Genomic DNA, 57,671 nt, shown 5'->3' with positions numbered 1-57,671 from the left:
CATCTGGCTATCGATATTCACCGACAGCCCCACCAGCGGCAGCTCGGGGCTGGCAAAGGTTTCGCATTCGAACGGCAGCGGTACGGTCATCAGCAGGTAGTTGCGCGGATCATACTGAAACACCCGGTTGCCACAGTAGCCTACCTTGTGTCCCTGGAAAATGATCACCACCCCCGGCTCGTACATCACCGGCTGACGCGGACAGTGGCGATCCACATAGAGGATTTTCACCAGGGGGACTGGCGAGGGGGTATAACCGTTACTCTCGGCAAAACAGGCCGCCTGGCGCGCCATGCGGCTGCGCAGTTCATCGATTTCACTCATGGAAACACCCTCTTACACTAAGAACAATTCGGCATAAATAATAGTTTAAAACTCTTCTTTTCTACAACACTTTGTAGAAATAGGCAAGACTCGGGCAGGAATGTGCATTGTGCTGATGGGCCAAGTTACTGACAATACACCTCAGATATTTTGCGCCATCCGGCGCTTGCCCTATGCAGAAGAGAAATTACCCATGCAAAACTTTATTCTTCATACCCCAACCAAAATCCTGTTCGGCCAAGACCAAATCGCCGGTCTGGCGCAGCAGATCCCTGCCGACGCACGCATTCTGATCACCTACGGTGGCGGCAGCGTGAAGAAAAATGGCGTGCTGGATCAGGTTTATTCCGCACTGGCCGGTCGCAACGTGCAGGAGTTCTCCGGCATCGAGCCTAACCCAACCTACGAAACGCTGATGAAAGCGGTCGAGGTCGTGCGTGCAGAGAACATCGATTTCTTGCTGGCCGTCGGTGGCGGTTCAGTGGTTGATGGCACCAAATTCATCGCCGCAGCGGCCCACTATCAGGCGGATAGCGATCCATGGCATATCCTGAAAACCGTCGGCAGCGAAATCAAAGGCGCCGTGCCGATGGGTTGTGTACTGACCCTGCCGGCCACCGGCTCTGAATCCAACAGCGGCGCGGTGATCACCCGTAAAAGCAGCGGCGACAAACAGCATTTCTTCTCGCCATACGTTCAGCCACTGTTCGCCGTGCTGGATCCGGTAGTGACTTACTCACTGCCGGCACGTCAGATCGCCAACGGCGTGGTCGATGCCTTTGTTCACACCATTGAGCAGTACCTGACCTATCCGGTCGATGCCAAGGTGCAGGACCGCTTTGCCGAAGGCCTGCTGCTGACGTTGCTGGAAGATGGCCCGCGTGCGCTGGCCGAACCGGAAAACTATGCGGTACGCGCCAACGTGATGTGGAGCGCCACCATGGCGTTGAACGGCCTGATCGGTGCCGGTGTGCCGCAGGACTGGGCAACCCATATGCTGGGCCATGAGTTGACCGCCATGCACGGTCTGGATCATGCCCAAACGTTGGCGATCGTCCTGCCGGCACTGCTGAACGAGAAAAAAGCACAGAAACGCGAAAAACTGCTGCAGTACGCCGAGCGCGTCTGGGGTCTGCGTGATGGCAGCGAAGACAGCCGCATTGACGGTGCTATTGCCGCCACCCGCGCCTTCTTCGAGCAAATGGGCGTTCCAACCCGTATGGCCGATTACCAGCTCGACGGCAGCTCGATCCCGGCACTGCTTGATAAGCTGCATCAGCACGGTATGACCGCACTGGGCGAGCATCAGGACATCACCCTGGAAGTCAGCCAACGCATTTATGAAGCGGCACGTTAATCGCAAATCTGCCATTTCCTGCTAGGCTGTAGTTTCTGTTTGTCTTTTCTATTCCTGCGCCCAACCGATCACCGGGCGCAGTCTCAAGCACTAGTCCGACACTGCTGAAATTTGCTTAGCAAACTCAGCACCACCTTGGTTTGCCAACTAGAATTTAGTGATAGCCGTTCCTGGTGCATGCAGCACCGGGCAACCCGTTGACAAGGAGATACGCATGACAACGCAACAACCCATCATCAAACTCCACGATGGTAATCTGATGCCGCAGTTGGGTCTCGGCGTTTGGCAGGCGAGTATTCCAGATACCACTCAGGCGGTGATTAAAGCGCTGGAAGTGGGTTATCGTTCGATCGATACCGCCGCGATCTACAAGAACGAGGAAGGCGTCGGTGCCGCGCTGCAATCTGCCTCGGTGCCGCGCGATGAGCTGTTTATCACCACCAAGCTGTGGAACGACGATCAGAGCGATCCACAGGCGGCCCTGGAAACCAGTCTGGAAAAACTCAAGCTGGACTACGTCGATCTGTATCTTATCCACTGGCCGAAACCGCAGCAGGATCAATACGTGGACGCCTGGCGCGGGCTGATTAAGCTGCGCGAACAGGGTCTGGTCAAGAGTATCGGGGTCTGTAATTTCCACACCCCACATCTGCAGCGCCTGCTGGATGAAACCAATGTCGCACCGGTGATTAACCAGATTGAGCTGCATCCGTTACTGCAACAGCGCCAGTTGCGCGCCTGGAACGCGACGCACCACATCGCCACCGAATCCTGGAGCCCACTGGCACAGGGCGGTGAAGGGGTATTCGATCAGCCGCTGATCAAACACCTGGCGGAAAAATACGAGAAAACCCCGGCGCAAATCGTGGTGCGTTGGCATCTGGACAGCGGCCTGATCGTGATCCCGAAATCGATCACGCCTTCGCGCATTCGTGAAAACTTTGAGGTGTTTGATTTCAAACTGGATAAGGACGAACTGAACGATATCGCCAAACTGGATATCGGCAACCGTCTGGGGCCGGATCCCGACTCACTGTAGTGTTAACTGACTGCTCACAGAGCCAATTATTAGGGAGAGCGTGCCGAAGGGGTCGTAGCGGCTTGTCCGCCGACCAATTTGCCGGGAGCAAATTGGAACGACTTTCAGTCGGCCCATAGGGTGGGACACATGGACGTGTCCCATAATGGCCCCTCGGTGCGCTAGGCCCGAGTATCTCAGACTGACAAACAGCTTTGTCTCCCCAAACAGCCCTCTCCTCTGGAGAGGGCTGTTTTATTCCCCGCTACAACTGCTCGCCGTTGGTGGCGATCACCCGCTGATACCAGCCAAAACTTTGCTTCTTCTTGCGTGCCAAATTGTTGTCGTGATCGACGTACACAAAGCCGTACTGCTTTTGGTAGCCGTTGAGCCACGAGAGCAGATCAATAAACGACCAGGGGTAGTAACCGCGCACATCAGCGCCCTGCTCGATCGCCGCGCCGATCGCCTGAATATGATCGCGCAGATAGTCAATGCGGGGTTGATCGCGCACTTCCCCCCCGACGATCGGATCCTTGGCACCCAGGCCGTTCTCGGTAATGTAGATCGGAATGTTGCCGTAGCGTTTGACGATGCGGCCAATGGCGTCGGTCAACCCCTGCGGATAAACCTCCCAGTCCCAGTCGGTGTAGACCCCCTTCGGGTTGCGCACCAGTTTAAACAGCCCCTTGAAACCCAATTCACGCCCGCTGCCCTTCTGGCCGCTGGTGTTGATGGCATAGCCCTCAACGTCGTCGTTGTGGGCCACCATTTCACGCTTGTAGTAATTCAGGCCGACAAAATCGACGATATTGTCCTTCAGTAACGCCTCATCTCCCGGCGCGAAATGCGGCACGCCAAAGGCCTGCTGCGCCATCGCCAGTAGCTCCGCCGGGTATTCGCCCTTCAGCACCGGATCGTACAGCCAGTGGGTGAAGATCCCCTCGGCGATCTCACAGGCACGGCGATCTTCTGGCGAATCGCTGATCGGATCGTTCGGTTGCAGCACATTGACGAAGCCGATCTGACCGTTGATCTTCATTTCACGGAAGCTTTTCACCGCGCGGGCATTGGCCAGGAACACGTGATGACAAGCCTGAATGCCCTTTTTCGGATCGGTCAGCTTGGGCGGGTGCGCCCCGGTGAAATAGCCCATGCCGATAAACACAATGGTTTCGTTGAAGGTGGACCACAGCTCGACGCGATCGCCAAAACGCTGATAACACAGGCGGGCATATTCATCGAACGCATCAACGATCTCACGTGATTCCCAACCGCCAAACGCGTCCTGCAACGCCTGCGGCAGATCCCAGTGGTACAGGGTGATCATCGGCTTGATATTGTGCTTCAACAGTTCGTCGATCAGATCGCTATAGAATTGGATCCCGGCTTCATTCACCTCGCCCCGCCCCTGTGGCAACAGCCGTGGCCAGGAGATTGAAAACCGGTAGGTCTGCATCCCCAACTCGGCCATCAGCGCCACGTCCTCGCGGAAGCGATGGTAGTGATCGACCGCCACGTCGCCGTTGGTACCCTGATAAGTGGTGCCCGGCAGATGGGAGAACAGATCCCAGTTGGACAGGCCCTTGCCATCGGCATCAAAGCCGCCCTCAACCTGATAAGAGGCGGTCGCCGCGCCCCACAGGAAATCCTTCGGAAAAACGCTCATTGATTTTGCACCCCGTTCTGCTCCAGTAATCGGTAAATTCTCACCAGCTCCTCCACCAGATCGCGCGCCAGCATGGCGTTCATGATGTGGTCCTGCGCATGCACCATAATCAGGTTGACCGGCAGCTTGCCTTCCCCCTCGTCAAAACCGATCAGCTCGGTCTGGGTGGCGTGAGCGCGCTTCGCCGCCAGTTGCGATTCTGCCAGCAGAATATCTACCTGATCCCACTGATACTTTCGCGCCGCGTACAGCGCCTGCATGGCACAACTGCGCGCCTCACCGGCGTTGATGATCAATTCCATTACCGCCGTTTCCATGTCGATCATTCGGTGACTCCTTGTGTCTGTTCAATCTGATCCGCTTCGCTCACTTCCTGATCCAGCAACTGCTGCTCATAGACCTTAAAGAACGGGTAATAGATCAACGCCGATACCGCCGCCAACAGCAGCACCAGTAGCGCGGCTCGGAAATCCCAACCGGTAGCCCAGGCGGCGCCAATTGGTGCTGGTGCGGTCCAGGGCACCACCGAGATCACCCGACCGATCAGATCCAGCTTCACTGCCGAATAGGCAATGATCGAATTGACGATCGGCGCAGTAATAAACGGGATAAAGAAGGTGGGGTTCATGACGATCGGCGTGCCGAAGATCACCGGTTCATTGATGTTGAAACAGCTCGGCACCAGGCTTAGCTTACCGATCGACCGCAAGTGCGCCGAACGACTACGCAGATAAAGCAGCACCAGCCCAAAGGTGGCGCCAGATCCGCCGATGACGATAAAGAAGGTCCAGAAAGCCTCCATAAAGATGTGCGGCATCGGGTGGCCAGCAGCCAACGCATCCTGATTGATGCCCAGATTGGTCAGCCAGAAAGCCTGTAGCATGCCAGAGACGATCACCGCGCCGTGAATACCGGCGAACCACAACAGGTGGCCGATCAACACCGCCAGCAAGATCGCTGGCAGCGAGTCGGCGGCGGAAATCAGCGGCTGGAACAATGCCATGATCGCCTGCGGCAACAGTAAATTAAACTGGTGCTGCACCAGCAGGCTGAGTGGGTACAGAGTGATCACTACCGCCAGGATCGGGATCAACAGATCGAACGACTGTTTGATCTTGGCCGGTACCTGTTCTGGTAACGAAATACCAATATTGTGCAGTTTGAGAAAACGGATCAGTTCGGTGGTGTAGACCGCCACCAGAATGGCGGTAAAGATCCCCACGCCCCCCAGCGCGGCGGTCGGCAGCATCTTTTCGGTCTGTGGCGCGGCGACCAGTAAAAACGACATCAGCGCCAGCATCGCCGCCATAAAGGGATCGAGCTTATAGCTCTGCGCCAGGTTATAAGCGATGGCGGCAGTAATATAAATCGACATGATCCCCATGGTCATATTAAACGGGGTAAGAATCGCCACCTGATGTTTCTCTGCCGCCCCCAGCCACCATTGGGCTATTCCCCAACTGCTGTCGGCGGAAAAAGGCGGGTAGGCAAAGACCAATAAAAAGGAGCCGACAATCATAAATGGCATCGCGGAAATAAAGCCATCGCGGATCGCCATAATATGTCTCTGGGTCGAGAGCCTACCGGCAATCGGGCTGATACGGTTTTCAATAAAATTGAATGCGGCCTGGCTGATACTCATGGTTCAACCCTCGGGACGTTCTGAGTCAATGGTCACAGGGCGAGAAAGCCGGCGGCAACAGGCTGCAGCAGGCGGCCCCGCTGGGATTAGTGTTGTGCGATCATCGTTAAGGCTTCGGCGAGAATTTTATCGCCGCGCATCATGCCGTAATCCATGCTGTTAATCACCGCGATCGGTTTATTTTCCCTGTCGGCAATCTTTTTAAAATCGGCCAGCTTATATTTAATCTGCGGTCCAAGCAGACAACATTGATAATTCGCCAGCGTGGTTTCAAACTCCTCAATACCCACGGCGATAATATCCACCTCAATACCCTGCTGTTCGGCAGCCTTCTTCATTTTATTGACGACCATGCTGGTCGACATTCCAGCGGCGCAGCATAAGAATATTTTTTTCATCCGTTCTCCTGTAGCCAATAAACGCAAATGGGTCAGTTGAGGAATGAGTATGGTTTCAAAAATGAAAAAACAGCAACCGGTTTCAGTAACCGGTTGCAGGGTTTAAACGGGTTCTGTGAAGGAGATCCGAATTTTAATTTTCGGACTTAAAGCGCTGAATAACTGAGCAGCATGGCCTGGCTGAAGCTCTCACCTTTAGCCAGGCGGCGCAGCCCACCCAGCTCCGCCATGTTATGCGCATTGGCGGCATGCGACATCGGTTCCAGGCAGAAGAATTCGAACTGATAACCCGGTATCAATCACGCCGTAGGGGTAGACCGCGCCGGAAGATCCCTGATAGACGCGGTTTTCCAGGAACATCGGGTGCGAGTCCTGCTCACCGGTACCGGAGGTGGGTAATTCAACCTGTTCTTGCCAAACCTTGACTGTCCCGTGCATGCTTTCCTCTCTAAAAATACTGAACATTGCGTTTCAGGCAGTCCAGATGACAGAATTGCTGACTTTATGCGCTACCATCACGCAATACAGTAAACGGAGTTTAATGAATGGCATTGCAAGGTTTGAACAACCAGCGGGTGCGCAATTTTAATAAACGGGTGCTGTGCGCGCTGCTGTATCGGGAAAAGGTTGCCAGCAAGTCGACGTTGGCGCGGCTTTCGCAGTTGTCTATTCCTGCGGTCGGCAAAATCCTCGACGAGCTGCAGGAAGAGCAGCGGGTAGAACATGACCCACATAACCTGCACAGCCGCGGATTGGGAGGCGGCAGCTATCGCATCGCCGCCGCCGGGCAACGTATTCTGTGTCTGAACGTCTCCCCCTATCTGATTGAAAGCATCGTGGTCGACGGCCTGATGACACCTTGCAGCACCTTCACCCCACTGCCGATTGTCGCTACCACGCCGCAGGCGATGCTGCAGGAAATAGTGCAGATCTACCATCTGCACAGCCGCCAGCAGGGCATGCCGCTAAAAATCGCTTTGTCGATCCACGGCCAGGTCAACCCGCTGACCGGGGTATCGCAGCGCATGCAGCAGGCCCCGTGGGAAGGTCCGGTAGAGATAAAATACCTGCTGGAAGAACGTCTGAAGACCGAGGTTTTGCTGGATAACGACTGCGTGATGCTGGGGTTGGCGGAAAAGTGGCAAAATAACGCCAATCTTCAGGACTTCTGCGTGATTAACGTCGATTACGGCATAGGATCCTCGTTCGTGATTAATCAGCAGATTTACCGGGGCAGCCTGTTTGGCAGCGGTCAGATTGGCCATACCATTATTGATCCTGATGGCAGCCTCTGCGCCTGTGGCCGCTACGGCTGCCTGGAAACTATCGCTTCGCTGTCGGCACTGAAGAAAAAGGCCCGCATTCAGCTCAAAGTCACACCCTGGGCACAGCAGGTGATGGGGATAGGTTATCTGTATGTCGAACAGGCACTGACGGAAATGCTATGATGCCCGACTTTATCCCAGCAAAAACAAGACGGAGCACCATGAACCCCACTCTACGAGGCTGGTCACGCGCAGGCATTGTCTGCCTGATGCTGATCCTGGCCGGTTGTTCCAGCAAAAAACCACGCACCAGCTACGATGCTCATGCTTTTGATGATGCGATTGAAGATGCTGCGGATAAATACGATGTCGACCAAAAACTGATCGCCGCGATGATCAAGGTGGAGTCCGGCTTTAACCCGGCAGCCATCAGCCGGTCAAATGCTATCGGTTTAATGCAGTTGAAAGCCGATACCGCCGGTTGCGATGCCTATCGCTATAAAGGAAAACGCGGTTGCCCGGATGAAGACGATCTGCTGGATCCCGATACCAATATCGATCTCGGTGCCGCCTATATTGCCACCTTGCAAAAACAGCAGCTTAAAGGGATCGAGGATCCTGTCACCATGCGTTACGCCACCATCATCGCCTACGTAAATGGCACCGGTGCACTGTTGCGGACCTTCTCCAGTAACCGCCAACAAGCCATCTCAATGATTAACAATCTGTCGCCGGAAGCCTTTAACTGGCATGTCCGTAAATACCATCCTTCCTCGCAGGCGCCACGCCATTTGATGAAAGTGGAAGCCGCCTACGAACAATTGTGATTCAAAAGCAAAAAAGGAGAACCCGGGGGTTCTCCTTTTCGTTTAAGCGCCTGATCTGGCCGTTAGGGTTTGCTGTTACGGATCGGCTTGCGTGGCGGCTTATTGGACGGCGTACGCTGACGGGTGATGTCAGTGTGCTTGGTCAACGCCGGACGAGTATGGCGCTGCAAGCGCTTGGCTTCACGCTGTTCGTCAATGCTTGGCGCCGGCACCAGGCACTCGCGACGGCTACCGATCAGGTGCTTCATGCCCATCTCTTCCAGCGCAGTACGGATCATCGCCCAGTTGGCCGGATCGTGATAACGCAGCAGTGCCTTGTGCAAGCGACGCTGACGATCACCCTTCGGTATCACCACATCTTCACTCTTGTAACCAACCCGGCTCAACGGGTTTTTACCGCTGTAATACATGGTGGTGGAGTTGGCCATCGGTGATGGGTAGAAGTTCTGCACTTGGTCGAGGCGGAAACGGTTTTTCTTCAACCACAGCGCCAGGTTCACCATATCCTCATCGCGGGTACCCGGATGCGAAGAGATGAAATACGGGATCAGGTACTGCTCTTTGCCCGCCAGCTTGGAGTAATGATCAAACAGTTGTTTAAACCGATCGTAGCTGCCCATGCCCGGCTTCATCATTTTCGACAGCGGGCCTTCCTCGGTGTGTTCCGGAGCAATCTTCAAATAACCGCCCACGTGATGGGTAGCCAATTCTTTGATATAGCGCGGATCTTCTACCGCCAGATCGTAACGTACCCCTGAGGCGATCAGGATCTTCTTGATGCCCTCAAGCGAACGCGCACGGCGATACAGCTTGATGGTCGGCTCGTGGTTGGTGTCCATGTAGGTACAGATTTCCGGATACACGCACGAGGCGCGGCGGCAGGTCTGCTCTGCGCGCGGGTTGGTGCAGCGCAGCATGTACATGTTGGCCGTCGGGCCGCCCAGATCGGAGATCACGCCGGTAAAGCCCGGCACCTTGTCACGGATCTCTTCGATTTCACGAATAATAGAGTCTTCCGAACGGCTCTGGATGATGCGCCCTTCATGCTCGGTGATCGAACAGAATGAACAGCCGCCGTAACAGCCACGCATGATGTTGACCGAGAAACGGATCATGTCATAGGCAGGAATGGTTTCCTTGCCATAGGACGGATGCGGAATACGCTGGTACGGCAGGGCGAACACGCTGTCCATTTCCGGCGTGGTCAGCGGGATAGCCGGTGGGTTGATCCACACGTAGCGGTCGCCATGTGGCTGCATCAGCGCACGGGCACAGCCCGGGTTGGTTTCATGATGTAAAATACGCGAGGTATGCGCGTACAGCACCTTGTCGGCCTTCACCTTTTCGAAGGACGGCAGCAGCACGTAGGTTTTTTCCCACGGCTTCGGCTTGGCAGCACGCACGGTGACTGGCTTGGCTTCCGGCTCCGGCTTGCCGCCGTCGGCGCACGGCAGGTCATCACCGTAAGGGTTGGGAATAGGCTCAATGCGGCCCGGTTTGTCCATACGGGTAGAATCCACGCCGGTCCAGCCTGGCAATGCGCCCTTGCGCATCACTGCGGTATTACGGATATCGTGGATCTCACTGATTTTTTCGCCGGCAGCCAGACGGTGTGCCACTTCCACCAACGGACGTTCACCGTTGCCGTAGATCAGCATGTCGGCTTTGGAATCCACCAGCACCGAGCGGCGCACGGTATCCGACCAGTAATCGTAGTGAGCGATGCGACGCAGGCTGGCTTCAATGCCGCCCAGTACAATCGGCACATCTTTATAAGCTTCTTTACAGCGTTGGCTGTAAACCAGCGTGGCGCGATCCGGACGCTTGCCACCCACGTTGCCGGCGGTATAGGCATCATCGTGGCGCAGTTTGCGGTCAGCGGTATAGCGGTTGATCATCGAGTCCATGTTGCCGGCGGTGATGCCGAAAAACAGGTTCGGTTTGCCCAAACGCATGAAATCTTCTTTATTGCTCCAGTCCGGCTGCGCAATGATGCCCACGCGAAAGCCCTGCGCTTCCAGCATGCGGCCGATAATCGCCATGCCAAAACTTGGGTGATCGACATAGGCGTCACCACTGATAATGATCACATCGCAGCTGTCCCAGCCCAGTTGATCCATCTCTTCGCGCGACATCGGTAAAAACGGCGCGGTGCCATAACATTCGGCCCAATAAGGCTTATAGGAAAACAATTCACGGTCGGGTTGGATCAGGCTGGTCGTGCTCATTCTGGTGCTCTTTCACAGGTTAATTAATCGCCGGGCGGCGATTATACGCACTAGTGGCAAAAAGAGCATGGTTATTTCACACATCAGCCACATCTCGGGGCTGGAGGCTGGAGGCTGGAGGCTGGAGGCTGATGAGATTTGAAACCACTGATTTATGGGGGTTGCAGGCTAAAACGTAATATCCGCCAACAGAACTAAAATGGGCACAAACGATATGCGCCCATATTTTTTAATGCGCCCGCTGTATTGGGCCAGGGCTTTCCTCCGGCCGATGCTGATAGTTAAAGGTCAGCGCAAAAATCACGCCCAGTACCAGCGTATATAAAGCGAAGATCAACCAGATACTCTGCCAGTCTTTAACGCCGTTATGGGTGAAGAAATCCACCACTTCACCGCTGGCAATCGCCCCCAGATAAGCGCCAATGCCATTCACCATGGTCATAAACAGCCCCTGCGCACTGGCACGAATACGGTGATCCGCCTCTTGCTCCACGAAGATAGCCCCGGAGATATTAAAGAAATCAAAGGCGCAGCCGTAGACGATCATCGAAAGCAGCAGCAGGACAAAGCCGAAACCGATCGGGGTGCCATAGGCCAGGAACAGGAAACGCAGCGTCCAGGCCGCCATGCTGATTAGCATCACCTGTTTGATGCCATATCGGCGCAGGAAGAACGGGATGGTGAGGATGAAAAACACCTCGGATATTTGTGACAGTGACAACAGCACCGCCGGGTATCTGACGCTTATGCTGTCCTGATACAGCGGATTATTGGCGAAATCGTGCAGGAACGGGTTGCCGAAGGTGTTAGTGACCTGCAGTGCCGCCCCCAACAGCATGGCAAACAGGAAAAACAATGCCATGCGCCGTTGGCGGAATAACACCAGTGCATCCAGCCCCAACACGCTGAACCAGCTTTTCGAATTTTCCACCTTACTGGTCGGGCAATTCGGCAGCGTCAGCGAATAACCGGCCAACAGCAGAGACACCCCGGAGGCCAGATACAGTTGCATATTGCTAAGTTCAATTCGGCTAAAACCGATCAGCCACATCGCCACAATAAAACCGACGGTGCCATACACCCGCACCGGCGGGAAATCCTTGACCGTATCGTAACCGTGCTTTTCCAGGCAAAAATAGGAAATGGCGTTGGAAAGCGCAATGGTCGGCATATACACCATGGCGTTGAACAGCATCACCCAAAACATCAACATCGGTTGTTCAACCTGGGCGGCACAGTACAGTGCACCCGCGCCGAGCAGATGACACAGCGCATACAGGTAATTGGCCTTGATCCAGCGATCGGCAAGAATGCCCGCCAACCCCGGCATAATCAGCGCGGCGATGCCTTTGGCGCTGTATACCATACCCACCTGCAGCCCGCTGAAATGCAGGGTGTTAATCATGTAAGATCCCAGCGTGACCAGCCAGGCTCCCCAGATAAAGAACTGCAGAAAGACCATCACCTTCAGTCGCGTTTTTATTGCCATCACCATCACCTTATTATTCTGATTAAAACGATGATTCGCACGGCAGGGATCCCGCCCCCTGCCGCGAGGGGTTTTACAGCATTACAGCGTTTTGAAGAACTCACGGATCAGGCGCATAAAGTCCTCGGCCGCCAGCGCTGCACAGCTCAGCGTTTGCTCATGGGACAGCGGCGTATCCGACAGCCCTTCGGCGTAGTTAGTCATCGCGGACACCACCAGCACTTTCAACCCACAGTGACGCGCCGAGAGCACTTCCGGCACGATCGACATGCCGACCACGTCGCAACCCAGCGTTTGCATCATGCGAATTTCAGCCGGAGTTTCGAAGTTAGGCCCGGTGTAAGCGGCAAATACCCCTTCTGCCAGCGGAATGCCCACGCTTTCCGCTACCTGAGCCAACTGACCGCGCAGCTCGCGATCATAGGCGTTGGCCAGGCTGAAGAAACGCGGGCCAAAACGCTCGTCGTTATCGCCAACCAGCGGCGACTCAGGCATAAAATTGATGTGATCGGTGAGGGCTACCAAGCTGCCCGGTGCCACCGATTGGCGCAAAGAACCGGCAGCATTGGTGGCCAGCAGGAATTCACAGCCCAGCAGCTTGAAGGTGCGTACGGCGGTGGTCATCACCTGCATGCCACGACCTTCGTAATAGTGGCCGCGCCCCTTCATGCACAATACCGGCACGCCCTCCAGCCAGCCGGCAACCAGTTGCCCGGCATGGCCCACCACGCTGCTGACGGGGAACCCTGGCAGCTCTGCGTAGTCGATGGTCAGAGTGTCTGTCATCACCTCCGCCAGTGCGCCCAGCCCGGACCCCAGAATCAAAGCAGCGCGCGGCTGGAAGCCCGGCAGTCGGGTGCGGATCACTTCAGCACAGGAAAAAGCATCTTCTTGATTAAACATTGTATTCTCTTCTATGAGGGGGAGGTGATCCCCATAGTAGAGAGCGAGGAGCAGCGGCGACCAATACATTATTGGCCGCCGATTTATTCCATTTACCTATAAATTGGTAGCCACAGGAGGTCATCATCAGCATCAAACAGCCCAAACCCCTGCCCGATCCCAGCCGGATTAATTTCCGTCTGCTGCATTATTTCCGCGTGGTGGCGGAGGAGATGAACTTCACCCAGGCGGCACTGCGGCTGAATATTTCGCAACCGCCGCTCAGCAAACACATCAAAGAGCTAGAGAGCCAGCTGGGCGTGGAACTGTTCAAACGCACCACCCGCTCGATGGCGCTAACGCTGGCAGGCCGCACGCTGTTGCAAAACGTAGAAATGCTGCTGGATCAGGCCGGGCATGCGCTGAACCAGGTGCAACAACTGGGCCGTGGCGAGGCCGGGCATATGGTGGTTGGCATGGTCGGCACTTCGGTTTGGGGTGGGCTGATACCGGCGCTGAAGCGCTTTGCCGGGCAAGCGGCCAACGTCACCTGGGCGTTAAACGAGCTGACACCCAGCCAGCAGATCACTGCGCTGCAAAAACGTCATATCGATATTGGTGTTTGGCGCGAGGCCAGGCAGCAGGTACTGCCGGGGTTGGCGAGCCAGTTGCTGGCCCGGGAGAATATTGCGGTGGTGCTGCCGCTGGACCACCCGCAGGCGCAGGCTGAAAGCCTGCCGCTCGCCGCGCTGCGACATGAAAAATTCATTGTGCTGCCGCCGCACGAGGCCAGCCTGGGCCTGTATCTGCATAACCTGTGTTTACAGCAGGGTTTCAAACCGGATATCGCCTATCAGGTCAACGAACCGCAAACCCTGATGGCGCTGGTGGCAGAAGGCTATGGCATCACGCTGCTGCCGGACAGTTACGGCCGTATTCCCTGGCCCGGCGTGCGTTTTTGCCCGCTGCAGCAGGCACCGTCAGCGGATCTGTACGCCATTTATCATGCCGACAGCGCAACGCCGGTGGTGCTGGCGTTTCTGGAGATGCTGCGTGCGGCTCCCCAGGATAAGCCTCTGCAACCAACTTAAAGCGCAGGCTGCACCATAAACTGGCCTGCGCTGCCGCGATCCGCCATCTCCAGCGTTTGGCTGTAGAACAGGAACGGGAAATGCTCCGAAGTGGACTGATTGAAGTAGACCAGCAGCTCGACGTCGCCGTCGACCCATACCGTGTCCTTCCAGCCGCGATCTTCCGCCATCGGCTGCGCGCCGTTGACCCGTTTCACCAGGAAGCGTACGCCCTGAATATGGAACGCCTGCGGCGTATCCGCATGGATATTCCAGCGCTCCCAACTGCCCTGCTGGGTTTGTACATCGATACGGTTCATATCCCAGACGGCCCCGTTGATCCCCGCCTGGCTGTCGCCCAGACGGAATTCGCGGGTGCGGCTAACGCTGCCGTCCAGCAGTTCATCCGCCAGTAAACGCATCGGCAGATTGTCGGTTACCAGCGGCAGCAAACCGGTCGGTTTCAGCGTCAACACCTGGGTGGAAACCAGGATGCTGGAAGGCTCAATCAGGCCGCGCAGGCGATCCATAATGCCCGCAGCTTCACCGGCACTGATCGTCACCTCATCACCTTTCGACATATCGATCAGCACCTCGCGGCGCTCACCCGGTGCCAGCGAAAGCTGTTGCACCGCTACCGGTGCCGGCAGGAAACCCTGATCGCTGGAGATCACGTTTAGTGGCCGACCGTCACTCAGTTGCAGCATGTAGCGACGTGAGTTGGAAGCATTAAGCAGACGCAGGCGCACCCAACCGCGTGAGACTTCGACAAAGGGGTTTTGTACACCGTTAACCAACAGCGTATCGCCGACAAAGCCGCCCTGCGACGGGGGGTCATATTCCGGTGTGCCGAAGTTATCCAGCCGCTTGTCCTGAATGATCAACGGGAAATCATCAACGCCATAGTGGTTCGGCAGCGGCAATGCCTTGCTGACTTCATCCTCAACCAGCCACAGCCCGGTCAGGCCGTTGTAAACATGCGGGGCCATGCGGTTGGGCGTGCTGGCGTGGTACCAGCAGGTAGCCGCACTCTGGCGGATAGGCAACACCGGTGACCAGTCAACGTTGGGAGACATCATGCGCGGCGCGCCCCCGGTCAGGGTACCCGGCACCTGCAGACCGCTGATGGTCATCGCCACCGGCTCTGGCAGGCGGTTGCTGTAGATCAGTTTGACGTCATCGCCGTTGTAAACCCGCACCGTCGGCCCAAGGTACATGCCGTTAATGCCCCACACCGACGTCTTGCGATTATCCATAAATGCCCAGTGGGCGCGCTGCAAGGTTAAAAACAGCGGCTGACCGCGGCGGGACTCCAGCAACGGGGGAATAGGTAATGGGGTCTGCATTCCGCTCGCCTCAGCCCTCAGCGGCACGGCTCCTGCGCACAGCGCCAAGCCCGATGCCTGAATAAACTGACGTCGACTGAGTGACATATTTTCTCCATGAAAAGAAATGATTAAACCCTGTGCAAAAACCGGGCCCCTGTTAATCAGATTAGCAGGAGCCCAGTCGCTAACGGCGTTTGACGCCGTTTAAAAGTTCATTCTTTGAAGCCGGTAGGGATATTATTTTCCGGCCGCATTGCGCTGGGCAACTTCCGCGTCCAGCTCGGCAATTTTCGCCAGCATCAGCTCATGGCAACGTGCCGCCAGCTCACGCACATTTTCTCTACTGTAATTGCTGATATCGATCGGCTCCATCACCTCTACGATCGCATGACCGTTATTCCAACGGTTAAGATTAATTTTACCGCTGGTGGTGGAGACGCAGATTGGCACAATCGGCACCCCGGCAGCGATAGCCGCGTGGAATGCACCGGTTTTAAAGGGCATCAACCCACGTCCGCGGCTGCGGGTGCCTTCAGGGAACATCCAGACCGAAATATCACGTTTTTTAAACTGTTCGGCCACCTGGGCAATGGTGCCGTGCGCTTTGGCGCGGTTATCACGGTCAATCAGCAAGTTACCGGTCACCCAATACAATGGGCCGAAGAACGGGACCCACAGCAGGCTTTTTTTACCCACGGTCACGGTACGTGGTTGTACCGCTTTGGCGGCCGTCACCATATCGTAGTTATTCTGGTGGTTGGCAATATAAATGCAGTTGCCATTTTTGGCTGCATCGGCCGGCACGCGGACTTCCACTTTCAGACCAAATAGCCCGGACAGGCGGCCAAACAAATGACCGAACGTCGCCACATGGCGGGGATCTCGGGGACGGAAAAATAAACAGTAAATAGAACCGAAAATGCACACCAGCAGACAATACAGGGTGGCGAGCACGGCACGTAAAATTAATAACATAACAACCTCATTAGCACACTGCCGGCGCAGCCTGAAACGCTGCGCAGATCCCTTTACTCATTCTTTGATTGCAGGGTTCGAAAACCTCCCTGCCTTTTTTTGCTATTTTCCCGCCAGCCGCCGAAACGCACAATAATTTTATGCCGGGAAATGTTAACTATTTGAAAATAATTGCCGCCGGCGGGAAATAAAGCGGGCGCAGCATGCTGCGCCCGAGGGGTTATCCTGCCGTTACAAGCTTACTCTTCGCTGTCGCCGGTAGGCGCACGCGCCGGAGCATCGACCTCTACGCGGTCGATTCGCTGCAGGCCTCGTGGCAGTGAGGTACCTTTACGGCCACGTTCCGCGCGGAATTTCTGCAAATCTTCCGGACGCAGCGTCAGCTTGCGTTTACCCACGTGCAGGGTCACAGAGGTTTGCGGCGGCAGCACGAACAGCCATGTCAGCTTGTCTTCACCGGTTGCGGCCTGGGCCGACGGGATAGAAACAATCTTGTTACCCTTGCCCTTCGACAACTGCGGCAGGTCGGCAACCGGGAAGAACAGCATGCGCCCGGCGGCAGTGATCGACAGCAGCATGTCATCGTCACCGTGGATTTCCATCGGTGCCAGCGCTTTGGCATTATCCGGCAGAGTAATCATTGCCTTGCCGGCACGGTTACGCGCCACCAGATCGTTGAAGGTACAGACGAAGCCATAGCCAGCGTCGGAGGCCATCAGCAATTTCTGGTCGTCAGGGGCCATCAGCACTTGCTCAATGGTCGCACCCGGCGGTGGCGTCAGCTTGCCGGTCAACGGCTCGCCCTGCCCACGTGCCGAAGGCAGCGTCAGGGGATCCAGTGCGTAGCTGCGCCCGGTGGAGTCGATAAACACCACCGGCTGGTTAGTCTTGCCGCGTGCCGCACTGCGGTAGCTGTCACCGGCCTTGTAGCTCAGGCCGCTTGGATCGATATCGTGGCCCTTGGCGCTGCGCACCCAGCCCATTTCAGACAATACGATGGTCACCGGCTCCGACGGCACAAAATCGTGCTCGCTCATCGCCTTGGCTTCTGCACGCTCGGTAATCGGTGAGCGGCGATCGTCGCCATAAGCCTGCGCATCGGCCTGTATCTCTTTCTTGATCAGGGTGTTCAGCTTGCGCTCAGAGGCCAGCAGCGCCTGCAGTTGATCGCGCTCCTTGGCTAACTCATCCTGCTCGCCGCGGATCTTGAATTCTTCCAGTTTCGCCAAATGGCGCAGTTTCAGCTCGAGGATCGCTTCGGCCTGAGTATCGGAAATGCCAAAACGCTGCATCAGCACCGGCTTGGGCTCGTCCTCGCTACGGATGATGTGGATCACTTCATCGATATTGAGGAATGCCACCAGCAAACCTTCCAGGATGTGCAGGCGTTTCAGTACTTTTTCCAGACGGTAATTCAGGCGACGGCGTACCGTATCGCGACGGAATGCCAGCCACTCGGTGAGGATTTCCACCAGCCCTTTCACCTGCGGGCGGTTGTCCAGACCGATCATGTTCATGTTGATGCGGTAGCTGCGTTCCAGATCGGTAGTGGCAAACAGATGATTCATCACCTGATCCAGATCGATACGGTTGGAGCGTGGCACAATCACCAGCCGCGTAGGGTTCTCGTGATCGGATTCATCACGCAGATCTTCGACCATCGGCAGCTTTTTAGCGCGCATCTGGCTGGCAATCTGCTCCAGCACCTTGGCGCCAGAAACCTGGTGCGGCAAGGCGGTGATCACCGCGCTGCCGTCTTCTTTATTCCAGACGGCGCGCATACGTACCGAACCGCGGCCGTTCTGATAAATTTTGCGGATTTCTTCACGCGGGGTAATGATCTCGGCTTCGGTCGGGTAGTCCGGGCCCTGTACGAACTCGAGCAACTCTTCCAGCGAAGCGCCTGGCTTGTCGATCAGCGCCACTGCAGCTGCGGCCACTTCACGCACGTTGTGTGGCGGAATATCGGTAGCCATACCCACCGCGATACCGGTGGTGCCGTTCAGCAGGATGTTGGGCAGGCGGGCCGGCAACATCTTCGGCTCCTGCATGGTGCCGTCAAAGTTTGGCACCCAGTCAACGGTCCCCTGACCCAACTCGGCCAGCAGCACCTCCGCGTATTTGGACAGGCGGGATTCGGTATAACGCATCGCGGCGAAGGATTTAGGATCATCCGGCGCCCCCCAGTTCCCCTGGCCGTCTACCAGCGGATAGCGATAAGAGAATGGCTGCGCCATCAACACCATGGCTTCATAGCAGGCACTGTCGCCGTGCGGATGGTATTTACCCAGCACATCACCCACGGTACGGGCAGATTTTTTGAATTTGGCGCTATTGTTCAGCCCCAGCTCAGACATGGCGTAGATGATGCGGCGTTGTACCGGCTTCAAACCGTCACCAATGTACGGCAACGCCCGATCCATGATGACGTACATGGAATAGTTCAGATAGGCGTTTTCAGTGAATGTGTGCAGCGGTAAACGCTCTACACCGTCATGAGTCAGATCACTCATTACTCAATTATCCTCAGACCGTGGCTTGGCAATCCCTGGACGACAAAGGGTTGATTCTGTCCGCGATAGTAACTCATCAGCGGGGTGGCTGTCACAGATGGCGCAGCAATCATCCGGCGTGGCCGGTTCATCTGCCGATTTTATGCAAAATTTCGCTATTCCACGGCGCATTTATTGACTCACAGTCAACACTGTTGTGCGCTGGATCCCATTTTTACTTACATTGCTAAGCATTACACTCCCTGTCAGCGAAATGTTTTCCGCCCCCTGGCGCGGAGGGCATCATAGACTTTAACTCTGACAGGTGCCGTGAAAGATGAGCAATATCCTGATTATCAATGCTAAAAAACAGTTCGGTCATTCTAACGGAGAACTCAACCAAACGATGAGCGACGTAGCGGAAACCTATCTGCGCGATGTGCAGCACCAGGTACAAGTCACCGTGGTCGACGACGGCTACGACATCGAAGCCGAAGTGCAAAAATACCTGTGGGCCGACGTGGTGATCTATCAGATGCCCGGCTGGTGGATGGGCGAGCCGTGGATCCTGAAAAAATACATTGATGAAGTGTTCACCGCCGGGCACGGCAGCCTGTATGCCAGCGATGGTCGCACCCGCTCCGACGCCGGCAAAAAATACGGTTCAGGCGGCCTGATCCAGGGCAAGAAGTACATGCTGAGCCTGACCTGGAACGCCCCGCTGGAAGCCTTTACCGACCCGGAACAGTTCTTCCACGGCGTCGGCGTTGACGGTGTCTATCTGCACTTCCACAAGGCCAATCAGTTCCTGGGTATGGAAGCGCTGCCGACCTTTATCTGTAATGACGTGATTAAACAACCGGATATCGACAGCGACATCGCACGTTATCGCGAGCATCTGGCCGAAATTTTTGCTTAACTGGCACTATGCACGTCAATCAATGAGGTAGTGATGATCACCGTAATTGCAGAAATCAAAACCAAACCGGGCCACCGTGAAACGGTCCTGAAGGCGATTGAGAAACTGATCCCGCTGGTGCTGGCAGAAGACGGCTGTAGTGAATATACGCCAATGATCGACAGCCACACCCAGGCGCCATGGCAGAAACTGTCGCCGGACTCGGTGTTTATGCTGGAGAAATGGGCCAGCCAGGCGCACCTGGAAAAACACCTGGATATCGCTCACATGCACCAGCATCGTGACACCATCAAAGACAGTGTGCTGGGCGTGACCATTCACGTACTGGGTAACGCACTGTAATCCCTCTGAGGGGCTGCCCTATGGCCCCTACAGCGTCTGCGCATCAATATGCGCACTGACGTAGTCGAGAAAACAGGTAATACGCGCCGCCAGTTGGGTATTGCGGTAATACACCGCATTAATCGGCTGGCGCACATCTAACGTCTCCTGCTCCAGCAACGGCACCAGCCGCCCGCTGCGTTGATCGTCACGCGTCATAAAATCAGCCAACTGCACGATCCCTTCGCCACGCAACGCCAACTGCCGCAACGTTTCACCGCTGGAGGCCGATATTGTCGGCGTGATGGCAAAATGCTGCGCTTGCTGATAACGCAACGGCCACAGATTGAGTGATTCCGGCTGAGTGAAACCAAGCAGGCAGTGATCTCGCAGCGCTTCGACGCTGGTAGGAGTGCCGTTACGTGCGAGGTAATCCGGACTGGCGAGAACACGTAAACGGCTGGCACCCAACAGGCGCGCATGAATGGTCGAATCCCGCAGCGCACCGATGCGAATGGCAATATCGGTGCGTTTCTCCAGCAGGTCGATAATCAGGTTGTCGGTATTCAGTTCCAGCTCAATTTGCGGATAACTTTGGCGAAAGCCAGCCACCAACGGCACGATCACGTGTTCCATAAAAGGGGCGGCAGCGTTGACCCGCAGCTTGCCGGCCGGGATCAGCCTGCGCAACGCCATCTGTTCTTCGGCGTTCTCCACCGAGCGGATAATTTCGCGCGCATGACTGAGGAAGTTTTGGCCTTCTTCGGTCAGCTCCAGCCGACGCGTGGTGCGGCGCATTAAAGTTGTATCGAGTTTTTTTTCCAGCCGACTGAGCGCGCGGCTGATACCGGAGGTCGTCTGACCGAGCTGTTCGGCGGCGGCCGTGATAGAGCCGCTGTCAACGACGGTGGTAAACGCCAGTAATTCTTCGAGGGTGATTTTCATGCATTCCGCCCAAAGTCATCGGGCGCCGCATGCAGCGCCTGCGGGAAGAAAGCCCGGCGGGGAGCCGGGCCTGTCGGTCAGGCAGACAGCTCGGCCATATCGCCTTTGTCCTGCAGCCAGTTGCGGCGGTCTTCGGAACGCTTCTTGGCCAGCAACATGTCCATCATCGCCAACGTCTGATCCACGTCCTCATCGCTCACCGTCAACTGCACCAGACGGCGGGTGTTCGGATCCAAGGTAGTCTCACGCAATTGCGGCGGGTTCATCTCACCCAGCCCTTTAAAGCGCTGAACGTTTGGCTTGCCCTTTTTGCGTTTCAACTGTTCCAGCACGCCGGCCTTTTCTTCTTCATCCAGCGCGTAGAATACCTCTTTGCCAAGGTCAATGCGGTACAGCGGCGGCATCGCCACATACACGTGACCGCCCTTCACCAACGAACGGAAGTGGCGTACAAACAGCGCGCACAACAGCGTGGCAATGTGCAGGCCGTCGGAGTCCGCATCCGCCAGGATACAGATTTTACCGTAACGCAGTTGGCTGAGATCTTCGCTGTCCGGATCAATACCGATTGCCACCGAGATGTCGTGCACTTCCTGCGAAGCCAGTACTTCATCCGAGGAGACTTCCCAGGTATTCAGGATTTTGCCTTTCAGCGGCATGATCGCCTGATATTCACGATCGCGTGCCTGTTTGGCTGAACCGCCCGCCGAGTCCCCTTCCACCAGGAACAGTTCGGTCATGTTCAGATCCTGCGAAGTACAGTCGGCCAGTTTACCCGGCAGTGCCGGACCGCTGGTCAGCTTCTTGCGCACCACTTTTTTGGCGGCACGCAGACGGCGCTGGGCGCTGGAAATAGCCAGCTCGGCCAGCTGTTCCGCCGCCTGTATGTTCTGGTTCAGCCACAGGCTGAAGGCATCTTTCACCACGCCGGAAACAAAAGCCGCACACTGACGTGACGACAGACGCTCTTTGGTCTGCCCGGCGAACTGCGGATCCTGCATCTTCACCGACAGCACGTAGGCGCAACGGTCCCAGATATCTTCCGCGGACAGCTTCACGCCGCGTGGCAGGATATTGCGGAATTCACAGAACTCGCGCATGGCGTCCAGCAAGCCCTGACGCAAGCCGTTAACGTGGGTGCCGCCCTGCATGGTCGGGATCAGGTTGACGTAGCTTTCGGTCAGCAGTTCACCGCCTTCCGGCAGCCACAGCAGTGCCCAATCTACCGCCTCGGTATCGCCGGCAAAGTTGCCGACAAACGCCGCTTCCGGCAGGGTGATCAGGCCGTTAACCGCTTCCATCAAGTAATCGGTCAGGCCGTCCTGATAGCACCAGCGTTGCTCGGTGTTGTTCAGCTTGTCGATGAAGTAGATTTCTACCCCAGGACACAGCACCGCTTTGGCTTTCAGCAGGTGGCTGAGACGCGAGACAGAGAAACGCGGGCTGTCGAAGAACTTCTCGTCAGGCCAGAAATGGATGCTGGTGCCGGTATTGCGTTTGCCGCAACTGCCGGTCACCGCCAGATCCTGCACCTTGTCGCCATTTTCAAAGGCAATGCTGTAGACATTGCCGTCGCGCTTGACGTTGACTTCTACCCGGGTCGACAGGGCGTTAACCACTGAAATCCCCACGCCGTGCAGGCCGCCGGAGAACTGGTAGTTTTTATTGGAGAATTTACCGCCCGCGTGCAGACGACACATGATCAACTCAACCGCCGGTACGCCTTCTTCAGGGTGGATATCCACCGGCATACCTCGGCCGTCATCGATCACTTCCAGTGACTGATCGGCGTGCAGGATCACGTCGATGCGCTTGGCGTGACCGGCCAACGCTTCATCGACGCTGTTATCTATCACCTCTTGGCCGAGGTGATTGGGGCGCGTCGTGTCGGTATACATGCCGGGACGACGGCGCACTGGTTCTAGACCGCTGAGTACTTCAATGGCATCAGCGTTATAGCTGGATTGAGTCATCGTTGAGTTTTTCGTGGTTAGTAAGGAAGGTGCCGGAACCGTCTGCTCAGACAGCGTTTAGCCCTAAAAAATCCACAATCTGGGGGAAGTAATGCTCGAAACCGACGAAGGCGTGGTTTCCACCCGACTCCACCGTCTGTCGGCATGCGGTGTAATAGGCGACCGCTTGCCCATAATCGAGAATTTCATCGCCCGTTTGTTGCAGCAACCAGATTAAATCCGGTGACTCCAAGGGATCGATCTGCATCGTTTTCAGATCGTAAACGTGACGAGACTCTAACACATATTGCTGGCCGGTGTAGGGGTTCTCGTTTTTGCCAAGGTAGTCAATCAGCAGTTCAAACGGCTTCACAGCAGGGTTAACCACTACCGCCGGCAGTGAAAAACACTGCGAAAGCCAGGTTGCGTAGTACCCGCCCAGTGAGGAGCCGACCACGCCTATCGTCTGCCCGGCTCGCTCCATCACCATGTTCTCGATCATTTCTGCCGCCTCCGCCGGGAACACCGGCAGTTGGGGCACCAGGACTTCGATATGCGGATGATGTTCAGCCAGCCACGCCTTGAAAGACGTTGCCTTGGCCGAGAACGGCGAGCTGTTAAAACCGTGCAGATAGAGCAGTGTAGAAGGCATCAATACCCATCCGAATCCATGTCGGGGCGGAAAACCTGCGTCTCGACGCGGCCGTCCGGCAGCAAATCAAGATAGCGCCAGCCGGGTGAAACCTCGTCGATAGTGAAATTGGTACAATGCGGTTTGAACTGCACGCAGGTGGACGGCGATGCCAGCAGCCGCCTGCCCTGCCACTCCAGATCCAGCTCCTGGTGAATATGCCCGCACAGCAGGGTATTCACTTTCGGGTAGCGCAACAGCACCGCGCCCAGCGTATGCGGGTTGCGCAGGCTGTGTTGATCGAGCCAGGTGCAGCCGGAAGGCAGCGGATGGTGGTGCAACAGCATTAGGGTATAGCGATCGGGATAGGCTTGCAGGCAGCGCTCCATCCACTCGAGCTGATATTCGCTCAACTCACCGTGCGGCACGCCGAAGACCTGGCTGTCCAGCAACAGCACCTGCCAGTGATCGCCCACCAGCACCTGTTTTGACGGGGCAATTCCGGCGTCGGCCAGTGCATCGACCATCGCCGGCTGAAAATCATGGTTGCCCGGCAGCCAAACGCAAGGCGCCGGCAACCGTGCAATACCTTCGGCAAAATGCCGGTAGGCAGCCAATGAATGATCCTGTGCCAAATCACCGGTGGCGACGACCAGATCAAAATCACGCTGCTGCGCCAGGATAGCGTCCAACACCGCGTGATAGCTGCGATAGGTATTGATGCCAAGCAACGTCTCATTTTCGCCGGCAAAAAGGTGGGTATCTGTTATTTGCAGGATCCTGACCCTGGCCCCACTTGCCACGGTCGGTTTAAACAGGCTTTCCAAATGGTGTCCTTTGTTATCTCAGTCTGTTTAACAAACCGGAACCGCCATTGCTCCATGCGCCAAACAGTAGCGCAACCAATCAGCAAGAAACTGGTTAATTTGATGCTTTTCGTCGCGTTGATGCAACTTTTTGTTGGGATAATCATAACGTGCTTTAAAGCGATAGATCTGCTGACTTGAACACACTTCCGCAACCATCGCGTCATGATACAGCCGCACCGTCATCGCAGGCAGGCTCCAGTAACTGACTGCCGGGACGGTCTGTTCGATCTGCACCAGCGAGGTATAGCGGGTGGATTCAATAATGGTCAGACGATAACTGGCGCCGTTCACCTGATAAGTCACCGTTTCACCCACTTCGTCATTGCGCGGCAGCAAGCGGCGCAATTGCGCGAAGTTGGTTTCGCACAATCTCATCATTTCGGGGAAATCAGGGGTATAGCGCTGTTTCATTAATTGGCCCACTCTTTTTTTAACGATTCATGGTGCAACGCCAGCCACTGCAATGCAATCACTGATGCCGCGTTATCAATCGCACCCTCTTCAACCCAACGGTAAGCCTGTTCGCGGCTGACCACATGGACCCGGATATCTTCATGCTCGTCGATCAGTCCATGGATGCCTTCCGCCGTAGTCGCGTCCACTTCGCCCACCATAATTGACAAGCGCTCGCTGGTACCGCCAGGGCTGGCCAGGTAGCTCAACACCGGCTTGCAACGCCCGACCACGACGCCGGCCTCTTCCTGCGCTTCACGGCGGCACACGTCTTCAACACTCTCGCCGGTTTCGATCATGCCCGCCACCATTTCCAGCAGCCAGGGTGATCTACTGGTATCGACCGCAGCGATCCGCAGTTGTTCAATCAACACCACCTCGTCGCGCACCGGGTCATAGGGTAGCAACACCGCAGCATGCCCACGCTCGAAAATTTCGCGTTTAATTTCGGGACCCATGTCACCGTTGAACAAGCGGTGGCGAAAACGATATAAATTGAGTGAAAAAAAACCACGATAAAGCGTCTCACGTGCAATAATTTCTACATCATTTTCATCAAAAGTAACGGGCGACGGTTGCGAGTGGCTCATAAGTGAATTCTCCTGCGTGAGTATGCCGATAAAATAAACAGTTTTGATGACAGAAACGGCGGGATAATCTTCCGCGGCTTTATGATAGATTGTGAGCCATGATATCAGGTGTGACGTGTGCGACCAGTTGAACTAAGGTAAACAGGCGGCCTGAAAGGTAAAAGTTACGCGAGATGGCACATTCAGCCAACTCAGGCGTACAACAGACTCTGCTAGAATCGGCAACTATTTCGTCTATCGTCAGCTAACTCCGCAATATTGCTGCACAACAAGGAATGCAAATGAAGAAACTGCTCCCCCTTCTTATCGGACTGAGCCTGGGCGGCTTCAGTGCAATGAGCCAGGCAGAGAACCTGCTGCAGGTCTACAAACAGGCCAGGGAAAGTAACCCGGATCTGCGCAAAACCGCCGCTGACCGTGACGCCGCATTCGAAAAAATCAACGAAGCACGCAGCCCGCTGCTGCCGCAGTTGGGTTTGAGCGCCGGTTACACTTACACCAATGGCTACCGTGACAGCAAAGATGCCAACAGCGATGCCACCAGTGGCTCCCTGGCGTTGACCCAGACTATCTTCGACATGTCCAAATGGCGTGCGCTGACGCTGCAGGAAAAAACCGCCGGCATTTCCGACGTGACTTTCCAGACCTCGTCACAGCAACTGATCCTCGATACCGCTACCGCCTATTTTAACGTGCTGAGCGCCATCGATACGCTGTCCTATACCCAGGCGAACAAACAAGCGGTTTATCGCACCCTGGACCAGACCACCCAGCGCTTTAACGTGGGCCTGGTCGCGATCACCGATGTGCAGAACGCCCGTTCGTCCTACGATACCGTGCTGGCGGCCGAAGTCACCGCCCGTAACAACCTGGACAACGCGCTGGAAAAACTGCGTCAGGTCACCGGCACCTTCTATCCGGAACTGGCCTCGTTGAATACCGACCGTTTCAACACCAAACGCCCGGATGCAGTCAATAATCTGCTGAAAGAAGCCGAAAGCCGTAACCTGAGCCTGTTGTCCGCTCGTCTGAGCCAGGATCTGGCCCGTGAGCAGATCCGTTCCGCACAGACCGGCTATATGCCTACCGTCGACTTCAGCGCTTCCACTGCGGTTAGCAATACCAATAACAGCGGTTCACGTAACATTACGCCGGACAGCGATATTGGTCAGAACAAAGTGGGTCTGAGCTTCAATTTACCGCTGTACAGCGGTGGCCAGACCAACTCGCAGGTGCAGCAGGCGCAGTACAACTTCGTTGGCGCCAGCGAGCAACTGGAAAGTGCCCACCGCAGCGTAGTGCAGACCGTGCGTTCTTCGTTCAATAACGTGAACGCCTCGATCAGCAGCATCAACGCCTACCAACAAGCGGTAGTCTCTGCTCAGAGTTCATTGGATGCGACCGAGGCCGGTTACCAGGTCGGTACCCGTACCATCGTCGACGTGCTGGATGCCACCAGTACGCTGTATAACGCCAAGCAACAGCTCTCCAGCGCGCGTTATACCTACCTGATCAACCAACTGAACATCAAGTCGGCGCTCGGTACCCTGAACGAGAACGACCTGATGATGCTGAATGGCGCATTGGGTAAACCAATTTCTACTTCGCAAGACGTGGTAGCACCACCGACTACCGCACAGGACGCTTACGCTGAAGGCTATAACGGCAACGCCCCTGCACCGCAAACCTCCGCGCCAGTTACTGCTGCTCCGGTTGCCACCCGTGCCTCAGCGCCGGCGACCACCACCAGCCAGCCTGCACGCAACAGCGGTAACCCATTCCGTAACTGATGGATTTACGCCGCTGAATACGGGGTACGGCTTCTGCCGCACCCCATTTTTTTTGCCGGGTCATCGGTTCTGCCCAACGCCTCACAGCCCTTCCCCCACCCTGGAGTGGTATCATCCAGGTTATCGCTTTATCTCGTCTGGATGGGATCCGATGGAGAACACGTCAAGCTGGCAACGCCTGATCGAAGGTGACCTGCCCCCCGCGCAACGCCCTGCGCCGGCAATCTATGCTTCCTGGTTGCGTTGCCGCAGCCTGATGCAGCCCGCGGTGTGGAAAGCGCCCCACTGCGCACTCGGCGCCACCTTTAATTCCATCTGCCAGCGTAAGAATGACCTGCTAACACTCGGTCAGGCGGCGCTGGAAGACGCCTGCGAATACATGGAACAGCGCCGCTGCCTGCTGATGATCCTCGACGAAAGCGGCTGCATGCTGTGGCTGTGCGGCGATGCCCCAACGCGCGAATGCCTGCAGCTATTGGGTTTTACCCCCGGTGCCTATTGGGCCGAGGGGGACATCGGCACCAACGCGCCATCATTGGCGGTAGCCGAGGGCCACCCGATGCAGGTGCGCGGCAGCGAACATGTACGCCAGGCGCTGCACGACTGGTCATTCTGCGCCACGCCGGTTTACGACAACAGTGGTCGTCAACGCGGTTCGATTGCGCTGGGCTGCCGGTTGGCCGACTGCGCCGCTGGCGATCTGTCACTAACGCTGGCGCTGGCACGCGAGATCGGCAACTCCCTGAACGCCGACAGCCTGCTGGCAGAATCCAACCGCCACCTGAACCAGCTTTATGGCCTGCTCGACGGGGTGGATGACGGCGTCATGGCCTGGGACCATCGCGGTTACCTGCAGTACATCAATCAGCGCGCCGCTTCCTTGCTGAAGCTGGATGAGCAACAAAGCCAGGGCAAAGCGCTGACCCAGTTGCTGACGCTGCCCGCCCTGCTCAACCGCGCCATCGCCCAGCGGCAGCCGTTGCAGCACGTTGAGGTCACCTTTGAAAGTCAGCGGCAGTTTATCGCGACGCTGTTAACCCTCAAGCCAATCTTCGACGGTGAGCGCTGCAGCTTTATCGCCCTGCTGCATCCGCTCGAGCGGATGCGCCAGTATGTCAGCAGCCAATTGGGGCGCGTCAGCCACAGTTTTGAACAGATGCCTTCCGCCTCGCTGGAGATGCGCCGGTTGATCCGTTATGGCCAGCAAGCCGCTAAGGGCCAGCACCCGATCCTGCTGTGCGGTGAGGAAGGTGTCGGCAAGGAGTTACTCAGCCAGGCAATCCACAACGCCAGCGACCGCGCCGCCGGGCCTTATATCGCCCTCAACTGCCAGTTGATGCCGGAAGCGCAGGGGTTGCGTGAGCTGCTGGGCAGCGATGCCAACGAGGAAGAAGCGGGCCAACTCAGCAAGTTTGAACTGGCCAACGGCGGTACGCTGTACCTGGAACAGATCGAGTATTTACCGGCGGAGATGCAGTCGGCGCTGTTGCAGGTGCTGAAAACCGGCGTAGTGATGCGGCTCAATTCCAACCGGGTAATCCCGGTCGATGTGCGGGTGATCGCCAGCAGCGCCGCCGATCTGCCGCTGTTGGTGCAGCAGAATCGTTTTCGCCGCCAGCTGTTTTACAGCCTGCAGGCATTTGAGATCCAGATACCCTCGCTGCGCCAGCGATTGAGCGATATTCCGCTGCTGGTGAAGCACCATCTGCGCACGCTGGAACAGCATTTTCAGTGCCGTTTCCGGGTAGATGATGAGGTGATGGCCCAGCTCGGATTGTATCTGTGGCCTGGCAACGATCTGGAACTGAAGGGGGTGGTGGAGCGCACCGCGATGATGTGTCACGGCCACCACCTGCAACTGGCGGATTTACCTGAACACCTGCTCAGCCACCAGCCACTGCTGGAAAGTGAACCACAACCGGGCATGCCGCTGTTGACGCTGGCGGAGATGGAACGACAGGCGATCATTCGCGCAGCCAATGTCAGCCGCGGACAGTTGAACGAGATGGCGCAGTTGCTGGGCATTGGCCGCACCACGCTGTGGCGGAAAATCAAACAGTATCAGATTGATATCCGCCAGTTTAAGCTGCGCGCCTGAGGGTGCAATCAGTGGCTGAGTTGCAGCACACCACGCGCCGCGTCCAGCATCGCTTTCTGGCCGTTGCGGGTTTTGCTCATGCAGTCGTTCATCCCCACCACCATCGGCATACCCATCGCTTTCGCCAGGATCGCACTGTGCGACAGCGCATTGCCACCGCTCAGGCAGATGCCGAGCACCAGACGACGGTCGAGCATCACCACGTCTGACGGCATCAGTTCGTCCATCACCAGAATGGACGGCGCGGTCAGCGTAATCACCGGCAACGGCTGCTGTTGCAGATGACTCAGGGTGCGACGCAGCATATCGCGCACGTCCAACTCACGCGCCCGCATATATTCGTCGTCCAGTTCGCGATACTCCCCGGCAATGGCTTCCATCTCCTGCTGCCAGGCCTGCTCGGCACTGCATTGTTGGCGGGCGATGCGGGTATAGGCCGCCTGCTGCAGATCCGGGTCGTCCAGCAGCATACTGTGAGCACCGAAGATTGCCGCCTGCGGTTTGCCAATCAACGAGCCAGTGCGCTCCGCCAACCGGTTCAAATCACTCAGCGTGTGCTGCAATGCCTGACGTAGCCGCTGTTGTTCGTTCAGTACGTCGTCTGCACCAATAGTACGCTCGACCTCCGTCGGCCAGAAGCTGATCGCCTGCCACACCGGGCCACTGGTCACGCTTTCAGCCACCGGAATACCGTGTAATGAAGGCAGGCTCTGCTCGGAAACCGTTTCACCAAAGTGCTGCTCTGCCAGCGCGCTAAACGCCGCCAGCGCCTGATCGGCCTGCGGCCCGTCGGCAATCAGCCGGATGGTGTCGCCGTGGCGCACCAGCAAAAGCGCCAGTTGGTTAAGGCTACGCGGATTGGCGCACTGACCCTGCTTTTCCAACACCAGTTCGGCATCGAACGGGGCCAGCGTTTCTGCCAGTCGGGCGGCAGGACGAGCATGCAGGCCATGCGGGTTCTGCACCGTCCAACTGACGCTTTTCCCCTGTGTCAGCGGCAACTCAACGCTTTTGGCCACCGGCGTGGTGGCTTCCCCCAACTGCGCCTGTTTGGCCTGCAATGCGCCCTGCGCCTCGGCCAGTACCTGTTCCAGCCCGGCTCCGGCATTGGCGGCCACCACCGCGGCCAGCGTCCCTTCGACCAGCGGTGCCGAACACAGCCGGACTTTGGCGGCCAACGACGGATCCAGCAGATCGATGGCGGTTTCGGCGCTCAGCAGCGCGCTGCCCAAATCCATCAGCACCACAATGCCCGCACTCTCAGCCACCGACTCAATGGCTTCCATCACTTTGATTGCATCGGTGCCTATCGGATGATCCGCATCATCGACACCCGCCGCCAGCACCAGTTTACAGCCGTCGCCGCGCATCATCTGCAACGCCAGCTCTTCAACCCCGCGCGCCAACAGCGCGCTGTGTGAAACTACAACGATATTGATCATCTCGCCTCCTGCTATTGGCCGGCGACCGCTGCCAGCGTTTTCATCATCAACATCACCGAGGTGGCCCCCGGATCCTGATGACCGATGCTGCGTTCACCCAGGTAACTGGCCCGCCCTTTGCGCGCCTGCATGGTGATGGTGCTTTCAACCGCCTGCTCCGCCCGTTCACTGGCACGCTGCAGAGCCTCCGCCACGCTTAACTGCTGCTGGGCCGACTGGCCAAGGCTTTCCACTACCGCCCACCAGGCATCGCACATGGTTTTATCACCCGGCTCCGCCTTACCGCGCATCACCACACCTTCGACGCCCTCTTGCATCATTTGATGCAGCTCCGCCAGATCCAGGCTCTGTTTGGCGTTGGCCGACTGTGCGGCACGAATAAAGAAGGTGCCGAACAGCGGACCACTGGCTCCCCCCACGCTGGACAGCAGCGTCATGCCGGTGTTCTTCAGAATAAAACCGATGTCTTTGTCCGCCACCGAAGGCAGTTTTTCTACCACCTTGTTGAAGCCGCGGTTCATGTTCAGCCCGTGGTCGGAATCGCCGATCTCGGTATCCAGCTGGGTTAGAAAATCACGCTGCTGGGTAAACACCTCACCACAGCGCATCAGCCAGTCGACCACTTGTTGTTTGGTTAACGCCATGATTCCTCCTCAGCAGCCCCAACGCAGCGCAGGTGTTTTCACCGGCGCATCCCACAAGGACAACAGTTCGTCGTCCACTTTCAGCAGCGTGATCGAGACCCCTTGCATGTCCAGCGACGTGCAGTAAGAGCCCACCAGGCTACGCTCAACGATCATTCCCGCCTCGGCGCAACGCTCCGCCAGCCGGTGGTAAACGCCATACAGCTCGGACAGCGGCGTCGCCCCCAGGTTGTTCACCAGTGCAATCACCCTGTCGCCACGCGTCAGTGGCTTTTTGGTCTGTACTTCATCGCGCCATTCACCCTGCTGACGATCCCAGATACGGATAGTGCGCTGGTAGTGACCATGGTCGATCAGGGTATGGAACATGTCGTCCACCGCCGCATTAAGGGTGGTGAACGGGCGTCGCGCAATGCCTGGCTCGCCGTGAATACCGACGCCGAATTCCATCTCGTTTTCCGCCAGCACGAACGAAGGTTTACCGGCCGCCGGCACGGTACAGGCACCCAGTGCAATACCGATCGAATGCCCGTGATTATTGATGCTGTGCCCCAGCGTCACAATGCTATCCAGATCGTCGCCGCGCGCCGTTGCCGCACCGAGCAGTTTCTCCATCAGCACGGTATTGGCCACCCCGCGTCGTCCGGCGGTGAACAGGCTGTCTTTAACCGCCACATCATCGTCCACCAGCACCGTCGCCACCTGGGTTCCGCTGTCGTGCAGCAGTTCGGTCGCGGTCTCAAAGTTCAAGATGTCGCCGGTGTAGTTTTTAATGATCAACAGCACCCCGGCACCGCCGTCGATCGCCTGGCCGCACTCGTACATTTTATCCGGCGTGGGCGAGGTGAAAATTTCTCCCGGGCAGGCACCGTCCAGCATGCCTTCGCCGACAAAACCGCAGTGCATCGGCTCGTGGCCGCTGCCACCACCGGACAGGATCGCCACCTTGCCCGCGACCGGCGCATCGGCACGGGTGACAAACACCGGCTCCTGATGCACCAACAACTCTGGGTGCGCCTCTGCCAACCCCAGCAGTTGCTCTTCCAGTACCGACTCAACTTTATTGATCAGTTTTTTCACGGTTATTTCCTCGTTTGGCCGACGGGACGCAACCTGCTGCGCCCCTGCGGTATCAGCTTGAGTGTTGTTGCAGCCAGGCACTGCCCAGCCGATCTGCCGTCAAAATGGCCGCCTGTACGCTGGCAGGCGTGACCTCGAACGGCATATTGTGGATGGTTTCACCGGCCGCGCAGCTGGCTTCGGCCACCGCCATGATTTTCGCTGCCGGATCACCGCTCACACCCATTTGCGCCAGCGTGATTGGCAAGCCGAGACGCTGGCAGAAATCCAGCACCGTTTCGATCTGTTCCATGCTGCTGTTTTGCAGCACCAGCTGTGACAGCGTGCCAAACGCCACTTTCTCGCCGTGGTACAGGTGATGGCACTCTTCCAGTACGGTGAAACCGTTGTGGATAGCGTGCGCGCCCGCCAGCCCACTGCTTTCAAAACCGATGCCACTCAGATAAGTATTGGCCTCGATAATGCGCTCGACCGCCTCCGTCACCACCCCGGCCTCAACCGCCAGCTTGGCCTTCACGCCCTCCGCCAGCAGCGTCTCATAACACAACCGCGCCAGACTCAGCGCCGCCAGCGTCGATTTGCCGCCCGCCATGCTGGTGGCCTGAGCATCGAAACAGGCCTGTGCTTCAAAGTAGGTCGAAAGCGCATCGCCCATCCCCGCCACCAGCAGTCGCACCGGTGCCTTGGCGATAATCGCGCTGTCCATCACCACCATGTCCGGGTTGCGCGGGTAGATAAGGTATTCGGCAAATTCGCCCTGTTCGGTGTAAATCACTGACAGCGCACTGGTGGGAGCATCGGTAGACGCAATGGTCGGGATGAGTACCACTGGAAGATGTTGGTAATGCGCGATGGCCTTGGCGGTGTCCAGCGTTTTACCGCCGCCGACGCCAATCACACCGCGGCAATCATGAGCCTTCAGCTCCAGGCCCAGCCGGTCGATTTCCTTATGGCAGCATTCGCCGTTGAACACACAGGCGTGATGCTTCACCCCGTGCTGATGCAGGCTGCCCATCAGGGTATCGCCCGTCAGCTTCATCACGAAGTCGTCGGCAATCACAAAATAATGGTCGGCAAGGGTTTTAGCGTATTCGCCCACGGCGGCCAATGCGTTGGCGCCCTGGATGTACTTGCCTGGAGACTGGATGATTCTCAACATAACCGGATCCTTGTAGGGAAATTGGCGATGGTAACGTTCAGATATCAGGTGATAGATGCATCGGTCTTGTGCCGTCGCGTTGTTATGAACTGACTATAGGGCTTGCCAGACGCTTTAGGTTCTTCGACTTTTTTGTTTCATTCTGGAACGTTAATTCCGTCTCAACGTTCCAGAATGAAACTATGACGCGGCTTTTTTAGCCGGTAAAGCGAACTGGCGCACAACCTAACGTATAGCTGCGTAAAGAGTGGATTCTGTGGGCATTTCAGCTTTAATTTTGACCATCTTTCCCCTATCCTTACCGCCATTACTGGGAATGGGCGAATACAGCCCGACTGATGGGATGAATAACGATGAAACGGACAAAAAACATCAACCGAGAGACGTTCCGCAAATCCTGGCGCGACTACCGCGTTGCGCCCGTAGCTTTGGCGATCAGCGCAGTCTTTATGCTGGCCGGCTGCGAGAAGAGCGATGAAACGGTCTCTATGTATCAGAATGCCGACGACTGTTCACGCACCAATCCTTCGATGAGCGAGCAGTGCACCACCGCCTATAACAACGCCCTGAAAGAAGCCGAAAAAACCGCGCCAAAATATGCCACCCGTGAAGACTGTGTCGCCGAGTTCGGTGAAGCGCAATGTACACAGGCATCAGCTCCGGCACAGGCCGGTATGGCCGCTGAGTCGCAGAGCAGTGGCAGCATGTGGATGCCGCTGATGGCAGGTTACATGATGGGCCGCATGATGGGCGGCTCCGGCTTTGCTCAGCAGCCGCTGTTCACCTCTAAAAACGCTGCTAGCCCGGCCAACGGCAAATTCGTTGACGCTTCTGGCAAGAGCTACGGCCCGGCGACCGCCGGTGGCCGTACCATGACGGTACCGAAAACCGCGATGGCACCTAAACCGGCCGTCACCAATACCGTCACCCGTGGCGGCTTTGGCGAATCCGTTGCCAAGCAGACCAGCATGCAGCGCAGCAGCGCAACCTCCAGCTCACGCAGCATGGGCGGTTAATGCATGAAACGCGTTGCGATTACCGAGCGCCCGGACTGGCGCGAAAAAGCCACCGAATTCGGCTTCCGCTTCCACACCATGTATGGCGAGCCGTACTGGTGTGAGGATGCCTATTACCAATTCACGCTGGCGCAGATTGAAGAAATTGAAAACGCCACCGCCGAATTGCACCAGATGTGCCTGCAGGTGGTAGAGAAAGTGGTCAGCAGCGATGCGCTGATGACCAAGTTCCGCATCCCGAAACACACCTGGGAGTTCGTGCGCAGCTCATGGCGCACCAGCCAGCCATCACTGTATTCACGTCTTGATCTGGCCTACGACGGTATCAATCCGCCCAAGCTGCTGGAGAATAACGCCGATACCCCGACCTCGCTGTACGAAGCGGCTTTTTTCCAATGGCTGTGGCTGGAAGACCAGATCAACGCCGGCAATCTCAGCCCGGAGTCCGATCAGTACAACAGCCTGCAGGAAAAACTGATCGAGCGTTTCGCCGAGCTGAAAGCACAACACGGTTTCGGCCTGCTGCACCTGGCCTGTTGCCAGGACAGTGAGGAAGACCGCGGTACCGTGCAATACCTGCAGGACTGCGCGCTGGAAGCCGGAGTCCCAACAGAATTCCTGTTTATGGAAGAGATTGGTCTGGGCGAAAAGGGCCAGTTTACCGACCTGCAAAATCAGGTTATCGGTAATCTGTTCAAGCTATACCCGTGGGAATTCATGCTGCGCGAGATGTTTTCCACCAAGCTGGAAGATGCCGGCGTGCGCTGGCTGGAGCCGGCGTGGAAAAGCATTATCTCCAACAAGGCCCTGCTGCCGATGCTGTGGGAAATGTTCCCGGATCACCCTAATCTGCTGGCCTCTTACTTTGCAGAAGACGATCATCCACAGCTCGATCACTACGTCACCAAGCCGCTGTTCTCACGCGAAGGCGCCAATATCCAGATCGTGCAAAACGGTCAGGAAGTGGCACGCGTTGACGGCCCTTACGGTGAAGAAGGCATGATCGTACAGCAGTTCCACCCACTGCCACAGTTCGAAGGCAGCTATACGCTGATCGGCAGTTGGCTGGTCGACGATCAACCCTGCGGCATCGGTCTGCGCGAAGATCGCGAGCTGATCACCCAGGATCTGTCGCGTTTCTACCCGCACATCATCCTCGGCTAATGATAAAATGGTTGATATCAAGCGCGATAATATCGCGCTTTTTTTTATGCTTTCCGGTTGGTGATTAATCGATTAACCTTTTATACTCGAAGCGTCTGTTCTCCTCGGGCGGAGCAACCAGATATGAAACTGACGTCCATTATTCCACCGCAGGTCAACCTGACCGACGGATGCTTTACTGCACCTGATATTCAACACAAATCTACTACCCTGGGCAGCCTGGCGGGGATCTTTGCCGATCCTGCAGCATGGCGAGCGATGCCGGCAGAACTTGCCGTCTATCAGGTCGAAATGCTGCCTTGCGAACAACGGGAAGGTGAGCTGTTTGTGGGCACAACTCACCTGCAGCCTGGCCGGGTGGGTAACGAATTCTTTATGACCCGTGGGCATTTTCATCAGCGCCCCGAACAGGCTGAGTTCTATTTTGGCCTCCGTGGCCAGGGTTTGCTGCTACTGCAACACCGGGACGGGGCTTGTACGTTGGAACAGGTTGCCCCCGGCAGCGTTCACCATATCCCTTCGTTTACCGCTCACCGCCTGATTAATACCGGTACTGAGGTGCTGTCCGCCCTGGCGGTCTGGCCAACGGTGGCAGGGCACAACTACGACACACTGCAACCACAAGGATTCAAACTGCGGGTCTTTGCCGATGGCAACGGTTGGAAAGCGGAGGCGCAATATGAGTGACTCGATGCTGCAATTTGGCCTTGATGTACGCATTAGCGACCACCCGATGGGATTCGGCTACGGCGATGAGGTGATTGGGCCATTGCCGGAAATAAGAACGCTGGAACAAATCCGCCGTTCTCTGCGCGACCCTGACTGCAGTGGGCCGGAACAGGTTTATGCCATCGCCATGGACGTCGCCAAACAACAGCATTTGGCGGAATTGAAAAAACGCATGTTGCTGTTCGGTATTGTCACCTATGCCAAGGGCCAGTTAGGTCAGGAGCCGGTACGCAGCCAGGGCCATGTGCACCGCATCAGCGTACACAGCGGCTGGTCACCGCCGGAGCTGTACGAGATCTGGCGAGGTAAGGCCATTATTTACATGCAAGAACGGGTTGAACGTGAGCCGGGACGTTGCTTTGCCGTCCATGCCGGCCCGGGCGAGAAGGTATTGGTACCGCCAGGATGGGCGCACGCCACGATTTCCGCCGATCCTCACCAGCCGCTGACCTTCGCCGCCTGGTGCGATCGTGAATATGGCTTTGAATACGATGCCGTACGTGAATATAAAGGGCTGGCCTGGTACCCGCTATTACAGGGCAGCAATATTATCTGGCAACAGAATCCGCATTATCAATCCGGCAGGCTGCATGCCATCGGGCCACGCCAATACCACGAATTCGGTTTGAGCGAGGCTTCCTTATACTCGCAGTTTGAAGCTGACCCGGCGCGCTTCCAGTTCATTTCCAAACCCGGCAGCGTAGCGGAAAAATGGCAACGATTTGAGCCGTAAAGACCACTGTCTCGCTCAATAACAGGAAATTTCATACCCTATGAATTTCGAGTTGCAGCTAGGCGCCCAGCTCACTCATCCCCAGGCGCTTACTTAAGTAAGTAACTGGGGGAGTGAGTGCAGGTAACAACGCTGCAACTTGAAAGGCGACGGGTATTAAGAGAATAGACCGCAGGCTACCCCTGCCGCCGCCAATACCAATAACCCCAGCATCGCCTTCACCGGTGACAGTCCGCGCTTGGCCATTAAATACCAGGTCGCCAGCACCACTATCAGCGGCATCAGGTTAGGAAAAATACCGTCCAGCATTTGTTGCAGGTGGATATTCACCCCGTCTTTGGTCACAAACTCCAGCCCTGTCCCCAGTTTGACGTAGCTCGCCGCTACGCCGCCCATGACGAACACTCCCAGCAGAGAAAGGGCTTCCCGCAGCCGTGAGGACTTGCTGCTGACCAGCATCTCCACCGAGCCGGAGCCCATATGGTAGCCTTTCATAAACAGCCAGTAAGACCCAGGAATGACGATCAGGCTAAAGGCGATGATATAAAACAGCGGTCCAATCACACTGCCACCGGCCGCTAGTGCCATGCCGATACTCAGCAAAATCGGGATCAGCATGCCCGGAACCATCGAGTCGCCAATACCGGCCACCGGCCCCATCAGCCCCACCTTGAGCGTGTTAATGGTTTCCCCGTCGATCGGCTCGCCGTTGGCCCGTTTTTCTTCCAGTCCTATCACCATGCCGTTCACAATCGCGCCCAACTGCGGCTCGGTATTGTAAAACGAGGTATGGCGGCGAATGGCCTCAATACGCTGCTGCTTGTCCTGATACAGCTTTTTCAGCGCCGGCATCATACTCAGGCAAAAACCGTAAGACTCCAGGCGTTCGAAACTCATCGATGACAGGTTGTACATCATCCAACTGCGCCAGCAACGACGCAGATCCTGCTTATTCAATTTTGGTGTTGGCGTATCCATCAGAATTCATCCTCATCATCAGCCTGAGGCGCGGCCTGTGCGGCGGCCACCTGCGGCTCTGGCTTATAGTTGTAGTGAATCAGTGCCAGCAGCGCGCCGACAATCACCAGCGCCACCATATTCAGCTTGAGGAAAACAATGCAGATAAACCCCACCAGGAAGTAAATCAGCATGCTGTAACTTTTAATAATCTGTTTGAGGAGAATAGCGATGCCGACCGCAGGCAGAATACCGCCCACCACGTTCATGGTGGTCAACACCAGCGCCGGCAGACTGTCCATAAAGGCGTTGATGTAGCGCGCCCCGAAAAACACCGCGATAAACGTCGGAATAAAACGCAGCAGGAAGTTGGTGACCTGCGGCCAGATGGCGCTATTGAGGTAAATTCCCCGTTCATCACCGCGCTCCACCGCCAGATCTGCACGGTGATTCCAGTAAGAATTGAGCACCATCATGGCGTTGAACAACACGGTCCCCATGATGCCGATAGTCGCCGCCAGTGCGACCGCCACCTCGGTTCCTTTCCCGGAGAGAATACCCAGCGCAATCGCCGGGAACGCTACAAAGTTGAGATCGGCCGGCATCGATCCGCCCGGTGTGACCATAGCGATATACACCGCCTGGACCGCAACACCGATGATGATACCGGTCTGTACATCGCCGAGAATAGCCCCCACCAGCATGCCGGAGACCAACGGACGGCTGAGAATATACCAGCCTCCGGTCAGTCCCAGCAGCCAAGGGCTGCTCAGCGCGCCGAGATAGCAAAGTATCCCGATAAGCGTCGCTTCAAACCACATAGTTAACTCCTGCCGTTCAGGCTTATTTGAGTTTCTTTTTTGCGTCCAGCCAACTGAAATGGCTGGCATCAGGGACTAAACGAAATTCGATGGCATGTCCGTGTTCAGCAAGAAAATCGAAGGCCTCTGCCTCTACCGCGCTCACTGATTGATTCGGGCCGATGGTCACCGTGTCCTTGCGGGCAGACATCGGCCCAACGTTGATTTTCTTGTTACGATTACTGAGATCGATCCCGGCCTCTATCAGCCTGCGCAGCGTGATCGGTGATTTGCCAATCACAAAGTACTGCTTGTCGCTGGCGATCACCTTCGGCAGCTTTTCTATCGCCTGCTGCACGGTAAACAACCATACCCTGGTGTCTTGCACCGCCCCCTTCATCACCGATGACAGCAGCGGATCCGCCGCTACCTCATCATCGATCGCCACAATGCCGTCGCAGGGTAATTCCTTCGCCCAACGGGTCACCAGTTGACCGTGAATAACCCGGTCGTCGATACGAACAAATGAAATGGCCATATTCTCTCCTCAGAAATCGTCGGGTTGTGCCATAACCGCTGGACGAGCAAGGGAAATCGCCTCAGCCCCCAGTGCCACCAGCTCCTGTGCCGCCTGTTGAACATCCTTTCCCTCCAGTAATTCGGCACTCATTAACAACATCGGAAAATTCACGCCGGTCACCACGGCCATCGGCACCGGCGTTTGGGGATCAAATGCGTGGCGGCAGGCCACGTTGTAAGGTGTGCCACACAGCATGTCGCACAGCACCAGTACACCGTCGGCCCCTGCGCTTACCCGCTGCAATTCATCGGCAAAATCCTGTTTAAAGGCTTCAATACCCGCCCCTTCGCTCAGGGCCACATGGCTGGTTCCCGGCAGTTCACCGTAAACCATACCTGCGCTGCTCATCAGCGCCTCGGCCAGCAGGCCATGGGAGGTCACTATCACTTTCAACATAATTGCTTATCCCCTTACCCAGGCTTTAATGGTGCCCAGAGTTTTGCCCAGGCTGCGGCCATGGGGGCTGATACGGTACGGCCCCACGGCGGCCGGTACGATAAAGGTTTCGGCGTAATGCACCACGAAGGGCGCGAAAAGGCCTTCAGGGCTTTCAACTACCGCCTCTTCCCCTTCGACCAGATTCAGCACATTCACCCGGCCTTCGGTATGGTGCAGCACCGGTTCACTAAACCAGTGACGCCGGGTTTCGATAAATTCCCGCTCGTGCAAACCGGTTCGCTCCTCCTGCCAGCCCGCACCTTCGGCAACTTGCTCAATGCGGTTCACCAAATGCTCCGTCACCCAGGTAGTATCGCACTGCCAGTTGATCACCTGCTCACCATGCTGCAGATGCACCGGGCGCGGCTGTCCATCTAATCCCAGACGACCCCAGTCCCACAGCTTGAAGGTGAAAATGTACGGCGTAGCGCTGATCTCCAGCACCATGGCGCCCGAGCCGGAACAATGCACCGTCCCCGCCGGGATCAGGAAATGGTCGTGTTTACGCGCCGGGAATCGATTAACAAAACGCTGGTCATCGAAGGGCTTTTCACCGCTTTGGGCAGCGGCCAGATCGGCCATCATCGCCTGTGGTTCGGTGCCGTTTTTCACTCCCAGGTACACCTCAGCCCCCGGCTCTGCCGCCAGAATGTAATAGCTTTCATCCTGGGTGTAATGCATACCGAAATGCTGTTGGATATATTCCGTCAGCGGGTGCACCTGGAAGCTGAGATTTTGCCCGCCGACGGTATCCAGCAGGTCAAAACGGATCGGGAATTCGGCACCGAAGCGGGCATGCACCTGCTCACCCAGCAAGGGACGGGGATATAACAGCACCAAATCCTGTGAGGGGATCTCGACCCGGACGTCACCAAAACGCATTAGCAGGCTGTTTTCCTCGGGCACGCAGTCAAAACACCATGCGTAGTTGGCTGCCGTCGGGTCGAGATCGAACTGTTGTTTCATCCACTGGCCACCCCAAATGCCAGGGTCAAAAAACGGCACCACGCGGAATGGGCGTTGGGTTGCCTGCTGCAATCCGGCATGGAAAGCCGTGCCGGTCACCAGCTTGGGTTGACCAGCCTGGTTGGTGTCCAACACAAAATCTGCACGCTGTAGCAGTGGGGTTTTATGACGATCGAAGACTCGCCATTCCACGAAGAATGCTCGCTTGTAGCGGCGCAGCACGTCCTCGTCCACATTGGCCGCGCCCCAGTTGCCCAGTTCACCACGGCGAAAACGCTGCTGGATTTCCCAGCGGGCCATATCGGCATACACCAATACATCGGCTTCGGCGATCAGCGCCGCGCCCGGTCCATAAACCACCACTAGCCCACTGTCGACGCGCGCAATTTGATCGCGCAACTGCTGGACGCGCTCAGCATCAAAAAACTCGGGCATTTCATGGCACGACAACACGCCAAAAACACGGTCATCGGTTAAATTGCGCTCAATCATCGCGTGGATGTGCGGTTCATCGTATTTGGCCGATTCAGCATTGATGCTATTGGCCGGCTGCAGAGGCTTAATAAGATTCTCGATTAGCTCTGCCAGACTCACCCCATGGTAGCAATCCACTACCAACAGGGTTTTGCGCATCCCGAGGGCGACAATCTTGTGTCTGACGGCCTCGGCCACTGCCTGCCAGCCTTGCCATGCGGCGTGATCATACCCCTGCACCGCCACTTCCGGATACTTGTCATAGCTGGTTGATTTATGCTGTTGCTCTGTCATATTCTTCTGCCTATGAGCTGGATACATAGAAAAAGATTAATCGATTAACCTCCTAACAAACAGGCTGGTTAACGGGATTAACCTCTTACAATCGATAATAACCCCATAAAAAACCGTACTTTCGTGACGTGAATCACGATTTATTGCCGGAATTTTACGAAATTAGGTTAATCGTTATACCTTGCTATAACCGTCGGCATCGACAGGAGATAAAATGAGCACGATAACTTTGGCGGACGTCGCCGCACACGCAAAAGTCTCCACCGCCACGGTATCGATGGTATTGCGCAACCGTGGCCGCATATCGGACGCCACCCGTAAGCGGGTACTGAGTGCCATTGATGAACTGGGTTATGTCTACAATCAGACCGCCGCTAACCTGCGCAATCGCAGCAGCAACCAGGTCGGCCTGTTACTGCACGACATCACCAATCCGTTTTATGCGGAGATGACCGCCGGGTTGAGCCAGGAAATGGAGCGTCACCAGTTGATGCTGTTTCTGGCCAACAGCGAAGAGTCTGCCGACAGGCAGCAAAAATTTGTCGACTCCCTGCTACAGAACAATACCAGCGGCATGGTGCTGTGCGCCGCCCGGCAAACTCCCACTCTGTTTTTTGAAACGCTGAAGCGCCGCAAGATACCGGCCATTATGGTGGTTCGGCCGGTGGCCGATGCGCATTTTGACTTCGTCGGCACCGACAACTTCCTGGGCACCCAATTGGCGACTCAGCATCTGCTGGATCTTGGCCATCGCCATATCGCCTTTATCGGCGGCTCCATCAGTTCCACCACGCGCGCACAGCGGCTGGGAGGCTACACCAGCAAGCTGCTGGAACACGGGATTATGGTTAAAGGGGAATGGATTGTGGACAGCGAGGCCAGCCAGAGCTCCGGTGCCAAGGCAGCAGAACAGTTACTAAGGGCCCACCCGGAAATCACTGCAGCCCTGTGCTATCAGGACATCGTCGCGTTGGGGGTAATGCAGACATTGCGCAAACTCGACCGTCAGATTGGCAAAGATTTTGCGTTAATTGGTTTTGATGATATTACCGAAGCCTCACTGGTACAGCCGGGTTTGACTACCGTGTCGGTGGCCTCGCGCGAGATTGGCCGTAAAGCCGGGGAACTGTTGTATAGCCGTATTCAGGGCAATGATGAGCCGCCAAAACGTATAATCCTGCCGCCTTCTCTGGTGATCCGCGAGTCCTGCGGTTTTGCAGATAAATTCACGCCAGCCTGAGCTGGCGTGAATGATCTAGCCGATCTGCACTGACAGCATGCTCAATGAGCTCATCTCAATACCATCCACCGGCACGGTTATCGCCTCCTCACCGTCCCAACCGCCGAGCACGTACAGCAGCGGCAGGTAGTGCTCCGGCGTCGGGTTCGACAGCGCAGCGCCTTCATGTTGCATAAAGTTCACCAGCGGGTGGTTATTGCCTTGATAATTCAGATTATCCCGCACGAACTTATCAAACGACGTTGCCCATGGATAAGGGGTGGCGTCACCCTGCCATTTCACCATCCGCAGGTTATGCACCACGTTACCGCTGGCAACGATCATGATCCCCTGATCGCGCAGCTCCGCCAGCTTGCGGCCCAGGTCATAGTGATATTCCGCCGGTTGGGTACCGTCGATACTGAGCTGTACGACCGGAATGTCCGCCTCGGGATACATTTTGATCAATACGCCCCAGGTGCCGTGATCCAGTCCCCACTCACTGACGTCGGCCTTGACGTTGATCGGCGCCAGCACCTGCTGGATCTGTGCTGCCAGTTCAGGTGAACCGGGTGCCGGATACTGGGTATCAAACAGCGCCTGTGGGAACCCTCCAAAGTCATGGATGGTTTTCGGTTTTTCCATCGCAGTAACCGCAGTGCCACGGGTATACCAGTGAGCGGAAACGGCAACGATAGCCTTCGGACGTGGCAAGGTTTCACCCAACGTACGCCATGCCTGGGTGTAGCGGTTTTCTTCCAGCGCGTTCATCGGACTACCGTGGCCAAGAAAAAGTGCTGGCATACGAGAGGTGTTCATACAGGATCCTTGGTTAATCATCTGCGGTATGGCGATTAGATTACGCCCTTTGCCACGCCGACACAGCCGGATAACGGTGATGATGATATTCAATAAATTTGAATGGCTAACGCCAGGCGATCGCCCAAGGAATATACTTCAAACACATTCCATAACCTTTATGAATATCAAGGCATTACTGCTACGTGCGTCTGATTTATGAACAATTTTCGTATTATTTGCGAACGTAAAACCTACAATGAGCGTCGCTGCCGGCGACATTCGGCAACACGGGAAATACAGCATAACCAAGGAGGAATATATGTTCAGATCCACTCTGGCAACCCGCCTGACTCTTTCAATCCCCCTGCTCATCGCGTGGATGGCAACCGCAAACGCAGAGGAGGAAGCGCAGCTGGTGCAGCGGGACGATCCTTATTTCACCCAGGCTCAGGGCCAGCTGCAGCGCATACTGGCGCAGCAAAATAATACCCGTCAGGCAAAAAACGTCATCCTGGTGGTCGGTGACGGCATGGGTTTTTCAACCGTTACCGCCGCACGCATTTTTGAAGGGCAGCAGCGCGGAGTTGACGGCGAATCCAACGTGCTGGCGTGGGAGGCCTTCCCCTATCTGGCGGTCGCCAAGACCTACTCCGCCAACGCTCAGATCACCGACTCCGCGCCGAGCGCGGTAGCGATGACCACCGGCGTTAAAACCGTCAATGACCTGATGGGGCTGAACCATACCGCAACCCTCAACAGCTGTGAGGACCAAAAAACCAAAGCGGTGACCACGCTGTGGGAAATGGCCGCTACGCTGGGAATGTCTACCGGTGCGGTCACCACCGCCACAATCACCCATGCCACCCCGGGCGCCACCTACGCGCATATCGCCAACCGCGACTGGGAATCCGATGCCAAAATGCCGGCAGGCGCCCTGGCGGCCGGCTGCCGCGATATCGCCAGCCAACTGGTGGAAATGAAATATGGCAACGGCCTCAACGTCGCTATGGGCGGCGGGCGCGCCAACTTCCTCCCCAACAGCGCAACCGACCCTGAATATCCCGACCAACGCGGGGCCAGGAAGGATGGCCGGGATCTGACGCAGGCCTGGCTTAAACGCTATGGCGCACGCGGCAGCTATGTGTGGAATCAGGCGCAGTTCGATAAGCTCGATCCCGCCAATGTCGATCATGTGCTGGCGCTGTTTGAGCCTTCGCACATGAATTTCGAACACGATCGGCGACAAGATGCGGCGGGTGAGCCCTCACTGGCGGAAATGGCCGGCAAGGCCATCGATATCCTGAGCAAGAACCCCGAGGGCTACCTGCTGCTGATTGAAGGCGGACGTATCGATCACGGCAGCCACAACGGTAACGCCTACCGCACCCTGACTGACGCTGTCGCGCTTAACGAGGCGGTGAAAACCATCATCAGCAAGGTCAATGTGGACGATACGCTGGTAATTGTGACCGGCGATCACAGCCATACGCTAACCATTGCCGGCTACGCCAAACGCGGCAATCCGATCCTCGGGATTTCTCTGGGCGTCGACGGTAAACCCATGCTGGGCAGTGACGGCAAACCTTACACCACCGTCGGTTTCGCCAACGGCCCCGGCGGCGCCATTCCGCTGACGGAGCGCCCGATGCTGACCATGGAGCAGACCACCGCGCCCGACTTTATCCAGCCGGCGCTGGTGCCATTGAAAAGTGAAACCCACGGCGGTGAAGATCTCGGCATCTATGCCATCGGCCCCTGGGCGCATCTGTTCCAAGGCACGGTTGAAGAGAACTACACGTTCCACGTGATGAATTACGCCAGCCGCATCGGCGAGCGGCTACCCAAACGATAATTTCCCCCTGCTCAGCCCCATAAAAAAAGCCGCATATGCGGCTTTTTTATGTTCAGAAAATCAGTCTGATATCAGCTGGCTTTCTGCTCCTGCGCCTGACGGTAAGCCACCAGATCTTCGATGGTCAGCACGTGCATGTCATGCTGTTTGGCGAACAGGATCACTTCTGGCGCATGCGCCATGCTGCCGTCATCGTTGGTCAGTTCACACAGCACGCCGGCAGGTTTGAAACCGGCCATTGATACCAGATCGATCGTCGCTTCGGTATGGCCACGACGGCTCAGCACGCCACCCGGCTGCGCACGCAGTGGGAACACGTGGCCAGGGCGGTTCAAATCGCTCGGCTTGGCGTTATCGGCAATTGCCGCACGAATGGTGGTCAGACGATCGGATGCGGAAACACCGGTCGTCACCCCCTGCGCCGCTTCGATAGTCACGGTGAAGGCGGTCTGGAACTGGCTGGAGTTGTGAGTCACCATCATCGGCAGCTCAAGCTGCTGACGGCGTTCTTCGGTGAGACACAGGCACACAATACCGCTACCGTGGCGAATGGTCAGCGCCATCTGCTCAACGGTCATGGTTTCTGCGGCGAAGATCATATCACCTTCGTTTTCACGATTTTCATCATCGAGCACCATCACACCGCGCCCACTGCGCAATGCTTCAAGAGCGCGTTCTACGCGTTCTACCGGCGTGCCGAAATCTGAAAGTAGGGTCTGATTCATGGTAAAAAACCTCATTAGAAAATTATGGATTACCAGAACCAGGGCGATCTTGAGGAGTAGCTAGCAATAGCTAAAAAAATAACGCAAGCGGGCGCAAACCCGGCAGATACCGTTACTCTCTCCCATCCGGACTATAACCGTCGGCCCCGGAATTACACCGGATCTGCTGACCTCTAACCAAACTGCAAGAAACTGGCTGAGCGCTCGCGGGCTTTCACCGTAAAAGGTGATTTACCGCCGGTGGGGACTTGCACCCCGCCCTGAGAATAAGCTTCTCGACTATAACGCTAATGATTAATCAGGGCAATTGGCAAAAGCACAATTCGGCCAGTGCCATGGAATGCGGTTAATAGTTTATCCGGCGAGCAACTCGCATTACACTAGGCGACAGCTAATAAACTCTGAAAGGGAAACGCCATGATTGACCCGAAAAAAATTGAACAGATCGCACGTCAGGTGCATGAGTCCATGCCTAAAGGTGTGCGTGAATTCGGGGAAGACGTTGAGAAGAAAATCCGTCAGGTGTTGCAGTCACAGCTCACCCGCCTGGATTTGGTCAACCGCGAAGAGTTCGACGTGCAGACCCAGGTGCTGCTGCGCACCCGCGAAAAACTGGCATTGCTGGAACAGCGTATGAGTGAGCTGGAAAGCAAGCTGAACGCCACGCCTGCTGCGCAACAGCCAGACGCCGAATAAGTTACCGTTAAGGGCGCGGCACCGCGCCCTTATTGCGGTTTGAACGCCGCCTGCGCCTTAAGCCGCAACACCAGCCAAATCAGCGCGAACATTGCCAGCGCATACAGACTTTTCCAGCCAATAATTACCATCAGCAACACACACAGCACCAGTCCTGTCGCCGCCATTAACCGCGAACGTCCGTGCAAAATTCGGCAACCCGCCAGCATGCACAGCAGGTAGATCAACACGAAGATGCCATTGGCATACACCAGCAGCGTATCCAGCGGTAGCTTCAGCGTATAAATCAGCAAAGTGAACAGCAAGCAACTCCCCACTACTGCGCTTAATGCATTGACTGGGGCCTGTCCGGCAGACAGCTTGGCCAACGCGCTGGACGGACGATCCTGCGCCTGCGACCACACCAGCCGAGCGAAGCTTTGGGTATAGATATTCACGCTGGCGAAGCAGGCCAGATAGCCAATAATGCAGGCTACCCACAGCGCATGCTGACCAAACAGTTGCACCACGATACCCGGCAACGAAGCTGCCGCCGCCTGATGCTCACCGTAGGCATGGAAATGCAGCACCGCTACGGTACAACCCCAGTACACTGCCCCGGCGACCAACATGCCAAACAACAGCGCACGCGGGAAATCGCGTTCAGGGTTACGGAACTCGGTCGCCAAATGGGCAAACGCCTCCAACCCCACAAAGCACCAGAACATCACTGCCAACGCGTGGAACAGATTGGGCGGGGAGATTTCGTCGATGGCCGGCCAGGAAATTTGGGTCAGTGAGATGTCGCCTCGCCACCAGATAGCGGCCACCAGTGCCACCACCAGAATAGCGATTAGCGTTTGAATATTGGCGCTGGAACCTGCGCTGCGCGTGCCTAAAAACCAAATCACCACCAGCGTGGCGATCTGCACCAACAGCAGGCCATTGGCGCTCCAGCCGAAAGTGGCCTGCCAAAAACCGGCGGCAATCTGCAACGCAGCCGGCAGCCCAACCGGGATCACCGACAAAAACAGCCAGCCGGTCACTTTCGCCATGCGCGGGCCAAAGGCCAGCCCGACGAAGTGTGCTGCGCCAGCGGCGCTGGGGAAGTAACGGCCTAAAGCGGCAAAGGCGATGGCGATCGGGAAGACCAGGATAATCAGCACCGGCCAGGCCCACAGGCTATCGCCCTGCGCCACCTGTGCTGCCAGGGCCGGAACGGCAAACACCCCGGTACCCAGCAGTGAAGTGGACAATAGCCCAACGCCCTGCGCCAAACTTAGCTCTTGCTTTAGTCCACTCACCGCCCACCGCCGTTTTATCCCTCATACTCCAAGCTGTATCCGCGTTGGCCGCTCTTACTCACCCGAATCACTTACTCATGTAAGTTCATCGGTCTCCCTCGATTGCCGCCTTGATATAACTCGAATTATTTAGGCTAAAAATAAAATGTTAACCACGCCCGTCTTTGATTGCCTTGATGATGTTGGTGGTCGACAAACCGTCTTCAAAGTTCAACACTTTGACATCACCGCCGTTGGCCCACACCTCGGTGCTGCCGGCGATGTCTTCAGGCTTGTAATCGCCGCCTTTCACCAGCAGATCCGGCAGGATGTCGGCGATCAGGCGCTGTGGCGTGTCTTCTTCAAACGGCACTACCCAGTCCACTGCTTCCAGCGCACCCAGCACGATCATGCGGTTTTCCAGCGCGTTGACCGGACGGGTTTCGCCTTTCAGACGTTTAGTGGAAGCATCGCTGTTCACCGCCACAATCAGGCGATCGCCCAGCTTGCGGGCATTGGCCAGATAAGAGACGTGACCGGCATGCAGAATGTCGAAGATGCCGTTGGTCATCACCACTTTTTCACCGCGCTGACGGGCTTGCGCCACAGCAGTTTTCAACTGGGCTTCGGTCATCACGCCAAAGCCTGTTTCGGCCCGGCCGCGTACCGCGTTTTCCAGCTCGATCGGTGAAACGGTCGAGGTGCCCAGCTTGCCTACCACCACACCGGCGGCGGCATTGGCCAGGAAACAGGACTCTTCCAGCGTGTTACCGGCAGCCAGTGCCGCGGCCAACACGCCGATAACCGTATCGCCGGCACCGGTAACGTCGAACACTTCCTGCGCCAGAGTTGGCAGATGCAGTGGCGCAATCCCCGGCTGCAGCAGCGTCATGCCGTGTTCGGAACGGGTAACCAACAGGGCAGAAAGCTCAAAGTCCGCGACCAACTTCATGCCGCGTTCAACCAGTTCGGCTTCGTCTTTACAGTGACCTACCACCGCTTCGAATTCGGACAAGTTTGGCGTCAGCAGCGTTGCGCCACGATAACGCTCGAAATCCGATCCTTTAGGGTCGATCAGCACCGGCACCTTGGCAGCCCGTGCCAATTGGATCATGCTCTGTACCTGGCTCAGCGCGCCTTTGGCGTAGTCGGACAGCACCAGTGCGCCAATCTGTGGCAGCGCCTGTTGAATGCGCTCCAGTAACGGCTGTGGATCGACGTTAGAGAAGCCTTCTTCGAAATCGAGACGGATCAACTGCTGATTACGCGACAGCACGCGCAGCTTGGTGATGGTCGGATGCGTCGGCACCGAGACAAAATCACAGCGCACGTTCACTTCGTTCAGCTTGGCACTCAGCGCCCGCGCGGCATCATCAATACCGGTCAGGCCCACCAGGCGTGAATTAGCGCCCAGCGAAGCAATGTTCATCGCCACGTTAGCCGCACCGCCAGGACGCTCTTCAATGGTTTCAACCTTGACCACCGGCACCGGCGCTTCCGGTGAAATGCGGCTGGTCGGCCCATACCAATAGCGATCCAACATGACGTCACCCACCACCAATACCCCGGCGCGGCGAAAATCAGGCAGTGTAACTTTCATCCGATAACTCCAAAAAAGTACAAAATTTTAGTGGCGCAGATATTACCACAGACGTCTGTAATAGCTGCAAAACGTATTGCGCAACCGGCCGGCTCAGCCCAGCCACTTCACCCAACTGGCGCGGACTTGTTCACGTTCGGCGGCGAATTGTCCATTGCCGACCTTGCCGGAATGCTCCTGCAACGCCAGATGATGGATCTCATCGCGCATGGTGACGTAAGCTTGGGTCAGCGCGCGTGCTTCTTCTTCCGGCATGATGTCATAATTGGCCATCAGCTCGAAAATACGCACGTTATCAGACCAGCGTGTCAGGCGTGGTTCGGCGGCCGCATAGCCTAAGACCAGATACTGGGCAATAAATTCGATATCGGTGATCCCGCCCTCGTCGGCTTTGATATCAAACAGATCGCGCTGCTTGCTGCCAAGGTGATTGCGCATTTTCTCGCGCATCTCGCGTACCTCGCGCTTCAGCGTTTCAGGATCACGCTGTTTGCACAGGATCTCACGACGGATAACGTCAAACTGCTGATGCAACAACGGATCGCCATGTACAACGCGCGCCCGCACCAACGCCTGATGTTCCCAGGTCCAGGCCTCGTTCTGCTGATAATCGGCAAAGGCTTCGACGGTACTGACCAGCATACCGGCTGCACCCGACGGCCGCAGTCGAGCATCCACTTCATACAGAATACCGGACGAGGTGCGGGTGCTGAACAGGTGCATCACGCGCTGCGCCAGACGCAGATAAAACTGACGGCCGTCGATGCTGCGATCGCCGTCGGTCATCACCTCCGGCGGACAGTCGAGGATAAACACCAGGTCAAGATCGGAACTGTAGCCCAGTTCCCAACCGCCCAGTTTGCCGTAGCCAATCACCGCAAAGCCGCGCCCTTCACGCTCCTGCAAATGAGTCGGCTGGCCATAGCGTGCGACCATATCGTTCCACGCCTGCTGCACCACAGTATCGATAATCGCTTCCGCCAGATAGGTGAGGTGATCGCTCACTTTCATCACCGGCAACGCACCAGAGATATCCCCGGCGGCAATACGCAATTGCTGCGCCTGTTTGAACTGGCGCAGCGCCTCCAGCCTCTGCTCTTCGTCGTCTTCCGGCACTCGCAACAGGTACTGACGCAGCTCGCTGCGGTAGGCATCCGGGGCCACCGGCTGATACAGCGTCGCCGGCTCCAGCAGTTCATCCAGCAGCAAGGGATAACGCGACAGTTGATTGGCCACCATCGGTGAAGCGGCACACAGGCGAATCAAATGGCTGAGCGCCGCATGGTATTCCACCAGCAGCTCGAGGTAGGTAGTACGAGTCACGATGCTCAATAGTAACTGAGTCAGCCGCAGCAACGCGGTCGGTGCATCCTGACGCGGACACACTTCCGCCAGCAGGCGAGGCATCAGTTGATCGAGCACATCACGACCGCGTGGGCCGATGGTGCGTTTGTCGACGTCATGACGAAACTCGGCAATGGTGCGCAGCATCTGCCTGCGCGCCTCTTCGTCCAGATGTGGCGTCAATGGGGCCAGTTCGTTCTCTTCCAGCGCGTCCTGCCACAGACTGTGATAGTGCTGATAATCCGGATCTTCGCCAACGTCAGGGCTATCGTCGCCAATCAGGTCGTTAAATACCGCCCTGACTGCCTGCATATGGATCTCCAACGCCGCCAGCAGTGCCGACCAGTCGTCGAACCCCATGCCCCAGGCCAGGCGCGCCTGATCCAGTTCATCTTGCGGCAGCGTTTGTGTTTGTTGATCGGCAATCGCCTGCAGCAGGTTTTCCAGCCGACGCAAGAACAGGTAACTGGCGCTCATCGCCTGTACCTGCTGCGGCTCCAGCAACCCCAGTTCCCCCACCGCCTGTAACGTAGGCAGCAAGGAACGGCCCTGCAACGCCGGCTCACGGCCGCCGCGGATCAATTGGAACACCTGAGTGATAAATTCAATTTCGCGGATGCCGCCGGCACCCAGCTTGATATTGTCTTTTAGCCCGCGCCGCCGAACCTCACGGGCGATCATGCCTTTCATATTGCGCAGCGACTGGATCACACTGAAATCGATATAGCGACGGAAAACAAACGGCCGCAGGGTTTTGCGCAGTTCTTCGCTGTAAACGTCTTCCGCCCCCCCCATCAGCCGCGCCTTGACCATCGCGTAACGTTCCCAGTCACGGCCCTGTTCCTGGTAATAATCCTCCAACGCGGCGAAACTCATCACCAGAGGGCCGCTATCGCCGAACGGCCGTAAGCGCATGTCTACGCGATAGACGAAGCCGTCGATGGTTTGCTGATCCAGCGCTTTGATCAACCGCTGCCCCAGACGGGTGAAGAACTGGGCGTTATCCAGCTCACGCCGCCCGCCCTGGGTCTGGCCATTTTCCGGGTAGGCAAAGATCAGATCGATATCGGATGAGAAATTCAGCTCACCGCCGCCCAATTTGCCCATCCCGAGGATCAGCAACGGTTGGGGTACGCCCTGAGCATTACAGGGAGTGCCCCACTCACGGCAGCAGGTTTGGTACAGCCAGTCGCGGGCGCTGACGATCAGCGTTTCTGCCAACCCACTCAGTTGCAACAGCGTTTCTTGCGTGCTGCATTGGCCCAACGCCTGCGCCCAGGCGACCCTCACCAGTGTCTCGCGGCGGAACAGGCGCAGTACGCGCATCAGTTGCGCTTCGTCACGCACCTCTTCCAAATCATCCTGCAGCCAGGCTGCATAATGTTGCCACTCGTCTGCCACCGGTGGTTGCTTGCGCAGCGTCGCCAGCCATTCCGGCTGGCTCTGCAACATGTCGCAGACAAAGTCGCTCGACGCCAAAACCCACTGTTCCTGATCGCTGAGCGCGCAGTCCACGCCCTGAGTTTCCTGAAAACGCTGCACAATGTTCTGTGCCTGAGCCTGTAACGCTGCTGAAAGTGGCAACATAGTGAATGATCCAATCGAAGGCCTGCGCCTCGCAGGCCAGCTTAATTAGCGGAGGGCGCCGTTTAACCAGAATGGCGCCTGCAATAAGGCCTGCTTGCGGCTGCCTTCGTACCAGCCCTGACGCCGTTCGGCCACCGCCAGTTGCAACTCGCGCCAAGCGTCGATGTACGGACCGGTTTCGTCGTCAGGGTAAGCGCCCGACAGCAGGATAAATGCCGATACCTGACGCGTCAGACGCGGCAGTTGTTCCTCATATTCATCATCGTTCAACGTACGGGTGAAGGCTTCTTTCAATTCCGCGGCGCTGCGCCCCAGCATAATGTCACTGAAACGTTTGAAGGACCCGTCAAGCTTGGTCTGCGCCTTGGCATCGATAAAGGGTTTCCAGGCACCGGTCACCAACCACGATGTGAGCGCCAACTTACATTGCAGATATTCCGCGCTGTAGCACAGCACCTGCGGTTGGGTGGTTTTATCAACCAAAAGCGGTTCCAGTGCGGTCAGACGAGCGCGCAGATCGGCACTGGCCTTGCGTGGCACCAGACCACCGAAAATCACCAGTGCCTGGCGGATCAGCGCAATCGCCTCCATCACGGAACGACGGGCCTGAGTATCGCCACGCAACCACAGCTCTTCGTGATACTGCCAATGGCTCAAACCCAGTTCGAAACTGGCGATCATCCCCTGCTCAACGCTGGATTTGGCGGCCGGCTTCAATACTGCCAGCGGATGACGCTCACGCGGGACGTTGCCCTGCGCCAAATGATAGCCCCGCGCCGCCTTGCTCAGGTTGCCCTGACGCAGGCCGCCGTGCTCCGCCAGTGCGTTAGCCAGCGCCAGCAAATCGGTGGTGTTGCCTTCTTTCAGTTCCAGTTCGATCTCGCACAGCGCTTCACTCAGCTCACCGGCTCGCACTTCACCCTGGTCAAGACCAACCTCAATCTCGCTCTTACCGTAAGTGACCACCCACTTCTCACGCACAAAGTCAGTACGGAACAGCGGCTGCAACACCTGTTGCAGCGCCTGAACATCGCAGTCTTGCGGCCAGATATCCGCCTGGAACCGATCCAGTGCCAGCTCCGGCGTGGCAATCGCTACATTATATTCCGGACGCTGATGCAAGCCCGCGACCACCTTACCGGCGGTTTTGATGGTCATTTCATAACTGTCGTCGTACCCGCGGATACGCAGCCCCATATCCTGACCACGCAGGAAATTGTCGGCGGTTTCGAAATAAATATTGGTCAGTTTTTGCGGTGCGGAATGCTGATTCGGCCAAGCGGCCAGTTGCTGCGGCAAGGCGGCAACCGCATCCGGAGTGGCAATAAATTTCAGTTCTATTTCAACGGTCATAAGTCTTTTACACCAATAAGTTACGCATTCGCGTCAGCCTTCACGGCGGCGGGCCTGGCCTGCCACGTTCTGCCCGGTGACGCACAGTTGCCGTTATCTTACCGCGATTCCCGGCGCCTTAACCCTGCTAACTGCAGAAAAAACCTGTTACGTTATAAAACACTGCGCAACTCACAGAATCTGCCACAGTAAGATAGTTCTCATTCCGGTTTTTGCGTTGCGTCGTCAGACTGAACGCTCTACTATCGTTCCCATAAATTCACACAGAAACGATGAACTAATGCAGAAATTACGCCTAATTTGCCTTGCCGTGCTGAGCTTCAGCATCACTTGGGGCGCACATGCCGAAGATAAGCGCTATATCTCCGATGAATTGAATACTTACGTCCACAGCGGCCCGGGTAATCAGTACCGTATTGTCGGTACCTTGAACGCCGGTGAAGAAGTGACCCTGTTGAGCGTAAATGACAGCACCAATTATGGCCAGATCCGCGATGCCAAGGGCCGCAACACCTGGATCCCGCTCGATCAGCTTAGCCAGACCCCAAGCCTGCGCACTCAGGTGCCCGCGCTGGAGCAGCAGGTAAAAACCCTGACCGATAAACTGGCCAATATCGACAACAGTTGGAACCAGCGTACCGCTGAAATGCAGCAGAAAGTGGCCGGCAGCGACAGCACTATCAGCGGCCTGCAGCAGGAAAACCAGGATCTGAAAAATCAGCTGGTAGTGGCGCAGAAAAAGGTTAACGCCGTTAACCTGCAGCTTGACGACAAACAGCGCACCATTATCCTGCAGTGGTTTATGTACGGCGGCGGCGTGGCTGGCGTAGGCCTGCTGTTGGGTCTGCTGTTACCACACCTGATCCCGCGTCGCAAAAGCAACAACCGCTGGATGAACTGATTAAAGTATCGTTCGGTTTGATCTTGGGCGCCTGCGGGGCGCCCTTTTTATTGGTTTCGGCAGCGCCCCGCTAATTGAGGTAATCTGGTCAACAGAGCCTTAGGATAAATTCAGGAGTTAACAGTGAAGACTTACCTGGTCGGCGGTGCCGTCCGCGACAGCTTGCTTGAGATACCGGTGGTCGACCGCGACTGGGTGGTGGTGGGCGCCGCGCCGGCAGAGCTGATGGCGCTGGGGTATCAACAGGTCGGTAAAGACTTCCCGGTGTTTCTCAACCCCAAGACACAGGAAGAATATGCGCTGGCGCGGACCGAACGAAAATCCGGCCAGGGATATACCGGTTTTACCTGCTATGCCGCGCCGGACGTAACGCTGGAAGAAGACTTGCAACGCCGCGATTTAACCATCAACGCCATCGCCCGCAGCGCCGACGGTGAGCTGATCGACCCTTTCAACGGCGTGGCCGACCTGCAAGCGCGGGTGCTGCGCCACGTGTCCGATGCCTTTGGTGAAGACCCGCTGCGCGTGCTGCGCGTGGCGCGTTTCGCCGCCCGCTTCGCCCATTTGGATTTTAGCATCGCCCCGGAAACCGCCGAGTTGATGCGTCAGATGGCACGCAGTGGTGAACTGGCAGCGCTGACGGCCGAACGGGTCTGGAAAGAAACCGAGAAGGCACTGCAAAGCCAGAGCCCACAGGTGTATTTTCAGGTACTGCGTGACTGCGAAGCGCTGAGCGTACTGTTCCCGGAGATCGACGCCCTGTTCGGCGTACCGGCCCCCGCCAAATGGCATCCGGAAATTGATACCGGTGTTCATACCCTGATGACGCTGGCAATCGCTGCCCAGCTAAGCCCTGACGTGGATGTACGCTTCTCCGCACTCTGCCATGACCTCGGCAAGGGGCAGACGCCAAAAGAGCTTTGGCCACATCACCACGGCCATGGACCTGCGGGCGTGCTGCTGGTCGAAGAACTGTGCCAGCGGCTGCGAGTACCCAACCCAGTGCGCGATCTGGCCAAGTTGGTCGCCGAATATCACGACCTGATCCATACAGTAAACAAGCTGCGCCCGGAGACCCTGCTGAAGCTGTTTGACGCGGTTGATGTTTGGCGCAAACCGCAGCGGCTGGAACAGATGATCCTCACCAGCGAAGCTGACGCCCGCGGGCGTACCGGCTTTGAAAATAACCCTTATCCGCAGGGCGATTATCTGCGCCAGGCATTTCAGGTGGCGAACGCGGTGTCGGTCAAAGAGGTGGTAGCCAGCGGCCTGCAAGGGCTGGCGATCCGCGACGAACTCAAGCGCCGCCGTCAACAGGCGCTGGCCGACTGGAAACAAACCCAGGATACCCCTCTCGATCAGGCATAAAAAAACCCCGCAGCGCGGGGTTTCTTATTGCTGCTCAGCTTACATGAATACCATGTAAACCACGCCGGCCACGATAAAGCGGTAGATGGCGAACGGCACAAACGAGATGCGTTTGATCAGCGTCAGGAAGGTCTTGATCGCGATCAGCGCTACCACGAAGGCCGTGGCAAAACCGACCGCAAACATCGGTAAATCGCCCATCGTCAGGAAGTGCAGACTCTTGTACAAATCCAGCCCGCTGGCACCAATCATCATCGGCACCGCCAGAATGAATGAGAACTCCGCAGCCGCGTAACGATTCACGCCCACCAGCATGCCACCGGCAATGGTGGAACCTGAGCGGGAGAAGCCCGGCCACAGTGCCAGACATTGGAAGCAACCAATCATAAACGCCTGGCGATAGGTGATATCATCAAGCCCTTCAGCACTCGGTTTTTTCGGCTTCAACCATTCCGCTGCCAGCAACAGGAAACCACCCACCACCAGCGCATACATCACGTTTTTCGGTGCAAACAGCGACTTGATAACGTCGTGGAACAGCAGCCCCAGCACCACCGCCGGGATCATCGCCAGCAGAATATGGCCCAGTTTCAAATGGCCCGTCGTTTTGCCTTCATGCTCAACCGGCTTACCACCGAAATGAATGCCAATCAGCCCGAACAAACGGCGCCAGAACATCACCACCACCGCCAGAATCGACCCCAACTGGATGATCACCTCAAAGGTTTTAGCCTTATCGCCGGTAAAACCCAGCCACTCGCCGACAATGATCATGTGCCCGGTAGAAGACACCGGTAAAAATTCAGTTAACCCTTCGACCACCCCAAGAACAAACGCAATAAACAGTGAATGCATGTCCGCCATGTGCTTCGATCACCCTATAAATTTACGGCTATAAACATAAAAAAGCGGCAGTGTTCAATACATTGCCGCTAAAACAATTCTCAGGTTCAGA

Annotated in this window: 50 protein-coding genes, 2 pseudogenes and 1 riboswitch (1 of these 53 cut by a window edge); of the genes and pseudogenes, 18 read left to right on the top strand and 34 right to left on the bottom strand. The window is 56.7% G+C overall.

The features are described 5' to 3' along the window. On the bottom strand, positions 1–324 hold the start of the coding sequence (locus F8R23_RS17210; RefSeq protein ID WP_099063314.1) for an AraC family transcriptional regulator. It extends 594 nt beyond the left edge of the window; the window shows 324 of its 918 coding nt (coding positions 1–324); the start codon lies at positions 322–324; the stop codon falls past the left edge of the window. A gap of 193 nt (positions 325–517) precedes the next feature. Between F8R23_RS17210 and yqhD the strand changes: the two genes are divergently transcribed. Together yqhD and dkgA are read left to right on the top strand one after the other, a co-directional pair. After that, positions 518–1,681 (top strand): alcohol dehydrogenase, encoded by a 1,164-nt coding sequence (gene yqhD / locus F8R23_RS17205; RefSeq protein ID WP_129937296.1) that lies wholly within the window; start codon positions 518–520, stop codon positions 1,679–1,681. A gap of 214 nt (positions 1,682–1,895) precedes the next feature. After that, positions 1,896–2,720 (top strand): 2,5-didehydrogluconate reductase DkgA, encoded by an 825-nt coding sequence (dkgA, locus tag F8R23_RS17200; RefSeq protein ID WP_129937295.1) that lies wholly within the window; start codon positions 1,896–1,898, stop codon positions 2,718–2,720. A 244-nt stretch (positions 2,721–2,964) separates the two neighbouring features. Here the strand turns inward: dkgA and F8R23_RS17195 are convergent, their stop codons facing one another. The 5 genes and pseudogenes from F8R23_RS17195 to F8R23_RS17170 all read right to left on the bottom strand — a co-directional run. Continuing rightward, the gene (locus F8R23_RS17195; RefSeq protein WP_112347017.1) at positions 2,965–4,368 is read right to left on the bottom strand and encodes a GH1 family beta-glucosidase; all 1,404 of its coding nucleotides are present in this window, start codon (positions 4,366–4,368) and stop codon (positions 2,965–2,967) included. Further along, positions 4,365–4,694 carry a PTS lactose/cellobiose transporter subunit IIA gene (locus tag F8R23_RS17190; RefSeq protein WP_099063311.1) on the bottom strand — a complete coding sequence of 110 codons (330 nt, stop codon included), beginning with the start codon at positions 4,692–4,694 and terminating at the stop codon, positions 4,365–4,367. The genes F8R23_RS17195 and F8R23_RS17190 overlap by 4 nt, the downstream gene beginning before the upstream one ends. Further along, positions 4,691–6,010, bottom strand: a complete 1,320-nt coding sequence (locus tag F8R23_RS17185; protein ID WP_099063310.1) for a PTS sugar transporter subunit IIC — start codon at positions 6,008–6,010, stop codon at positions 4,691–4,693. The genes F8R23_RS17190 and F8R23_RS17185 overlap by 4 nt, the downstream gene beginning before the upstream one ends. Before the next feature lie 86 nt (positions 6,011–6,096). Continuing rightward, positions 6,097–6,408 carry a PTS sugar transporter subunit IIB gene (locus F8R23_RS17180; protein WP_085119233.1) on the bottom strand — a complete coding sequence of 104 codons (312 nt, stop codon included), beginning with the start codon at positions 6,406–6,408 and terminating at the stop codon, positions 6,097–6,099. A 291-nt stretch (positions 6,409–6,699) separates the two neighbouring features. Next, positions 6,700–6,846: pseudogene (locus tag F8R23_RS17170) on the bottom strand (hypothetical protein); the annotation flags it as partial. A gap of 107 nt (positions 6,847–6,953) precedes the next feature. Here F8R23_RS17170 and F8R23_RS17165 point away from each other — a divergent pair. Both F8R23_RS17165 and F8R23_RS17160 read left to right on the top strand, forming a co-directional pair. Then, positions 6,954–7,802, top strand: a pseudogene (locus F8R23_RS17165) (ROK family protein); the annotation flags it as partial. Positions 7,803–7,894: 92 nt separating this feature from the next. Then, positions 7,895–8,500: a transglycosylase SLT domain-containing protein gene (locus F8R23_RS17160; RefSeq protein WP_099063302.1), complete on the top strand. Its 606-nt coding sequence runs from the start codon at positions 7,895–7,897 to the stop codon at positions 8,498–8,500. A gap of 62 nt (positions 8,501–8,562) precedes the next feature. Here F8R23_RS17160 and F8R23_RS17155 read toward each other — a convergent pair whose 3' ends face one another. From F8R23_RS17155 to xapA, 3 genes are all read right to left on the bottom strand, one after another. Beyond that, the gene (locus tag F8R23_RS17155) at positions 8,563–10,728 is read right to left on the bottom strand and encodes a YgiQ family radical SAM protein (protein WP_129938874.1); all 2,166 of its coding nucleotides are present in this window, start codon (positions 10,726–10,728) and stop codon (positions 8,563–8,565) included. A 229-nt stretch (positions 10,729–10,957) separates the two neighbouring features. After that, the gene (locus tag F8R23_RS17150; RefSeq protein ID WP_151415843.1) at positions 10,958–12,217 is read right to left on the bottom strand and encodes a nucleoside permease; all 1,260 of its coding nucleotides are present in this window, start codon (positions 12,215–12,217) and stop codon (positions 10,958–10,960) included. 81 nt (positions 12,218–12,298) lie between these two features. Then, positions 12,299–13,120: a xanthosine phosphorylase gene (xapA, locus tag F8R23_RS17145; RefSeq protein WP_085119244.1), complete on the bottom strand. Its 822-nt coding sequence runs from the start codon at positions 13,118–13,120 to the stop codon at positions 12,299–12,301. Positions 13,121–13,269: 149 nt separating this feature from the next. Between xapA and F8R23_RS17140 the strand changes: the two genes are divergently transcribed. Further along, positions 13,270–14,190: a LysR family transcriptional regulator gene (locus F8R23_RS17140; RefSeq protein WP_269814076.1), complete on the top strand. Its 921-nt coding sequence runs from the start codon at positions 13,270–13,272 to the stop codon at positions 14,188–14,190. On the opposite strand, the gene ftsP is transcribed toward F8R23_RS17140, so the two are convergent. The 3 genes from ftsP to parC form a co-directional block, all read right to left on the bottom strand. Next, positions 14,187–15,602 carry a cell division protein FtsP gene (gene ftsP, locus F8R23_RS17135; RefSeq protein WP_099063281.1) on the bottom strand — a complete coding sequence of 472 codons (1,416 nt, stop codon included), beginning with the start codon at positions 15,600–15,602 and terminating at the stop codon, positions 14,187–14,189. The two genes, F8R23_RS17140 and ftsP, sit on opposite strands and share 4 nt — an antisense overlap. Positions 15,603–15,734: 132 nt before the next feature. Then, positions 15,735–16,472: a 1-acylglycerol-3-phosphate O-acyltransferase gene (locus F8R23_RS17130; RefSeq protein ID WP_129937289.1), complete on the bottom strand. Its 738-nt coding sequence runs from the start codon at positions 16,470–16,472 to the stop codon at positions 15,735–15,737. A 239-nt stretch (positions 16,473–16,711) separates the two neighbouring features. Continuing rightward, a complete protein-coding gene (gene parC, locus F8R23_RS17125; RefSeq protein WP_129937288.1) occupies positions 16,712–18,985 on the bottom strand; it encodes a DNA topoisomerase IV subunit A in 2,274 nt (757 codons plus the stop codon). A gap of 316 nt (positions 18,986–19,301) precedes the next feature. Here parC and F8R23_RS17120 point away from each other — a divergent pair, with 316 nt between their 5' ends. Both F8R23_RS17120 and F8R23_RS17115 read left to right on the top strand, forming a co-directional pair. Beyond that, positions 19,302–19,883, top strand: coding sequence for an NAD(P)H-dependent oxidoreductase (locus F8R23_RS17120; RefSeq protein WP_112347038.1), 582 nt, complete (start codon positions 19,302–19,304; stop codon positions 19,881–19,883). 33 nt (positions 19,884–19,916) lie between these two features. Beyond that, positions 19,917–20,225 carry a putative quinol monooxygenase gene (locus F8R23_RS17115; protein ID WP_099063399.1) on the top strand — a complete coding sequence of 103 codons (309 nt, stop codon included), beginning with the start codon at positions 19,917–19,919 and terminating at the stop codon, positions 20,223–20,225. Positions 20,226–20,252: 27 nt separating this feature from the next. On the opposite strand, the gene F8R23_RS17110 is transcribed toward F8R23_RS17115, so the two are convergent. The 6 genes from F8R23_RS17110 to nudF form a co-directional block, all read right to left on the bottom strand. Next, positions 20,253–21,149 carry a LysR substrate-binding domain-containing protein gene (locus F8R23_RS17110; protein ID WP_129938873.1) on the bottom strand — a complete coding sequence of 299 codons (897 nt, stop codon included), beginning with the start codon at positions 21,147–21,149 and terminating at the stop codon, positions 20,253–20,255. 77 nt (positions 21,150–21,226) lie between these two features. Continuing rightward, entirely contained in the window at positions 21,227–23,122 is a 1,896-nt protein-coding gene (parE, locus tag F8R23_RS17105) for a DNA topoisomerase IV subunit B (protein ID WP_012146962.1), read from the bottom strand. A gap of 46 nt (positions 23,123–23,168) precedes the next feature. Further along, positions 23,169–23,753: an esterase YqiA gene (gene yqiA, locus F8R23_RS17100; RefSeq protein WP_099063276.1), complete on the bottom strand. Its 585-nt coding sequence runs from the start codon at positions 23,751–23,753 to the stop codon at positions 23,169–23,171. Beyond that, positions 23,753–24,559 carry a 3',5'-cyclic-AMP phosphodiesterase gene (gene cpdA / locus F8R23_RS17095; protein ID WP_151415842.1) on the bottom strand — a complete coding sequence of 269 codons (807 nt, stop codon included), beginning with the start codon at positions 24,557–24,559 and terminating at the stop codon, positions 23,753–23,755. Before cpdA ends, yqiA begins: the two co-directional genes overlap by 1 nt. A 27-nt stretch (positions 24,560–24,586) precedes the next feature. Continuing rightward, the gene (locus F8R23_RS17090; protein WP_129938872.1) at positions 24,587–25,012 is read right to left on the bottom strand and encodes a DUF1249 family protein; all 426 of its coding nucleotides are present in this window, start codon (positions 25,010–25,012) and stop codon (positions 24,587–24,589) included. Then, positions 25,012–25,644, bottom strand: coding sequence for an ADP-ribose diphosphatase (nudF, locus tag F8R23_RS17085; protein WP_151415841.1), 633 nt, complete (start codon positions 25,642–25,644; stop codon positions 25,012–25,014). Before nudF ends, F8R23_RS17090 begins: the two co-directional genes overlap by 1 nt. A gap of 281 nt (positions 25,645–25,925) precedes the next feature. On the opposite strand from nudF, the gene tolC reads away from it, so the two are divergent. Further along, entirely contained in the window at positions 25,926–27,434 is a 1,509-nt protein-coding gene (gene tolC, locus F8R23_RS17080; protein ID WP_129938871.1) for an outer membrane channel protein TolC, read from the top strand. Positions 27,435–27,585: 151 nt separating this feature from the next. Then, a complete protein-coding gene (gene dhaR / locus F8R23_RS17075; protein ID WP_129937284.1) occupies positions 27,586–29,532 on the top strand; it encodes a dihydroxyacetone kinase operon transcriptional regulator DhaR in 1,947 nt (648 codons plus the stop codon). An 8-nt stretch (positions 29,533–29,540) separates the two neighbouring features. On the opposite strand, the gene dhaM is transcribed toward dhaR, so the two are convergent. From dhaM to F8R23_RS17055, 4 genes are read right to left on the bottom strand one after another with little or no spacing between them, the layout of a single operon-like run. Further along, positions 29,541–30,974 carry a dihydroxyacetone kinase phosphoryl donor subunit DhaM gene (gene dhaM / locus F8R23_RS17070; RefSeq protein ID WP_151415840.1) on the bottom strand — a complete coding sequence of 478 codons (1,434 nt, stop codon included), beginning with the start codon at positions 30,972–30,974 and terminating at the stop codon, positions 29,541–29,543. 11 nt (positions 30,975–30,985) lie between these two features. After that, positions 30,986–31,618 carry a dihydroxyacetone kinase subunit DhaL gene (gene dhaL, locus F8R23_RS17065; RefSeq protein ID WP_112347049.1) on the bottom strand — a complete coding sequence of 211 codons (633 nt, stop codon included), beginning with the start codon at positions 31,616–31,618 and terminating at the stop codon, positions 30,986–30,988. A 9-nt stretch (positions 31,619–31,627) separates the two neighbouring features. Beyond that, a complete protein-coding gene (dhaK, locus tag F8R23_RS17060) occupies positions 31,628–32,698 on the bottom strand; it encodes a dihydroxyacetone kinase subunit DhaK (protein ID WP_129937281.1) in 1,071 nt (356 codons plus the stop codon). 52 nt (positions 32,699–32,750) lie between these two features. Further along, positions 32,751–33,857 carry a glycerol dehydrogenase gene (locus F8R23_RS17055; RefSeq protein WP_151415839.1) on the bottom strand — a complete coding sequence of 369 codons (1,107 nt, stop codon included), beginning with the start codon at positions 33,855–33,857 and terminating at the stop codon, positions 32,751–32,753. Between the two features lie 353 nt (positions 33,858–34,210). Between F8R23_RS17055 and F8R23_RS17050 the strand changes: the two genes are divergently transcribed. The 4 genes from F8R23_RS17050 to F8R23_RS17035 all read left to right on the top strand — a co-directional run bounded on the left by F8R23_RS17050 (position 34,211) and on the right by F8R23_RS17035 (position 37,499). Beyond that, positions 34,211–34,873: a DUF1190 family protein gene (locus tag F8R23_RS17050; protein ID WP_099063268.1), complete on the top strand. Its 663-nt coding sequence runs from the start codon at positions 34,211–34,213 to the stop codon at positions 34,871–34,873. A gap of 3 nt (positions 34,874–34,876) precedes the next feature. Further along, the gene (locus F8R23_RS17045; protein ID WP_099063267.1) at positions 34,877–36,037 is read left to right on the top strand and encodes a glutathionylspermidine synthase family protein; all 1,161 of its coding nucleotides are present in this window, start codon (positions 34,877–34,879) and stop codon (positions 36,035–36,037) included. 123 nt (positions 36,038–36,160) lie between these two features. Beyond that, complete coding sequence (locus F8R23_RS17040) at positions 36,161–36,724, top strand: glucose-6-phosphate isomerase family protein (RefSeq protein WP_151415838.1); 564 nt, start codon at positions 36,161–36,163, stop codon at positions 36,722–36,724. Further along, a complete protein-coding gene (locus F8R23_RS17035) occupies positions 36,717–37,499 on the top strand; it encodes a glucose-6-phosphate isomerase family protein (protein WP_129937278.1) in 783 nt (260 codons plus the stop codon). Before F8R23_RS17040 ends, F8R23_RS17035 begins: the two co-directional genes overlap by 8 nt. 156 nt (positions 37,500–37,655) lie before the next feature. Here F8R23_RS17035 and F8R23_RS17030 read toward each other — a convergent pair whose 3' ends face one another. From F8R23_RS17030 to F8R23_RS17010, 5 genes are read right to left on the bottom strand one after another with little or no spacing between them, the layout of a single operon-like run. Then, positions 37,656–38,477 (bottom strand): PTS system mannose/fructose/sorbose family transporter subunit IID, encoded by an 822-nt coding sequence (locus F8R23_RS17030; RefSeq protein WP_012146977.1) that lies wholly within the window; start codon positions 38,475–38,477, stop codon positions 37,656–37,658. Beyond that, positions 38,477–39,277, bottom strand: coding sequence for a PTS mannose/fructose/sorbose/N-acetylgalactosamine transporter subunit IIC (locus F8R23_RS17025; RefSeq protein ID WP_085119282.1), 801 nt, complete (start codon positions 39,275–39,277; stop codon positions 38,477–38,479). The genes F8R23_RS17030 and F8R23_RS17025 overlap by 1 nt, the downstream gene beginning before the upstream one ends. A gap of 22 nt (positions 39,278–39,299) precedes the next feature. Further along, a complete protein-coding gene (locus tag F8R23_RS17020; RefSeq protein WP_129937277.1) occupies positions 39,300–39,794 on the bottom strand; it encodes a PTS sugar transporter subunit IIB in 495 nt (164 codons plus the stop codon). A gap of 9 nt (positions 39,795–39,803) precedes the next feature. Beyond that, positions 39,804–40,232: a PTS sugar transporter subunit IIA gene (locus tag F8R23_RS17015; RefSeq protein WP_129937276.1), complete on the bottom strand. Its 429-nt coding sequence runs from the start codon at positions 40,230–40,232 to the stop codon at positions 39,804–39,806. A gap of 6 nt (positions 40,233–40,238) precedes the next feature. Continuing rightward, positions 40,239–42,008: a class I mannose-6-phosphate isomerase gene (locus F8R23_RS17010; protein WP_129938868.1), complete on the bottom strand. Its 1,770-nt coding sequence runs from the start codon at positions 42,006–42,008 to the stop codon at positions 40,239–40,241. 214 nt (positions 42,009–42,222) lie between these two features. Here F8R23_RS17010 and F8R23_RS17005 point away from each other — a divergent pair, with 214 nt between their 5' ends. Beyond that, positions 42,223–43,248 carry a LacI family DNA-binding transcriptional regulator gene (locus F8R23_RS17005; protein ID WP_129937274.1) on the top strand — a complete coding sequence of 342 codons (1,026 nt, stop codon included), beginning with the start codon at positions 42,223–42,225 and terminating at the stop codon, positions 43,246–43,248. Positions 43,249–43,263: 15 nt separating this feature from the next. Here F8R23_RS17005 and ygiD read toward each other — a convergent pair whose 3' ends face one another. Beyond that, positions 43,264–44,046: a 4,5-DOPA-extradiol-dioxygenase gene (ygiD, locus tag F8R23_RS17000; protein ID WP_129937273.1), complete on the bottom strand. Its 783-nt coding sequence runs from the start codon at positions 44,044–44,046 to the stop codon at positions 43,264–43,266. Between the two features lie 301 nt (positions 44,047–44,347). Between ygiD and F8R23_RS16995 the strand changes: the two genes are divergently transcribed. Beyond that, positions 44,348–45,880, top strand: a complete 1,533-nt coding sequence (locus F8R23_RS16995) for an alkaline phosphatase (protein ID WP_151415837.1) — start codon at positions 44,348–44,350, stop codon at positions 45,878–45,880. Between the two features lie 71 nt (positions 45,881–45,951). On the opposite strand, the gene ribB is transcribed toward F8R23_RS16995, so the two are convergent. Continuing rightward, positions 45,952–46,605 (bottom strand): 3,4-dihydroxy-2-butanone-4-phosphate synthase, encoded by a 654-nt coding sequence (gene ribB, locus F8R23_RS16990; protein WP_099063256.1) that lies wholly within the window; start codon positions 46,603–46,605, stop codon positions 45,952–45,954. 110 nt (positions 46,606–46,715) lie between these two features. Beyond that, positions 46,716–46,877: riboswitch (FMN riboswitch) on the bottom strand. A gap of 145 nt (positions 46,878–47,022) precedes the next feature. Here ribB and ubiK point away from each other — a divergent pair. Then, a complete protein-coding gene (gene ubiK, locus F8R23_RS16985; RefSeq protein WP_012146986.1) occupies positions 47,023–47,301 on the top strand; it encodes a ubiquinone biosynthesis accessory factor UbiK in 279 nt (92 codons plus the stop codon). A gap of 29 nt (positions 47,302–47,330) precedes the next feature. On the opposite strand, the gene yjeH is transcribed toward ubiK, so the two are convergent. From yjeH to F8R23_RS16965, 4 genes are all read right to left on the bottom strand, one after another. Next, positions 47,331–48,584, bottom strand: a complete 1,254-nt coding sequence (gene yjeH, locus F8R23_RS16980) for an L-methionine/branched-chain amino acid transporter (RefSeq protein WP_129938866.1) — start codon at positions 48,582–48,584, stop codon at positions 47,331–47,333. Positions 48,585–48,732: 148 nt separating this feature from the next. Further along, entirely contained in the window at positions 48,733–50,163 is a 1,431-nt protein-coding gene (gene hldE, locus F8R23_RS16975; RefSeq protein WP_012146988.1) for a bifunctional D-glycero-beta-D-manno-heptose-7-phosphate kinase/D-glycero-beta-D-manno-heptose 1-phosphate adenylyltransferase HldE, read from the bottom strand. Between the two features lie 93 nt (positions 50,164–50,256). Then, on the bottom strand, positions 50,257–53,094 hold the full coding sequence (gene glnE / locus F8R23_RS16970; protein WP_151415836.1) for a bifunctional [glutamate--ammonia ligase]-adenylyl-L-tyrosine phosphorylase/[glutamate--ammonia-ligase] adenylyltransferase: 2,838 nt from the start codon (positions 53,092–53,094) through the stop codon (positions 50,257–50,259). Positions 53,095–53,139: 45 nt separating this feature from the next. After that, positions 53,140–54,447 (bottom strand): CYTH domain-containing protein, encoded by a 1,308-nt coding sequence (locus F8R23_RS16965; RefSeq protein WP_112347071.1) that lies wholly within the window; start codon positions 54,445–54,447, stop codon positions 53,140–53,142. Positions 54,448–54,727: 280 nt separating this feature from the next. Between F8R23_RS16965 and F8R23_RS16960 the strand changes: the two genes are divergently transcribed. Then, positions 54,728–55,348, top strand: a complete 621-nt coding sequence (locus tag F8R23_RS16960) for a TIGR04211 family SH3 domain-containing protein (RefSeq protein ID WP_012146991.1) — start codon at positions 54,728–54,730, stop codon at positions 55,346–55,348. 123 nt (positions 55,349–55,471) lie between these two features. Next, the gene (locus F8R23_RS16955) at positions 55,472–56,716 is read left to right on the top strand and encodes a multifunctional CCA addition/repair protein (protein ID WP_129938864.1); all 1,245 of its coding nucleotides are present in this window, start codon (positions 55,472–55,474) and stop codon (positions 56,714–56,716) included. A 39-nt stretch (positions 56,717–56,755) separates the two neighbouring features. Here F8R23_RS16955 and bacA read toward each other — a convergent pair whose 3' ends face one another. Next, the gene (bacA, locus tag F8R23_RS16950; RefSeq protein WP_012146993.1) at positions 56,756–57,580 is read right to left on the bottom strand and encodes an undecaprenyl-diphosphate phosphatase; all 825 of its coding nucleotides are present in this window, start codon (positions 57,578–57,580) and stop codon (positions 56,756–56,758) included. Between the last annotated feature and the right edge of the window lie 91 nt (positions 57,581–57,671).

It is taken from the genome of Serratia proteamaculans, from assembly GCF_008830365.1.
In the GTDB taxonomy this organism is placed as follows: Bacteria; Pseudomonadota; Gammaproteobacteria; order Enterobacterales; family Enterobacteriaceae; genus Serratia; species Serratia proteamaculans.
The sequence above is the reverse complement of the archived record's forward strand: the minus strand, read 5'-3'. Positions and strand labels throughout refer to the sequence as shown.

Excerpts from the sequence above, each read along its gene's own strand:
- F8R23_RS17115 (WP_099063399.1), top strand. The coding sequence starts at position 19,917 with ATGATCACCGTAATTGCAGAAATCAAAACCAAACCGGGCCACCGTGAA.
- yqiA (WP_099063276.1), bottom strand. The coding sequence starts at position 23,753 with ATGCCTTCTACACTGCTCTATCTGCACGGTTTTAACAGCTCGCCGTTC.
- dhaL (WP_112347049.1), bottom strand. The coding sequence starts at position 31,618 with ATGGCGTTAACCAAACAACAAGTGGTCGACTGGCTGATGCGCTGTGGT.
- F8R23_RS16995 (WP_151415837.1), top strand. The coding sequence starts at position 44,348 with ATGTTCAGATCCACTCTGGCAACCCGCCTGACTCTTTCAATCCCCCTG.
- F8R23_RS17150 (WP_151415843.1), bottom strand. The coding sequence starts at position 12,217 with ATGGCAATAAAAACGCGACTGAAGGTGATGGTCTTTCTGCAGTTCTTT.
- ribB (WP_099063256.1), bottom strand. The coding sequence starts at position 46,605 with ATGAATCAGACCCTACTTTCAGATTTCGGCACGCCGGTAGAACGCGTA.
- parE (WP_012146962.1), bottom strand. The coding sequence starts at position 23,122 with ATGACTCAATCCAGCTATAACGCTGATGCCATTGAAGTACTCAGCGGT.
- F8R23_RS17090 (WP_129938872.1), bottom strand. The coding sequence starts at position 25,012 with ATGAAACAGCGCTATACCCCTGATTTCCCCGAAATGATGAGATTGTGC.
- dkgA (WP_129937295.1), top strand. The coding sequence starts at position 1,896 with ATGACAACGCAACAACCCATCATCAAACTCCACGATGGTAATCTGATG.
- dhaM (WP_151415840.1), bottom strand. The coding sequence starts at position 30,974 with ATGATCAATATCGTTGTAGTTTCACACAGCGCGCTGTTGGCGCGCGGG.
- F8R23_RS17020 (WP_129937277.1), bottom strand. The coding sequence starts at position 39,794 with ATGGCCATTTCATTTGTTCGTATCGACGACCGGGTTATTCACGGTCAA.
- F8R23_RS17190 (WP_099063311.1), bottom strand. The coding sequence starts at position 4,694 with ATGATCGACATGGAAACGGCGGTAATGGAATTGATCATCAACGCCGGT.
- F8R23_RS17010 (WP_129938868.1), bottom strand. The coding sequence starts at position 42,008 with ATGACAGAGCAACAGCATAAATCAACCAGCTATGACAAGTATCCGGAA.
- F8R23_RS17180 (WP_085119233.1), bottom strand. The coding sequence starts at position 6,408 with ATGAAAAAAATATTCTTATGCTGCGCCGCTGGAATGTCGACCAGCATG.
- dhaR (WP_129937284.1), top strand. The coding sequence starts at position 27,586 with ATGGAGAACACGTCAAGCTGGCAACGCCTGATCGAAGGTGACCTGCCC.
- F8R23_RS17055 (WP_151415839.1), bottom strand. The coding sequence starts at position 33,857 with ATGTTGAGAATCATCCAGTCTCCAGGCAAGTACATCCAGGGCGCCAAC.
- F8R23_RS16960 (WP_012146991.1), top strand. The coding sequence starts at position 54,728 with ATGCAGAAATTACGCCTAATTTGCCTTGCCGTGCTGAGCTTCAGCATC.
- yqhD (WP_129937296.1), top strand. The coding sequence starts at position 518 with ATGCAAAACTTTATTCTTCATACCCCAACCAAAATCCTGTTCGGCCAA.
- F8R23_RS17120 (WP_112347038.1), top strand. The coding sequence starts at position 19,302 with ATGAGCAATATCCTGATTATCAATGCTAAAAAACAGTTCGGTCATTCT.
- F8R23_RS17130 (WP_129937289.1), bottom strand. The coding sequence starts at position 16,472 with ATGTTATTAATTTTACGTGCCGTGCTCGCCACCCTGTATTGTCTGCTG.
- parC (WP_129937288.1), bottom strand. The coding sequence starts at position 18,985 with ATGAGTGATCTGACTCATGACGGTGTAGAGCGTTTACCGCTGCACACA.
- xapA (WP_085119244.1), bottom strand. The coding sequence starts at position 13,120 with ATGTTTAATCAAGAAGATGCTTTTTCCTGTGCTGAAGTGATCCGCACC.
- F8R23_RS17030 (WP_012146977.1), bottom strand. The coding sequence starts at position 38,477 with ATGGATACGCCAACACCAAAATTGAATAAGCAGGATCTGCGTCGTTGC.
- F8R23_RS17160 (WP_099063302.1), top strand. The coding sequence starts at position 7,895 with ATGAACCCCACTCTACGAGGCTGGTCACGCGCAGGCATTGTCTGCCTG.
- F8R23_RS17015 (WP_129937276.1), bottom strand. The coding sequence starts at position 40,232 with ATGTTGAAAGTGATAGTGACCTCCCATGGCCTGCTGGCCGAGGCGCTG.
- F8R23_RS17025 (WP_085119282.1), bottom strand. The coding sequence starts at position 39,277 with ATGTGGTTTGAAGCGACGCTTATCGGGATACTTTGCTATCTCGGCGCG.
- F8R23_RS17045 (WP_099063267.1), top strand. The coding sequence starts at position 34,877 with ATGAAACGCGTTGCGATTACCGAGCGCCCGGACTGGCGCGAAAAAGCC.
- ftsP (WP_099063281.1), bottom strand. The coding sequence starts at position 15,602 with ATGTCACTCAGTCGACGTCAGTTTATTCAGGCATCGGGCTTGGCGCTG.
- nudF (WP_151415841.1), bottom strand. The coding sequence starts at position 25,644 with ATGAGCCACTCGCAACCGTCGCCCGTTACTTTTGATGAAAATGATGTA.
- ygiD (WP_129937273.1), bottom strand. The coding sequence starts at position 44,046 with ATGAACACCTCTCGTATGCCAGCACTTTTTCTTGGCCACGGTAGTCCG.
- F8R23_RS17195 (WP_112347017.1), bottom strand. The coding sequence starts at position 4,368 with ATGAGCGTTTTTCCGAAGGATTTCCTGTGGGGCGCGGCGACCGCCTCT.
- F8R23_RS16965 (WP_112347071.1), bottom strand. The coding sequence starts at position 54,447 with ATGACCGTTGAAATAGAACTGAAATTTATTGCCACTCCGGATGCGGTT.
- tolC (WP_129938871.1), top strand. The coding sequence starts at position 25,926 with ATGAAGAAACTGCTCCCCCTTCTTATCGGACTGAGCCTGGGCGGCTTC.
- F8R23_RS17040 (WP_151415838.1), top strand. The coding sequence starts at position 36,161 with ATGAAACTGACGTCCATTATTCCACCGCAGGTCAACCTGACCGACGGA.
- F8R23_RS17155 (WP_129938874.1), bottom strand. The coding sequence starts at position 10,728 with ATGAGCACGACCAGCCTGATCCAACCCGACCGTGAATTGTTTTCCTAT.
- hldE (WP_012146988.1), bottom strand. The coding sequence starts at position 50,163 with ATGAAAGTTACACTGCCTGATTTTCGCCGCGCCGGGGTATTGGTGGTG.
- ubiK (WP_012146986.1), top strand. The coding sequence starts at position 47,023 with ATGATTGACCCGAAAAAAATTGAACAGATCGCACGTCAGGTGCATGAG.
- F8R23_RS17035 (WP_129937278.1), top strand. The coding sequence starts at position 36,717 with ATGAGTGACTCGATGCTGCAATTTGGCCTTGATGTACGCATTAGCGAC.
- F8R23_RS17185 (WP_099063310.1), bottom strand. The coding sequence starts at position 6,010 with ATGAGTATCAGCCAGGCCGCATTCAATTTTATTGAAAACCGTATCAGC.
- F8R23_RS17005 (WP_129937274.1), top strand. The coding sequence starts at position 42,223 with ATGAGCACGATAACTTTGGCGGACGTCGCCGCACACGCAAAAGTCTCC.
- F8R23_RS17050 (WP_099063268.1), top strand. The coding sequence starts at position 34,211 with ATGAAACGGACAAAAAACATCAACCGAGAGACGTTCCGCAAATCCTGG.
- F8R23_RS17110 (WP_129938873.1), bottom strand. The coding sequence starts at position 21,149 with ATGAAAATCACCCTCGAAGAATTACTGGCGTTTACCACCGTCGTTGAC.
- glnE (WP_151415836.1), bottom strand. The coding sequence starts at position 53,094 with ATGTTGCCACTTTCAGCAGCGTTACAGGCTCAGGCACAGAACATTGTG.
- bacA (WP_012146993.1), bottom strand. The coding sequence starts at position 57,580 with ATGGCGGACATGCATTCACTGTTTATTGCGTTTGTTCTTGGGGTGGTC.